This is a genomic window from Clostridium sp. CTA-1, assembly GCF_054768215.1.
The window spans coordinates 115,344-173,014 of sequence record NZ_BAAAAP010000002.1; the positions used below are offsets into that span (position 1 = coordinate 115,344).

47 protein-coding genes, 1 pseudogene and 1 other annotated feature (1 of these 49 only partly in view) are annotated in these 57,671 nt (G+C 29.7%); of the genes and pseudogenes, 37 read left to right on the top strand and 11 right to left on the bottom strand.

The annotated features are described in order from the left end of the window. The 11 genes from ACYUEW_RS02085 to ACYUEW_RS02135 form a co-directional block, all read left to right on the top strand. On the top strand, window positions 1–870 hold the 3' portion of the coding sequence (locus ACYUEW_RS02085; protein ID WP_460276138.1) for a FecCD family ABC transporter permease. 171 nt of this gene lie to the left of the window's left edge; the window shows 870 of its 1,041 coding nt (coding positions 172–1,041); its start codon lies beyond the left edge, outside the window; its stop codon occupies window positions 868–870. After that, entirely contained in the window at window positions 870–1,910 is a 1,041-nt protein-coding gene (locus ACYUEW_RS02090; protein WP_460276139.1) for a FecCD family ABC transporter permease, read from the top strand. The genes ACYUEW_RS02085 and ACYUEW_RS02090 overlap by 1 nt, the downstream gene beginning before the upstream one ends. A gap of 275 nt (window positions 1,911–2,185) precedes the next feature. After that, window positions 2,186–2,971: an ABC transporter ATP-binding protein gene (locus ACYUEW_RS02095; RefSeq protein WP_460276140.1), complete on the top strand. Its 786-nt coding sequence runs from the start codon at window positions 2,186–2,188 to the stop codon at window positions 2,969–2,971. A gap of 122 nt (window positions 2,972–3,093) precedes the next feature. Further along, entirely contained in the window at window positions 3,094–3,843 is a 750-nt protein-coding gene (locus ACYUEW_RS02100; RefSeq protein WP_030033688.1) for a nucleotide-binding protein, read from the top strand. 2 nt (window positions 3,844–3,845) lie between these two features. Then, a complete protein-coding gene (locus ACYUEW_RS02105) occupies window positions 3,846–5,141 on the top strand; it encodes a nitrogenase component 1 (protein WP_460276141.1) in 1,296 nt (431 codons plus the stop codon). Then, on the top strand, window positions 5,128–6,366 hold the full coding sequence (locus tag ACYUEW_RS02110; RefSeq protein ID WP_460276142.1) for a nitrogenase component 1: 1,239 nt from the start codon (window positions 5,128–5,130) through the stop codon (window positions 6,364–6,366). The genes ACYUEW_RS02105 and ACYUEW_RS02110 overlap by 14 nt, the downstream gene beginning before the upstream one ends. Before the next feature lie 325 nt (window positions 6,367–6,691). Beyond that, window positions 6,692–8,704, top strand: a complete 2,013-nt coding sequence (locus ACYUEW_RS02115; RefSeq protein WP_460276143.1) for a methyl-accepting chemotaxis protein — start codon at window positions 6,692–6,694, stop codon at window positions 8,702–8,704. A gap of 399 nt (window positions 8,705–9,103) precedes the next feature. After that, window positions 9,104–10,507: a metallophosphoesterase family protein gene (locus ACYUEW_RS02120; RefSeq protein ID WP_460276144.1), complete on the top strand. Its 1,404-nt coding sequence runs from the start codon at window positions 9,104–9,106 to the stop codon at window positions 10,505–10,507. Window position 10,508: 1 nt separating this feature from the next. Then, a complete protein-coding gene (locus ACYUEW_RS02125; protein WP_460276145.1) occupies window positions 10,509–10,751 on the top strand; it encodes a hypothetical protein in 243 nt (80 codons plus the stop codon). 3 nt (window positions 10,752–10,754) lie between these two features. After that, window positions 10,755–12,518, top strand: a complete 1,764-nt coding sequence (locus ACYUEW_RS02130; protein ID WP_460276146.1) for a DUF2326 domain-containing protein — start codon at window positions 10,755–10,757, stop codon at window positions 12,516–12,518. A 308-nt stretch (window positions 12,519–12,826) separates the two neighbouring features. Beyond that, window positions 12,827–12,934 carry a sodium transporter gene (locus tag ACYUEW_RS02135; protein ID WP_163244725.1) on the top strand — a complete coding sequence of 36 codons (108 nt, stop codon included), beginning with the start codon at window positions 12,827–12,829 and terminating at the stop codon, window positions 12,932–12,934. Between the two features lie 91 nt (window positions 12,935–13,025). On the opposite strand, the gene ACYUEW_RS02140 is transcribed toward ACYUEW_RS02135, so the two are convergent. After that, window positions 13,026–14,471 (bottom strand): DUF4317 domain-containing protein, encoded by a 1,446-nt coding sequence (locus ACYUEW_RS02140; RefSeq protein ID WP_460276147.1) that lies wholly within the window; start codon window positions 14,469–14,471, stop codon window positions 13,026–13,028. A 586-nt stretch (window positions 14,472–15,057) separates the two neighbouring features. Between ACYUEW_RS02140 and gcvT the strand changes: the two genes are divergently transcribed. The 10 genes and pseudogenes from gcvT to ACYUEW_RS02190 all read left to right on the top strand — a co-directional run bounded on the left by gcvT (window position 15,058) and on the right by ACYUEW_RS02190 (window position 30,994). Beyond that, a complete protein-coding gene (gene gcvT, locus ACYUEW_RS02145; RefSeq protein WP_159035256.1) occupies window positions 15,058–16,170 on the top strand; it encodes a glycine cleavage system aminomethyltransferase GcvT in 1,113 nt (370 codons plus the stop codon). 264 nt (window positions 16,171–16,434) lie between these two features. Then, window positions 16,435–16,827 (top strand): glycine cleavage system protein GcvH, encoded by a 393-nt coding sequence (gene gcvH, locus ACYUEW_RS02150; RefSeq protein ID WP_049042409.1) that lies wholly within the window; start codon window positions 16,435–16,437, stop codon window positions 16,825–16,827. Between the two features lie 2 nt (window positions 16,828–16,829). Then, window positions 16,830–18,170 (top strand): aminomethyl-transferring glycine dehydrogenase subunit GcvPA, encoded by a 1,341-nt coding sequence (gcvPA, locus tag ACYUEW_RS02155; protein WP_460276148.1) that lies wholly within the window; start codon window positions 16,830–16,832, stop codon window positions 18,168–18,170. Next, window positions 18,170–19,624, top strand: coding sequence for an aminomethyl-transferring glycine dehydrogenase subunit GcvPB (gene gcvPB / locus ACYUEW_RS02160; RefSeq protein WP_460276149.1), 1,455 nt, complete (start codon window positions 18,170–18,172; stop codon window positions 19,622–19,624). Before gcvPA ends, gcvPB begins: the two co-directional genes overlap by 1 nt. A gap of 369 nt (window positions 19,625–19,993) precedes the next feature. Further along, window positions 19,994–21,382: a dihydrolipoyl dehydrogenase gene (lpdA, locus tag ACYUEW_RS02165; protein ID WP_460276150.1), complete on the top strand. Its 1,389-nt coding sequence runs from the start codon at window positions 19,994–19,996 to the stop codon at window positions 21,380–21,382. A 17-nt stretch (window positions 21,383–21,399) separates the two neighbouring features. Beyond that, entirely contained in the window at window positions 21,400–22,377 is a 978-nt protein-coding gene (locus ACYUEW_RS02170) for a lipoate--protein ligase (RefSeq protein WP_460276151.1), read from the top strand. A gap of 317 nt (window positions 22,378–22,694) precedes the next feature. Continuing rightward, the gene (locus ACYUEW_RS02175; RefSeq protein ID WP_460276152.1) at window positions 22,695–25,565 is read left to right on the top strand and encodes an HD domain-containing protein; all 2,871 of its coding nucleotides are present in this window, start codon (window positions 22,695–22,697) and stop codon (window positions 25,563–25,565) included. Between the two features lie 542 nt (window positions 25,566–26,107). Further along, window positions 26,108–29,836 carry an nSTAND3 domain-containing NTPase gene (locus ACYUEW_RS02180; protein WP_460276153.1) on the top strand — a complete coding sequence of 1,243 codons (3,729 nt, stop codon included), beginning with the start codon at window positions 26,108–26,110 and terminating at the stop codon, window positions 29,834–29,836. Window positions 29,837–30,261: 425 nt separating this feature from the next. Further along, window positions 30,262–30,426 (top strand): hypothetical protein, encoded by a 165-nt coding sequence (locus ACYUEW_RS02185; RefSeq protein ID WP_021134143.1) that lies wholly within the window; start codon window positions 30,262–30,264, stop codon window positions 30,424–30,426. 1 nt (window position 30,427) lies between these two features. After that, a pseudogene (locus tag ACYUEW_RS02190) lies at window positions 30,428–30,994 on the top strand (ATPase). 79 nt (window positions 30,995–31,073) lie between these two features. On the opposite strand, the gene ACYUEW_RS02195 reads toward ACYUEW_RS02190, so the two are convergent. Beyond that, on the bottom strand, window positions 31,074–31,262 hold the full coding sequence (locus ACYUEW_RS02195) for a cysteine-rich KTR domain-containing protein (RefSeq protein ID WP_003492912.1): 189 nt from the start codon (window positions 31,260–31,262) through the stop codon (window positions 31,074–31,076). 43 nt (window positions 31,263–31,305) lie between these two features. Beyond that, on the bottom strand, window positions 31,306–32,703 hold the full coding sequence (locus tag ACYUEW_RS02200) for an MATE family efflux transporter (RefSeq protein ID WP_460276154.1): 1,398 nt from the start codon (window positions 32,701–32,703) through the stop codon (window positions 31,306–31,308). A 122-nt stretch (window positions 32,704–32,825) separates the two neighbouring features. Between ACYUEW_RS02200 and ACYUEW_RS02205 the strand changes: the two genes are divergently transcribed. Next, the gene (locus ACYUEW_RS02205) at window positions 32,826–33,356 is read left to right on the top strand and encodes a PadR family transcriptional regulator (RefSeq protein ID WP_163225527.1); all 531 of its coding nucleotides are present in this window, start codon (window positions 32,826–32,828) and stop codon (window positions 33,354–33,356) included. Between the two features lie 398 nt (window positions 33,357–33,754). Here the strand turns inward: ACYUEW_RS02205 and ACYUEW_RS02210 are convergent, their stop codons facing one another. Then, window positions 33,755–34,636 carry a DMT family transporter gene (locus ACYUEW_RS02210; RefSeq protein WP_434293430.1) on the bottom strand — a complete coding sequence of 294 codons (882 nt, stop codon included), beginning with the start codon at window positions 34,634–34,636 and terminating at the stop codon, window positions 33,755–33,757. Between the two features lie 137 nt (window positions 34,637–34,773). Between ACYUEW_RS02210 and ACYUEW_RS02215 the strand changes: the two genes are divergently transcribed. The 5 genes from ACYUEW_RS02215 (at window position 34,774) to ACYUEW_RS02235 (ending at window position 37,672) form a co-directional block, all read left to right on the top strand. Then, window positions 34,774–35,322 (top strand): helix-turn-helix domain-containing protein, encoded by a 549-nt coding sequence (locus ACYUEW_RS02215; RefSeq protein ID WP_041350059.1) that lies wholly within the window; start codon window positions 34,774–34,776, stop codon window positions 35,320–35,322. Between the two features lie 291 nt (window positions 35,323–35,613). Next, window positions 35,614–36,147 (top strand): SMI1/KNR4 family protein, encoded by a 534-nt coding sequence (locus tag ACYUEW_RS02220; protein ID WP_460276155.1) that lies wholly within the window; start codon window positions 35,614–35,616, stop codon window positions 36,145–36,147. Continuing rightward, the gene (locus ACYUEW_RS02225) at window positions 36,137–36,277 is read left to right on the top strand and encodes a hypothetical protein (protein ID WP_460276156.1); all 141 of its coding nucleotides are present in this window, start codon (window positions 36,137–36,139) and stop codon (window positions 36,275–36,277) included. The genes ACYUEW_RS02220 and ACYUEW_RS02225 overlap by 11 nt, the downstream gene beginning before the upstream one ends. Before the next feature lie 83 nt (window positions 36,278–36,360). Beyond that, complete coding sequence (locus ACYUEW_RS02230; RefSeq protein ID WP_460276157.1) at window positions 36,361–37,326, top strand: helix-turn-helix transcriptional regulator; 966 nt, start codon at window positions 36,361–36,363, stop codon at window positions 37,324–37,326. A gap of 85 nt (window positions 37,327–37,411) precedes the next feature. Next, window positions 37,412–37,672: a TfoX/Sxy family protein gene (locus ACYUEW_RS02235; protein ID WP_030033739.1), complete on the top strand. Its 261-nt coding sequence runs from the start codon at window positions 37,412–37,414 to the stop codon at window positions 37,670–37,672. Window positions 37,673–37,801: 129 nt separating this feature from the next. Here ACYUEW_RS02235 and ACYUEW_RS02240 read toward each other — a convergent pair whose 3' ends face one another. Beyond that, entirely contained in the window at window positions 37,802–38,800 is a 999-nt protein-coding gene (locus tag ACYUEW_RS02240) for a ketoacyl-ACP synthase III (protein WP_460276158.1), read from the bottom strand. 162 nt (window positions 38,801–38,962) lie between these two features. Here ACYUEW_RS02240 and ACYUEW_RS02245 point away from each other — a divergent pair, with 162 nt between their 5' ends. Then, the gene (locus ACYUEW_RS02245) at window positions 38,963–40,429 is read left to right on the top strand and encodes a methyl-accepting chemotaxis protein (RefSeq protein ID WP_460276159.1); all 1,467 of its coding nucleotides are present in this window, start codon (window positions 38,963–38,965) and stop codon (window positions 40,427–40,429) included. A gap of 232 nt (window positions 40,430–40,661) precedes the next feature. On the opposite strand, the gene ACYUEW_RS02250 is transcribed toward ACYUEW_RS02245, so the two are convergent. Continuing rightward, window positions 40,662–40,823: a hypothetical protein gene (locus ACYUEW_RS02250; protein WP_162489165.1), complete on the bottom strand. Its 162-nt coding sequence runs from the start codon at window positions 40,821–40,823 to the stop codon at window positions 40,662–40,664. Window positions 40,824–41,322: 499 nt separating this feature from the next. Between ACYUEW_RS02250 and ACYUEW_RS02255 the strand changes: the two genes are divergently transcribed. From ACYUEW_RS02255 to ACYUEW_RS02280, 6 genes are all read left to right on the top strand, one after another. Continuing rightward, the gene (locus tag ACYUEW_RS02255; RefSeq protein WP_003488818.1) at window positions 41,323–41,598 is read left to right on the top strand and encodes a CD3324 family protein; all 276 of its coding nucleotides are present in this window, start codon (window positions 41,323–41,325) and stop codon (window positions 41,596–41,598) included. A gap of 198 nt (window positions 41,599–41,796) precedes the next feature. Beyond that, window positions 41,797–43,350: an ABC-F family ATP-binding cassette domain-containing protein gene (locus ACYUEW_RS02260; protein WP_460276160.1), complete on the top strand. Its 1,554-nt coding sequence runs from the start codon at window positions 41,797–41,799 to the stop codon at window positions 43,348–43,350. A 157-nt stretch (window positions 43,351–43,507) separates the two neighbouring features. Next, window positions 43,508–44,134 carry a DJ-1/PfpI family protein gene (locus tag ACYUEW_RS02265; protein WP_460276161.1) on the top strand — a complete coding sequence of 209 codons (627 nt, stop codon included), beginning with the start codon at window positions 43,508–43,510 and terminating at the stop codon, window positions 44,132–44,134. Between the two features lie 687 nt (window positions 44,135–44,821). Next, on the top strand, window positions 44,822–46,621 hold the full coding sequence (locus ACYUEW_RS02270; RefSeq protein ID WP_460276162.1) for an AAA family ATPase: 1,800 nt from the start codon (window positions 44,822–44,824) through the stop codon (window positions 46,619–46,621). Between the two features lie 23 nt (window positions 46,622–46,644). Beyond that, complete coding sequence (locus ACYUEW_RS02275) at window positions 46,645–47,679, top strand: 5-methylcytosine restriction system specificity protein McrC (RefSeq protein ID WP_460276163.1); 1,035 nt, start codon at window positions 46,645–46,647, stop codon at window positions 47,677–47,679. A gap of 44 nt (window positions 47,680–47,723) precedes the next feature. Further along, window positions 47,724–48,701 (top strand): restriction endonuclease PLD domain-containing protein, encoded by a 978-nt coding sequence (locus ACYUEW_RS02280; protein WP_460276164.1) that lies wholly within the window; start codon window positions 47,724–47,726, stop codon window positions 48,699–48,701. A gap of 22 nt (window positions 48,702–48,723) precedes the next feature. On the opposite strand, the gene dcm is transcribed toward ACYUEW_RS02280, so the two are convergent. Then, window positions 48,724–50,121, bottom strand: a complete 1,398-nt coding sequence (gene dcm, locus ACYUEW_RS02285; protein WP_460276165.1) for a DNA (cytosine-5-)-methyltransferase — start codon at window positions 50,119–50,121, stop codon at window positions 48,724–48,726. A 162-nt stretch (window positions 50,122–50,283) separates the two neighbouring features. On the opposite strand from dcm, the gene ACYUEW_RS02290 reads away from it, so the two are divergent. Then, window positions 50,284–50,619 (top strand): hypothetical protein, encoded by a 336-nt coding sequence (locus tag ACYUEW_RS02290; protein ID WP_460276166.1) that lies wholly within the window; start codon window positions 50,284–50,286, stop codon window positions 50,617–50,619. 85 nt (window positions 50,620–50,704) lie between these two features. Here ACYUEW_RS02290 and cysK read toward each other — a convergent pair whose 3' ends face one another. The 4 genes from cysK to ACYUEW_RS02310 form a co-directional block, all read right to left on the bottom strand. After that, on the bottom strand, window positions 50,705–51,613 hold the full coding sequence (cysK, locus tag ACYUEW_RS02295) for a cysteine synthase A (RefSeq protein ID WP_460276167.1): 909 nt from the start codon (window positions 51,611–51,613) through the stop codon (window positions 50,705–50,707). After that, the gene (locus ACYUEW_RS02300) at window positions 51,597–52,049 is read right to left on the bottom strand and encodes an S-ribosylhomocysteine lyase (RefSeq protein WP_460276168.1); all 453 of its coding nucleotides are present in this window, start codon (window positions 52,047–52,049) and stop codon (window positions 51,597–51,599) included. Before ACYUEW_RS02300 ends, cysK begins: the two co-directional genes overlap by 17 nt. Window position 52,050: 1 nt before the next feature. Further along, window positions 52,051–53,193: a trans-sulfuration enzyme family protein gene (locus ACYUEW_RS02305; RefSeq protein WP_460276169.1), complete on the bottom strand. Its 1,143-nt coding sequence runs from the start codon at window positions 53,191–53,193 to the stop codon at window positions 52,051–52,053. A 240-nt stretch (window positions 53,194–53,433) separates the two neighbouring features. Then, the gene (locus ACYUEW_RS02310; RefSeq protein WP_460276170.1) at window positions 53,434–54,060 is read right to left on the bottom strand and encodes a class I SAM-dependent methyltransferase; all 627 of its coding nucleotides are present in this window, start codon (window positions 54,058–54,060) and stop codon (window positions 53,434–53,436) included. 162 nt (window positions 54,061–54,222) lie between these two features. Beyond that, window positions 54,223–54,472 (bottom strand) — a binding site (T-box leader). 503 nt (window positions 54,473–54,975) lie between these two features. On the opposite strand from ACYUEW_RS02310, the gene ACYUEW_RS02315 reads away from it, so the two are divergent. Both ACYUEW_RS02315 and ACYUEW_RS02320 read left to right on the top strand, forming a co-directional pair. Next, a complete protein-coding gene (locus ACYUEW_RS02315; protein ID WP_460276171.1) occupies window positions 54,976–56,829 on the top strand; it encodes a glycosyl hydrolase family 18 protein in 1,854 nt (617 codons plus the stop codon). Between the two features lie 400 nt (window positions 56,830–57,229). After that, window positions 57,230–57,493, top strand: a complete 264-nt coding sequence (locus tag ACYUEW_RS02320) for a CD3324 family protein (RefSeq protein ID WP_003488836.1) — start codon at window positions 57,230–57,232, stop codon at window positions 57,491–57,493. Window positions 57,494–57,671 lie beyond the last annotated feature (178 nt).

The window sequence follows — 57,671 nt, forward strand, 5'->3', positions numbered from 1 at the left end:
CATTTTAATGGGAAAAAAATGAATCATCTTGTTATACTCAATCTACGTATTCCTCGTGTTATAGCAAGTGCTTTAGTTGGTGCAGCTCTTGCTGTTTCAGGAGCTATAATGCAAGGAACTACAGGAAATCCCCTTGCTGATTCAGGATTATTAGGGTTAAATGCCGGAGCAGCTTTTGCTCTTTCTATATGTTTTGCCTTCTTTCCTGGAATGAAATATATTCATATCATTTTATTTTCTTTTTTAGGAGCAACTTTGGGGGCTGTATTAGTTAATGGTATTGCTTCTATGAAAAAAGGTGGACAAACACCTATTAGGCTTGTATTAGCAGGGGCAGCTGTTAGTACACTGCTTGTGGCTATGAGCCAGGGTATTGCTCTTTATTTTAATGTGGCTCAAAGCATTATGTTTTGGACTGTTGGTGGTGTTGCAGGTTCTAATTGGGAACAGGTTAGAATAATGATTCCGTGGATAATAGGAGGACTTATAGGATCGGTTGTACTATCACCTTATATTTCTATTTTGAGTTTAGGACAAGATGTTGCAAAGGGATTAGGAATAAATATAAAGTTAGTAAATTTATTATCTTCACTTACAGTTCTTATATTAGTAGGAGCCTCAGTATCTGTAGTAGGTTCAGTTGGATTTGTAGGATTGATTGTTCCTCATATTGCACGTTTTTTTGTTGGTATGGATTATAAATTAATTATTCCTTCTACAGCAGTAATAGGAGCTTTATTGGTAGTATTAGCTGATTTAGGAGCCAGAACTTTAAATCCGCCCTTTGAAACTCCTATAGGAGCTATAATTTCTCTTATTGGTGTGCCATTATTCTTAAATTTGGCTCGTAGACAAAGGAGTGCAATGTAATGAAAGAACAACAACAAATAATTCAAGCATATAAACGTAAGGTAGCTATTCGAAATACATTAATTGTAATTGGATGTGTGTTACTTTTGGGAGTTTCTTTAATCGTAAGTATGGATACGGGATATATTAAAATGTCTCCATTTGATGTTTTAAGGACATTATTTGGCAAAGGCACAGAGAAAGAAAAGCTAATTTTATTTGATTTTAGGCTGCCTCGTATAGTTATTTCAATGTTAGTAGGAGCTGGACTTGCCTTGTCAGGATGCATAATACAGAGTGTATCTAAAAATCCTTTAGCTGATCCAGGAATTTTAGGAATTAACGCCGGTGCTAGTTTGATGGTAATTTTATATGTACTGATTTTTAGTGCTGAATCTTTCCTATCTGTGTTTACTCTTCCTTTTTTAGCATTAATAGGGGCAGGCATTACAGCCGTTATAGTCTATATTTTTTCTTATAAGCGAGATGAAGGTATTTCAACTATGAAGCTTGTTTTAACTGGTGTAGCAGTACAGGCAGGAATTTCGGCATTAACCACTTTACTAGTGGTTAAATTAGATGATACACAGTATAACTTTGTGGTTGCTTGGCAGGCAGGAAGTATTTGGGGATCTAACTGGAAGTTTGTGATGACATTACTGCCTTGGTTATTGATATTGATTCCATATATACTAACAAAATCTTCTGTTATGGATATATTGACTCTTAGTGATGATATAGCTTATGGTCTCGGTGCTTCAGTAGAAAAAGAACGTCGCAAATTGCTTGCAGCTGCAGTAGCTCTTGCTGCTTCATGCGTAGCAGTTAGTGGAAGTATTAGTTTTGTAGGCTTAATAGCACCCCATTTATCAAGAAGACTTGTTGGACCACGACATCGAGTACTTTTATCCACTAGTATATTGATTGGAGCTGTATTAGTATCTTTGGCAGATACTATTGGACGTGTTATCATTCAACCTTCTGAGATTCCAACAGGAATTGTGGTAGCTATTATTGGAGCACCATATTTTCTTTATCTCCTTTCTAATAGTAAGAGTTGATTATAGGATTGTTAATAAAAATAAATATAATATATAAAAATTTTAATGGTATTAAATGCATTTGGAGTAAATCATGTTTGCAAATATTTTAATAATATTAAATGAATTCTGAGTAAATCAAGTTTTCAAGTAGTTTAATAATATTAAACATACCTTCAGTAAATTAAGTTTATAAAAATTCAAAGTTTAACAGTAGATATAGCAGTAGATAAAGGTATACTTCATAGAATTTTACTATGAATAAATTATGTATTTTATATAAGGAGTAAGGGCTTATGAACAGTATTACAACAACAAATTTAGCCATCGCTTATGAGGATAAACTCATAGTGGATGGTTTGAATATGAATATACCAAAAGGGAAGATAACTACAATAATTGGACCAAACGGTTGTGGAAAATCAACTGTACTTAAGACTATAGGCCGTATTTTAGAACCAAAAGAAGGATTAGTCTATTTAAATGGTGATGATATTAGAAATTTTTCCACTAAGGAAGTAGCGCAGAAGATGGCTATATTGCCTCAATCTCCTCAAGCACAAGGAGGACTTACTGTTGGTGAGCTTGTATCCTATGGTCGATTTCCACATAAGAAAGGATTTGGCAAATTGTCACCGGAGGATAAGAAAGTAATTCAATGGGCATTAGATATTACAAAGCTGACTGAACTTGAGGTCACAATGGTGGACAATCTCTCCGGTGGACAGCGTCAGAGAGTATGGATTGCAATGGCATTAGCTCAGCAGACTGATTTGATATTGCTAGATGAGCCTACTACCTACTTGGATATGGCATATCAGTTAGAGGTATTGGAGCTTTTATACAATCTGAATAGAGAAGAAAGTTGTACAATCGTCATGGTACTCCATGATTTGAATTTAGCTGCACGTTTTGCCGACTACATGATAGCAATACGTAGTGGAAGTATTATAAGTCATGGAACTCCAGAAGAGATTATGACAAAAAAGGTTTTAAAGGATACTTTCAATATTGATGCGGAGATTGTGTGGGGTTCCAAAACAGGGCGTCCCACATGTATTTCCTATGAATTAATTAAGTAGTAAAAACAGTAATATATAGTGTTATATTATCTTGTACACGAAATATAGTTGCTTTAAGTAATTATAAGAAATTAGCTTTATAAATAACAGGATTGCTTTATAATTTTTGAGGAGTTGATTATATGAAAAAAATTGCGATTTATGGAAAGGGAGGTATTGGTAAGTCTACTACAGTATCTAATGTATCTGCAGCTATGGCAGAAATGGGATTAACAGTAATGCAGATTGGATGCGACCCTAAGGCTGATTCTACTCGAAATCTAACTGGCGGTAAAAATATTTCTACAGTATTGGATACTTTGAGAGAAAAGGGTGATATAGAGTTAGATGACCTTGTATTTAAAAGTAGTACTGGAGTATTGTGTGTAGAATCAGGAGGACCAGTTCCAGGGGTAGGCTGTGCTGGACGTGGAATAATTACTGCCTTTGAAAAACTGGAAGAATTAGATGCATATGAAGTATATAAACCAGATGTTATCCTCTATGATGTATTGGGTGATGTGGTATGTGGTGGATTTGCTATGCCTATTAGAGGAGGATATGCTGATGAGGTATGTATAGTTACATCCGGAGAAATGATGTCACTTTACGCAGCTACAAATATTGCACATGCTGTTAAAAGTTTTGGTAAGCGTGGATATGCATCACTACGAGGATTAATACTAAATTCTAAAAAAATTGAAAATGAACAAGAGTTAGTTAGAAAAGTTGCAGAGGAAATTGAAACACCAGTAATTCACTCTATGGCACGAGATCCTTATGTACAAAAGGCCGAGGCTTTGGGAAAAACTGTAGTTGAAGCTTTCCCTGAATGTGAGATGACAGAGCAGTATCGTACTTTGGCAAAGATTTTATTAGAGGGAGGAAAGTGATAATGAAGGAATTAAAACATCTAAAACCTTTATCTTCAGTTAAGAACAATGCCGGGGTAAAATTTTTGACTCCCGCGGCTTTTCCGGGAAATCATTGTCCAATGCATACTGCATTGGCACTTAGTGCAAGGGTTAAGGGAATGTCAACATTGGTTGTAGGTACACCAGAATGTGGAACCTATAGCCGTAATGTTGTTTACAATATTAAAAGCCAGAAAGGAGAGCTACATTGGACCTATATTTTAGATTCAAATGAGGTTGTATTTGGATGCCGAAAGGGATTGATTAAAACTATCAAAGAAATGGATAAGTCCGGTGCTAAAGCTATTATGATAATTTTAACTTGTGTTCCTGAGATAATTGGTGAAGATATAGAAGGGATTGTACATGAAACACAGCCTGAAGTTTCAGCACAACTTACATATGTACTAATGGCACATTTTAAATGTAATAGTTATCCTTCAGGTTATTGGAAAACTTTAGTAGCATTCGGAAACTTGATGAAGAAGGGAAAAAGAAGTACTGATACAATAAATATTCTTGGCCGAAGTCCAAGAGAAAAGCATGTTCCTATGCCAGGATTATTAACAGCATTGGAGAAAAGAGGATTTTACCTTAGAATGCTTGCTCCAAAATCTGATGTTGAGGATTTTATTGCTTCACCGGATGCAGCTCTTAATATTGTGCTTTCACCTTTCATGAATCCTTTGGCTGAAATGATGTGGGAAAAGTTTAAAGTTCCATTTATAAGTCTTCATGAAACCTATGATGTATTTGAGATTGATGATCTCTATGAAGCTGTGGAAAAGGCATTGAAAATCAAGTTTAACCATGAATTTGATGAATCGAGAGAAAAAGCTATTGCACTGCAGAGGCAGATAGAAGATGTGTTTAAAGGAAAAAGTTATATTTTGACCCATATCGGTGCCATGATGCCTTTGCCTTTTGTTTTATATCTAACTAAATTTGAAATGAAACCTATGCTTTTACATATGGATGAATTTTATCCTGATGATAGAAAATGGGCAAAAGCTATTAAAGAGCAAGGATATGATCCTATGATATGTCATATGGTAAATGATAATGCTGATATAGAACTTTTAGAAGGTATTGAGGCAGAACTTTCTTTAGGAGAACTTTTAAAAGATTCCTCTTTAATTCCTTGCGTCCCATATTTAGAGGTTTTGTATGGACAAATAGGCTATGAAAGAACAGTAGCTTTATTAAGTAGGATGTTAAAAGTATATGAAAAAGTAAAGGCTGAAGAAATAGGGAGGAATAATCATGGGAATTCATAAATTCAAACCGCCAATGTCAGGTAGAATGGGAACATTATGGACTCTTGCTTCAATACGTGACGCCGCTTTGATTGAATACGGATGCATGGGACACATGCAGTATGGGAGAATGTTTTTAAATCAAGCTGGTATATCTAAAAGGTGCAAACTATATTCTACTCACATTGACGAAACAGATATTTCATTAGGAGATACTAGAAGACTTAATAGTGCTATTGCTCAAATTATAGAAAAAGATAAGCCTAAAATTGTTTTTTTACTGCCCTCTTCAGTGCCTATGGTTATTGGAACGGACTTAATGGCTATATGTGAAGAATTACAACCGGAATATCCTAATGTTACTTTACTTCCATTTGGATGTGGAAGCTTTGATATAGATGGACATCGTGGTGTTCAGGAAGCACTTTTACTTCTTTCAAAAATGTTACCAAAGGATGTAGAAAAAACAGAAGAACCTACATTTAATATAATTGGCTCTTGTGCTGATTTATTTCGCTTTCATGCTGATGCAGAAGAGATTATCCGCATAATGAAGGGGGCCTTTGGTATGGAGAAACTTTGCGTTATGACCTCTGATACATCTGTAGAGCAAATTGAGAATATGGGTGGTGCCCATATTAATTTAGTAATACGACAGGAAGGAGAGCCTGCTGCAAAACAATTGAAAAATAGATTTGGAACCCCATATTTATTGGCTAGGCCTTACGGAATTGAAGGAACTTTAGAATGGATAGATAAGATAGCTAAGATTTCTGGGTTAACTTTAGATAATAGCTTTATAAAATCAGAAAAAGAAAAAAGCATGATTCAAATTTCCCCTGCAATTTCTGCTTTTCAACATGTAATACGAGAACATCCTGATGAAGCAAGAATTTCATTAGGAGGTCATAGAGATGTGGTAAAAGGTATTCTTTCTTATGCAGAAAAAGAATTATCCTTAATTAGAGGAACCTGTTGGTGCGACTCGGAAGGCATGGCAAGTGAAGAAATTCCTTATTTTTCAGAAACTGAATGGGTAAAGGCTATATCATCGGAGAAAAAGGGACTTCTAATGGCAAGTGGAGAAGCTTTAAAATGGGCAAAAAGAAATACAGATCTTCAAATATCTAACCCAGATATAAAATGGAGACTAAATCCTTATGAATCTCCCTTTATTGGGTTTCGTGGATCTGTAAATTTAGTTAACTTATGGCTCAATGGGCTTTTAGAGCAAATAAATGATTAAATATATACTCTTAATATCTTATATTACAAAAAGTTGTTGAATTTAAACTCAATGCTGAAATAATTATTTAATATTTAATTGAAATATTAGGATTTACTTTAAATAGTAAGTCCTTTTTATGTGTAATTGAGAAGTTGCATATAAAGGTAATAGACAATTGAATATTATTTTTTATTGATAATATTTATTAATATAGCAGATAAGTGTATAATTATGATATAGTATAATAATGAGATAAGTGTTATCAATTAGGATTAGAGGATAATTGTTACTTATATATAGCATTAGAAGTGTATTTTATATTTTAAGGGAGGAGAGGATTTTTATGAAATCATTAAAAACTAGACTGATAACTATATTTACGGCGGTTATATTTGTGCTAACAGTAGTACTAGGGTTCATAGTAGTAAATAGAGTTGGCAAAAATCTAACAGATGATTATTATGATGATTTGCAGAATTTGGCTGTAGAGAAAGCTAATTACATAAGATCTAAGATAGATAGTGAAATATTTTATATAGAAGCTATAGCTCAAGATGATAAGATAATTAATAAAGATATTTCTTGGGAAAAGAAGGCGGATTATTTTGAGAAAGAGGCTAAAAGAGCAGGGTATATGTATTATTCCTATGTTGATAAAAATGGAAACTCTACATTATTTAATAAAAAAAGAGATACTGTAAATGTTAAGGAGAGAGATTACTACAAAAAGGCTATGTTAGGTAAGGGCGCTATATCTGATGTTATTATAAGTGCTGCAACAAAGAAGCCTACAATTATTGTGGCATCACCTATTATAAAAAATGGTCAAATTCAGGGAGTTTTTTATGGGGCAAAGGAAGCAACTTTTTTAAGTGATATTGTTAGTAAAATTAAATATGGGAAAACAGGTTTTGGTATTATTATAAATGATAAGGGCACCACAGTTGGACATGCTAATAAAAAACTTGTTTTAAGTCAAAGTAATACTGTAGAAATTGCCAAAAAGGATCCATCTTTTAAAAGTTTAGCAGATTTAATAGAGAATATAATTTCTGAAAAAAAGGTTGGTAAGGGAGAATATGAATATAAGGGAACAAAAAATGCAGCTGGTTTTTCTCCTATAGAAGGTACCAATTGGACTATGGTTTTTGGAGGAGAAATTTCTGAAGTATTAACTGATGTACATAGCATTAGAAATATTATTATAATATTATCTTTAATGACAATAGTCATTGGAGCACTAGTTACTTATTTTATTAGTGGAACAATAGCTAGTCCTATTATAGCTGTAACTAAAAGGATGAATGAACTGTCTAATTTGGATTTCACTATATATGGTAACGAAGATGCTATAAAATATCTTAATCGTGAAGATGAAATTGGTAGTATGGCAAGAGCCTTAAGAAAGATGCGAGATAACATTGCAGAGTTTATTACAAAGACCGATGAGTCAGCACAACAAATAGTAGCAACATCAGAGGAACTAACAGCAACATCACAGCAGTCAGCTACAGCATCTGAAGAAGTAGCAAAGACTATAGAGGATATAGCAAAGGGATCCGGCAATCAAGCACAGGATACAGAAAACTCTGCTTCAAGTGTAGAGGAAATGGGAAGTTTATTAGAACAAAATAAAGAATATGTAGAAGAGTTAAATAATGCAGCTAAAGATATAGAGGAGAGAAAAGAAGAAGGTTTTTCTATATTAAAAGAACTTATTGAAAAGACAAAAGAAAACAATGAGGCAGCTACAAATATATATGAGATTATATTAAGCAATAATGAAAGTGCAGAAAAAATAGATAGTGCTAGTTCAATGATCCAATCTATAGCAGATCAAACTAATTTACTAGCTTTAAATGCGGCCATAGAAGCAGCTAGAGCAGGAGAGCATGGAAAGGGTTTTGCAGTAGTAGCAGATGAAATTAGAAAACTTGCAGAACAATCAAATAGTTTTACAGAAGAAATAAAAAAGGTTATAGAAAAATTAAAGAAAGAATCCCAAAATGCAGTAGCTAAAATGAAAGAAGTAAAGGAAATAAATCAGTATCAATCAGAAAGCGTAAAGGGAACAGAAGAAAAATTTGAAAAAATAGCATACTCTATAGATGTAACCAATAATGTAATAGAAAAACTTAATAGGTCTGAAGAAAATATGAATAAAAATAAAGAAAAACTTATGAATCTAATGCAAAATTTATCAGCTATAGCAGAAGAAAATGCAGCAAGCACAGAAGAAGCTTCAGCTTCCATAGAAGAGCAAGCAGCAAGTGTAGAAGAAATAGCTAATTCCAGCGAAGGATTAGCTCATATTGCAGAAGAATTAGATAGCTTAATTAAAAAGTTTAAAGTATAGAAATTAACTAGTATTTACTTTATGATATTAATTTAAAAGCAGAGGGTATCTCAAGAACATGCCTTTGAGATACCCTCTGCTTTTGTAAGTATACCAATAATAGTTAAGGAATATGAAAGCTTGAATAATGTACAAATGATAATTACATAAAACATAAAGGAAGCAATAAGTATTGGGATGCTATCAAATGAAGTAATACTAATGCTTTTTTTTATTTGTATTAGATGATTTAAAACAAATTATTTTTGAATGAAAATTGATTTATTGTAATAGGGAAGATGTATTGTTGTTAATTTTGATGTTTTTATTTAAAGAATTAAATGGTAAAATAATACTTACGGAATATAGATTGAAAACGATATTTATAATATTGTAGAAAGGTATTAAGGAGAGATATTAATGGAAAATAATAAATTAAGATGGATTCATTTGTCAGATATACATTATGGATATGAAAACTATGATACAATTTCGATGAGAAAAAAACTATATGAATATTTAGATGAAATAACTAGTAATGGTAAATATGATTTCTTAGTTATTACAGGAGATATTACTTATAGGTATGGAAAAATGGATGAGAATTTAATAAATGAGTTGGCGTCAATTTGTAAAATTTCCAAGGATAACATATATATGGTTCCCGGTAATCATGATATAAAAAGAACTACAGTTAGAGAGGCTGTAATAGAATCAATAAAAAAAGAAGATATTAGAAACATTTATGTTCCAAATTTAGATAGAGATACATACACAGAACTAGTAAAAGGACAAAAAAGATTTTGGAAGTATTACAAGGATAATCTTAATTCAGAAAAATATGATTATAAAAAATTACATAATATAATTGAACGAGAAAAATATAATGTAGTTTGTATGAATACTTGCTTTTTCAGTGGACAAGATAGTGAAGAAGGAAATTTAATATTGGGATTAAGAAACCATATTGAAATTTTAAATAAATTAAATAAAGATGATAGTAAGGTAAATATAGCAATTGGACATCATGGAATTGATTGTTTTCATGAAACCGAAAGAAATAGCATAGTGTATAATTTCATAGATAATGGAATAGACATATATATGTGTGGGCATGTTCACGATGGTAACTATAAATTCTATAATTATGACTTAACAGAGTTGCCTGTTTTGACAAGTGGATCATTGATGTTAGAGGGATATTCAAAAGCAACATTTATAACGGGACAGATTAACCTAAATAATAAACAATGTAAAGTACAATATCATTCTTGGATCAATGATATACAAAAATGGGATATAGATAATACAATAGGCAGGAGACTAAAAAATCAGAGATTAACATTTGATTTAGAAAGATTTAAAAAAAAAGATGAAGAGTATATTGAAGTAAACGAAGATGAATTCGAAGAATTTATAATAGAATTCATAGAAAAATCAAGCACATATACACCTAAGGAATATAATAGTGTTGCAAAAGATGTATATGATAAGTTTAATAATATGTTATGTTTGAAAAGTACAATTTCAAATTTTGATGAGTTATCAAAATATTTTTATGTTATAGATGGTATATTGTTGACAAATGAGTTATTTAATGAAAAAAGGTTGATAATAGATAATTTAATTACAGATGAATATAGAAAATGTTATCATATGCTTAGTGATGGTGATAAAATAATTGATTATATTGTTGATAGCATATATGAAGAATATAAATTGGTTTTAAATTATTCTAAAATGAAGTTTAAATTTTATATTAAAATTTTAGTTTACTGGATGATTAATTTTTGTTCTATATTTAATGAAAAGAAGGTAATGTAACATGGATTATTTTAAAGGAAATAAATATCAATCAATTCATGAAAATGTACCATATATCGCATCAGAAATATTTAATATATTATTTAAACCTAAAACATTAGATAAAATAATATCAGAATACGTAAGTGTTCATAAAATTAATAAAAACTCTAATATAGAGAAAAATATAAAATTAGCGCTTATATTTTTATACTCTGTAGGAAAGGTAGATTATAATAATATTATTATAACAAGGGTGGACTAAATGTTGTTTGAAGAATTAGTTATCTATTCATGTAAGGATAATATCATATTAAAAGAATATAAATTTAATAAAAATGGAGTAAGTATTATACTTGGAGAAAAGAACAGGGAGAGGTTAGAAGGAGACTCAAATGGAGTTGGTAAAACAACTTTTGTAGAAATATTAAGATGTTTGTTAGGACAAAAAATAAAGAAAACTATAGTAAATAGCAAAGAAATAAATGATAATAAAATATTTACATATTTAAAATGCAAAATGGATAGGAAAACAATATATTTAGGTAAAAAACTTTACGAACAAAATGGATATATACTTTATTCAAATGAAGTAACTTATGAATTAGATAAATGGGAGTTTTTTGAAGAAGATAAGTATAGAGAAAAAGTAGAAAAATTAATGATTTCGAATAGTGAGTCAGTATATAATATAAAATTATCATCTATAAATGAATATTTAATAAGAGATTCAATAGAGGGATTTATAGACTTAATCAGACCTAAAAGGCACGCAGATGTTTCAGCAGCATGTCTAGCATATTTATGTGGATTACCATATTGGCTTGAAATGGAAATAAATAAAATTAAAACTAAGATAAACAAATTAAAGATAAAAAAGCAGTATATAAGTTCACTGAATGATGAAATTGCAGATATTAAAATAGAAAAGAAAAAGTTACAAATAGAAGTCGAGGAACTTAATGAATCAATTGCAAATTTAAAAATGATTGATAATATTAGTTTATATGAAGAACATTATAAAATAGCAAGAGAACAATATGCAGAACTTGAAAAAATCAAATTAAAAAAAGAAAGACAATGTAAACAATATAGAAAGAATATAAAATCGCTTGAGCAAAACAAATATAATAGTGAAAAATTAGTTCAATTAGAAGATTTCTATAAACAAATATTAAAATATTTTCCTGAAAATTTGACCAAGTCATATAAGGAAGTAGTTGAATTTTATGATTTTATGGATAAAAATAGAAGTGACATATATACCCAAAATATAGAAAAGTTGATGATTGAAATAGGAGAACTAAAGTTAAAAATAAAAAATCTAAGGAATACAATGGAATCATATTCAAAGATGATTAATAACAAAGAATTTTCAGAGGATTATAATTATTTAATTAGTATATTAAATGAGAAACATAAGTTATTATCAGATGCTGAATATAAAATAGAAGTTTATGACAGTCAAAGAAATATTAATAAAGAAATTAATAAATATAAAGCAGAAATATTGGAGAATAATAACAAATTCCAAAAACTTTTTGATCAATATGAAGAACTTATAAATATGATAAGTAGTGATTTTGAAAAAATGGTAGAAATATCATATAATCAACAAGGAGAATTAATATTTGAATATAATAATAGCGTGGATGGTAGGAGTAATACTGGTAGAATTAAAATTCATAGTAAGATACCAGACGAAGAGTCACATGGCATAAAGATAATGAAGATAGTTATGTTTGATTTAGCATGCTTATTTTCTAGAATACGAAATGATGACAAAATAAAATTTTTAATCCATGATGGAGCAATGACATTACCAGATAATAAATTGGCTAAAATGAATTTAATAGAGCATGTTGATAAAAAATTGAAAGAAATGAAAGTAGGACAATATATTATTACAAGCAATGTTAGTGATTTTACAGATAAGCAAATTAAGAAATTTTATAAAGATAATTATGTAATAAAAGCATTAGATAAAAATAAAGATGAAAATAGATGCTTAGGAATAAAATTTGTTACATAATTAGTAGTTTGCTTAAATAGCTTGGCGATGTCTTTGATAATATATTATAATAAAATATTGCTGTAATAGCGCGATAATTATTATATAGTAATTAAACACTGACTTTAGGACAAGCATATAAGAAACTTATATGTTTGTCTATAGGCAGTGCTTTTGTTTTTTAGAAGGTGTAAATTATTTGGATAAGCGCAGATATGAGTGGAGTGATAAAAAGTTAGATAGATATTTAAAAGAAAGTAGAGGATAAGGCTCAGGTAAAGATTATAAGACTTGGCTTACAATTCAATGGCGTTATTTGTGTTCAACCTGTGGCAGATATTATTTCTACATTAATAAAAATTCCATTAGCTATTAAAGTTAAAAACGATTTAAAAATTAAAGATAATTATAGTGCCATGAAACCAGTAGAAGATTAAAAAGTTATTCAACAAAAATAGATAGCAAAAAATAAAATAGAAACAGTGCCAGATTATATAATTATGGCACTGTTTTATTAATTTATATAACTTAAATCAAATCATTTAAACCATTAACTGTAGTTTGTTCATTTTCATCAATAGGAATAACTATGCATTTTTGGCCATCAATTATTTGAGCTTTGATTTTAGGTATTTTTTCAGGCTTTACTTGAAGTATAACATCATAGTCGGAAGTAATGTTACTATCATCTGAATTGATAGCCGGAGCTTCTTCTAAATTATTTTCTAAGGCATCATTTAAATCATTTTTTAAAGTATCATCTAAGGCATTATCTAAATTATCTTCTAAAGCATCGTCTAAGGCACTATCTAAATTATCTTTTAAATCATCATCTAAAGTCACATTATCCTTATCATCCTTTTTAGAAACCTCAGATTCTTTATCAATAACGGCCTCTTTCTTTACTTCTTCAAGTCTATGTTGTAGAATTTCCACTTGCTTTTCAAGCTGTTCTTCCTTTTTCTTTTGAGCATTTGCCTTAAGTACTTTTGAGTCAATTAAATGTTCTGCTAAAGGCAGGTCTTCGCCAAAGTTTTCTACATAAGATTTCTCAATTTTATAAGTAGCTTCTTCAGGAACCCCACTTTCTATTAAAAGATTTTGTATGTCCTTTTGTTTTAAGGTTATAGGTTCATCATCTTTATCATCATATATTGAATTGTACTCATCTATCATAGTATTTAGGTTTTCTTGTATTTCTATAAAAGTTTTCTCAGCTTTTTTTTCATCACTACTAATAGAATCTTTAATAATTGTTTGAAAGGTTTCTTTTTGGATAGTGGCGGTTTGTTTTGAGAAGCAACCTAAAGTCTCTTCCATTAATTCAGGATGTGGATCCTTTGCATTTTTAGTGTAGTACATAACAGAATTAACATCTGAAGTACGATCAATAAAAGCAGGGAACACAAAGCCAAGGGTTGGAGTATTCACCACCCAATCTCTAATACGTGCCTTTATTTTCTTTTCTTCTTCAAAGTATCTAAGTCCAGGATCTGAAAGTGAAACAGGACATATTGCACATAGAATATACTCATATATTTCTTCAGATTCATCTACTTTAGAATTATCAGTAGTTTTAGTAATAACATCATAAGCATCATGAAAAACTAGTATTAAAAAATTACCAGTATAATCATAACTATCTATTATAGATTTATAAAAATCTTCAAGTAGAGCATCGTCCTTTAATTGGCTTTTTTTAAGCTTAACAAGAGAAAGTTGTTTTTCATTTTCAAGATTTTCATTAAGTGGAAAGTTAAGTTCTAAAATATTATTGCCGATGGTTCCAGATAGTACTTTTTTAGCAATTTCTAAGTACTTAAAATACTCATCCTCATCTAAATTTAAAAAGGATTCTCTAAAATTTAAAATAATATTTTTTTCACCATTAACATAGCAACCACATATTTTAGTGAAGGTACAATGGTCTTTTTTAAAACGTTTTTTTAACTCAAGTATATCTTTCTTTCGCATATATAAACTCCTCAATCTAATCTTTTCTATTTGTAGGTATTACTTAATATATTATTAAGTATAGTATTTTTTTTGTATTAATTAAAGATGTTATTAGTTAAACTTAAAGCAGATAAGGCACATGAAAATAAATAACAAGTCAAAGATGGCAGTATATTTTGTGTCATACAAGGAAGCAGGTTCCGTCGCTAGTAGTGCTATGGTTGGGTTCTGCTGACGCAGTATGACGCAAAATATACTGTCATACTAACATACTAACTTGTTATTTATTTGAATGTGCCTAATAGGAAATAGCAACCTAGTTATACAAAGCCACCTGAAAAGGTGAAAATGGCAACTATATTTATAGAAGATGGTTTCAAGTAAGCTTGGGATGAAGAAAAATATATTAAGGAAGTAAATTGGCTATGATTTTCCATGTAAAAGATTTACAAACAAACAAGAAAAGGTTATTATAATATAAAGGAAGGTTTTGGAATTAAAATAAACTTTACAACTTGGTTTTACACTAAATTATTTTCATAATTCTATTAAAACATATATATAAATATTTATGGGTAAATAATTTTAATTGGGGGTAAAACACATGGAAAATTTAAAAGTTACGCCTTTAAGAGGGGTGTATGAAGAGTATGGTGGGAAAATTGTAGATTTTGCAGGATATGAACTTCCAACACAATTTAAAGGTTTTTTACATGAGCATCATACAGTAAGAGAAAAAGCAGGTCTTTTTGATGTTTCTCATATGGGAGAAGCGATGGTAACAGGAAAAGATGCTGGAAAATTCATTCAATACTTAATGACTAATGACATAAATGTTCTTAAGGATAATGAAGTTTTGTACACATTTATGTGCAATGAAGATGGTGGAGTTATAGATGATTTATTGGTTTATAAATTTGCAGAGGATGAGTTTTTCTTAGTTATTAATGCAAGTAATAAGGATAAAGATGTTAAGTGGATAATGGATCATAAAGGGGATTTTAATGTTGAAATTGTTGATGAATCAGATAGTATTGCTCAACTTGCATTACAAGGACCCTTGGCAGAGGAAATACTTCAAAAAATAGTAGATATAGATTTACAAGAAATAAAATTTTTTAAATTTAAAAGAGATGTTTTAGTTGATGGGAAAAAATGCTTAGTATCACGAACCGGTTATACTGGAGAAGATGGTTTTGAAATTTATTGTAAACCAGAGGATGCAAAGGGACTATGGCATGCTATATTAAATGCAGGAAAAGAAGAAGGAGCAGAACCAATAGGATTAGGTGCTAGGGATACTTTAAGATTTGAAGCCAGTCTTCTTTTATATGGAAATGAAATGGATGAAACAGTTACCCCATTAGAAGTAGGTATGGGATTCTTTGTAAAATTAAAAGTTCAGGAAGATTTTATAGGAAAAGATGCTTTAATAAAACAAAAAGAAGAAGGTGTAACTAGAAAATTAGTAGGATTTGAACTTTTAGATAAGGGTATTCCAAGGCATGGTTATGAGGTTATTAAAGATGGAAAAGTTATTGGTCATGTTACAACTGGATATAAATCTCCTACATTAAACAAAGCAATTGGATTAGCTTTAGTAGAAGAACAATATTCTAAAATAGGAACAGAGTTTAACATAAAAGTTAGAAAAAAAGAATTAAAAGCTGTTGTTATAGATAAGAGATTCTATACTAAAAAAACAAAATCTAAGTAATATGTACAATAAAAAATCATATGCAGACCTGTAGAGCATGTCTTAATATATATAAATTCACACTAATATTTAGTTTGTATGTTAAAAGTTATTGTTAATAAAGAGTTTTTTCACTTTAGGAGAAGTTTTTACTTCTGCTAAATATAAAAATGGTTATCTGAGGACATAACCACTTTTTACTTCCACTTTAAAGGAAGATGGGAGTATGGGAGTAGGTAGCAATGAAATAAATATATAATGATTTAAAAAATGGGGGTTAGTAGAATGAAGGTTTTAAATAATTTACTTTACACTGGTGATCATGAATGGGTAAGGGTAGAAGATAACAAAGCATATATAGGAATCAGCGATTGTGCACAACGTATGTTAAGTGATATAGTTTTTGTTGAATTGCCAGAGGTTGATGATGAAATAGCAAAGGGTGAGACTTTTGCAACTATAGAATCAGTTAAAGCGGCATCAGATAGTTATATGCCTGTTAGTGGAACCATTTTAGAAATTAATGAAGAACTAGAAGATAATCCAGCAGCATTAAACGAAGACCCATATGGAAGCTGGATTGCTGTAGTAGAAATGTCAGATAAAAGTGAATTAGAAGAATTAATAAAACCAGAAGTTTATGAGAAAATATGTGAAGAGTTAGATAAGGAGGCATAATTATGTTTCCATATATTCCAAACACAGAAAAAGAAACAAAAGAAATTTTAGATTTTCTTTCAATAAAATCTGTAGATGAATTATTTAGTGATATACCAGATAATGTGAAGTTAAATAGAGAGTTAAAACTAGAGAGTTCTTTATCAGAACTAGAGGTTGAAAAAAGATTAAAAGACTTAGCTTTAAAAAATAAATCTATGGAAGATATGACATGTTTCTTAGGGGCTGGAATTTATGATCATTATATACCTTCTGTAATTAAGCATATAACAGGAAGATCAGAATTTTATACAGCATATACACCTTATCAACCAGAAGTAAGTCAAGGAACACTTCAAGCTATATTTGAATATCAAAGTATGATTTGTGCTTTAACAGGCATGGAAGTTTCAAACTCTTCTATGTATGATGGAGCAACAGCAACAGCTGAGGCAGCCATACTTTCTATTGTTAGTACTAAAAGAAATACTATTATAGTTTCTAAATCAGTAAATCCCGACACAAGAAAAGTGCTTAAAACTTACTTAAAGTATAGAGATTACAATATGATAGAGGTTGATTTAGAAGAGGGTACTACAGATGTGGATAAAGTTATTAATAGCTTAGATAAAAATGTAGCAGCAGTTATAATTCAAAGTCCAAACTTCCTTGGCTTAGTTGAAGATGTAGAAAATATGGTAGATGCTATTCATAAAAATAAGTCACTATTAATAATGAATGTAGATCCAATATCATTAGGTATATTAAAAAGTCCAGGAGAATTAGGTGCAGATATTGTTGTTGGTGATGGGCAATGCTTAGGTGCAAACATGAGTTATGGTGGTCCAGGTTTTGGATTTATGAATACTACCAAAAAACTTATGAGAAAAATGCCAGGTAGAATAGTTGGTGAAACTGAAGATATTGAAGGAAAACGAGGGTTTGTTTTAACACTTCAGGCCAGAGAACAACATATAAGAAGAGAAAAAGCAACTTCTAATATTTGCTCAGACCAAACAGCAGTGGCAATAGGTGCAGCTGTTTATATGGCCACTTTAGGGAAACAAGGAATAAAGGAAGTAGCAAAACAATGTGTAGCTAAATCACACTATGCATATAATGAGTTAATTAAATCTGGAAAATATAAGCCTGTATTTAATAAACCATTCTTTAAGGAATTTGTAGTAAAAGCAGCAACTTCACCTTGTGAAATTAATAATAAATTATTAGAAAATAATATTTTAGGTGGATATGATTTAGGAAAAGTTTACTCAGAATATGAAAATTCTATGCTACTTTGTGTTACCGAGAAAAGGACAAGGGAAGATATAGATAATTTAGTGAAAGTGATGGAGGCGATATAATGAAAGATTATGATAAAGTTATATTTGAGCTGTCATCAGAAGGTAGAAAAGGCTATAGACTTCCTGATTTAGATGTACCAGAAGTAGAACTTTCAAAATTACTACCTAAAAACTTATTAAGAGAAGATGAAATAGAGCTTCCAGAGGTAAGTGAAGTTGATGTTGTAAGACACTATACAGCTCTTTCAAATAAAAATTATACTGTTGATAACGGATTTTATCCATTAGGATCATGCACTATGAAATATAATCCTAAAATAAATGAAGATATAGCTACATTGAGTGGATTTTCAAAAATACATCCACTTCAAGATGAAAATATTTCACAGGGTGCATTAGAATTAATGTATGATTTAAAGGGTAAATTATGTGAAATTACAGGATTAGATGATTTTACTCTTCAACCAGCAGCAGGTGCACATGGTGAGTATACTGGACTTTTAATTATAAAAGCTTACCATGAAAAAAGAGGAGATACAAAAAGAACAAAAATTATAGTTCCAGATTCAGCACATGGTACAAATCCTGCTAGTGCATCAGTAGCTGGATTTGATATTGTAGAAATAAAATCTGGTGAAGATGGTAGAGTTTCTATTGAAGAACTTAAAAAAGTTTTAAATGATGAAATAGCAGGGCTAATGCTTACAAATCCAAGTACTTTAGGATTATTTGAAAAAGATATAAAACTTATAAGTGAGTTAGTTCATGAAGCTGGTGGATTATTATATTATGATGGAGCTAATCTAAATGCAATAATGGGAATTGCAAGACCAGGGGATATGGGATTTGATGTATGCCATTTAAATATGCATAAAACATTCTCAACTCCACATGGTGGTGGTGGACCGGGGTCAGGCCCTGTAGGAGTTAAAAAGCATTTAGCTAAATTTCTTCCAGTACCAACAGTTGAAAAAGAAAATGATAAATTTATATTAGATTATAATAGACCAGATTCCCTTGGAAAAATTAGAAGTTTATATGGAAACTTTGGTGTTATGGTTAAAGCATACACTTATATCTTAACAATGGGTAAGGAAGGATTAAAATCCGCTTCCCACAATGCTGTTTTAAATGCAAATTATATAAAAGAATCTTTAAGAGATTATTATAATATTGGAAAAGATGATATTTGTAAACATGAGGTGATTTTAAGTACCCTTAAGGAAAATCCACATCATATAGCTACATTAGATATTGCAAAGAGATTAATAGATTATGGTGTACATCCACCTACAGTTTATTTCCCATTAATAATTGAAGAGGCCCTTATGATAGAGCCTACTGAAAGTGAAAGTAAAGAGACCGTTGATGAATTTATAGATGCTATGAAAAAAATAGCTGTAGAAGCTAAAGAAAATCCAGAACTTCTACATGAGGCACCAGTAAATGCACCAGTAAGAAGATTAGACCAAGTAAAAGCAGCTAGAAAACCTATATTAAGATGGCAAAAATAAGTAAGGATATGTCTATGCAATCCAATATCACATAGTTTAGTGTATAAAATATAGATATAAACAGAGTTCTTGGCTTCAGATGGAGTTTTTACTCCCAATAAAGCTTATTAACAGAATTCTTAGGAGTTTTACTCCTTAGAAGTCGTTATCCTTTAGGGAAAATCGTTATCCAGAGACATAGCCGCTCTTTACTCCCACTTTAAAGAAGATGGGAGTATTAGAGCGGGTAGTCATCGGATAAATCCTAAAAATTTTACAAACTTAGTTGTGAGAGGTTCAAAAGAGTTAAGATTTAAGAAAAGTAAAAATACAATTCTTATTTCTTAGCTCTTAAATTTTAAAATTGATTAAATCATAGGGGGGATAATTTTGAAGGATATTATAGTTATAGGTGGAGGTCCTGGTGGATATGTAGCGGCCATAAGAGCTGCACATTTAGGTGCTGATGTAGCAGCTGTCGAGATGGATAGCTTTGGTGGAACATGCCTTAATAGGGGTTGCATACCAACAAAAACTTTATATAGAACAGCAGAAATAATGAATATATTAAAACATATAGAAGACTTTGGAATAGATGCTGAAAACTATAATGTAAATGTAGAGAAGGTTCATGAAAGAAAAAATAATGTAATAAAAGAATTAGTAGGTGGAGTTGAAAAATTATTAAAAGGAAATAATGTTGAAATTATAAGAGGTAAGGCTTTCTTAAAAGATAAAAATACTGTTTTAGTAGAAACGAAAGATGGGCAAGTTACATTAGAAGGAAAAAACATAATTATAGCAACGGGCTCAAATGCTGAAATGCCAAAAATAAAAGGTATAGAGAATAAAAATATAATAACAAGTGAGGATATTTTAGAATTTGATAGAATTCCTAAACATTTAGTAGTTTCAGGTGGCGGTGTTGTTGGAATGGAGTTTGCTAATATCTTTAAAGCTATGGGAAGTGAAGTAACAGTAATGGTTGCTAGGGATTCTATATTATATGATATTGATAGAGAAATAAGTAAAAGGTATAAAGTTATAGCGAAAAAATCAGGAATAAATATATTAACATCAACTAAAATATTGGAATTTACTCAAGATGATAATAATGTAACTATAAAATGTGAAGGCAAAAAAGGTGAGTTTGAGTTAAATTCTGATATGGTTCTTATAGCTAAAGGTAGAAGAGGAAACTTTACAGGTATGAACTTAGAAGAACTAGGCATTGAACATGATAAAAAGAAAATAATTGTAGATGATAATTATAAAACTAATATAGATGGAATATATGCAATTGGAGATGTAAATGGAATTTGTCTTTTAGCTCATGCAGCATCACATCAAGGGATAGAGGTTGTAGAGCATATAATGGAAAATAAAGAGTGCCATAAATCTGTGATTCCAAACTGTATATTTACATTCCCTGAAATAGCCACTGTGGGCATGACGGAGGAAGAAATTAAGTCAAAGGGCATAGATTATATAAAAAATAAATTCCTATTTGGAGCTAATGGAAAAGCCTTAGCATTAGGTGAGGGTGAAGGGGTTGTAAAAGTTATATGTGAAAAGGAAAGTAAAAAGATTTTAGGTATTCATATAATGGGTCCACACGCTTCAGATTTAATACATGAGGGTGTGGTAGCAATTGAAAAGGGAATGACAGTAAATGATTTTAAAGAAGTAGTACATGCTCACCCAACATTAGGCGAAGCGTTCTATGAAGCAATGATGGGATTAAATAAGGAAGCCATTCATAGTATAAACAAAAAATAAACACCGGAGGAAAATTTATGAAATATATTGATAATTCAAATACCAATCCATATTTTAATTTAGCAGCTGAAGAGTACTTTTTAAGACATAAAGATGATGAGTACTTTATTTTATGGAGAGATGAGCCATGTGTTGTAGTTGGAAAGAATCAAAATACATTATCAGAAATAGATATGGAGTATATAGAAACTAATAAGGTTAAAGTAGTAAGAAGACAGACAGGCGGTGGCGCTGTATTTCATGATTTAGGAAACTTAAACTATACTTTTATAGTTAAAGACGATGGGAAGAGCTTTAATGATTTTGAAAGATTTTGTAAACCTATAATAGGAGTTTTGAAGACATTAGGAGTTAAAGCTGAATTTGCAGGACGAAATGATTTATTAATAGATGGGAAAAAAATTTCTGGAACAGCTCAATGTAAGTATAAAAATAGAGTTATGCATCATGGAACCCTTTTGTTTTTATCGGATATAGTAAACTTAAGTGGTGCCTTAAGACCTAAAAAGATAAAATTTCAAGATAAGGCAGTTAAGTCAGTTATAAGCAGGATAACTAATATTTCCGAACATTTAAATTCAGAAATTGATGTTTTAACATTTAAAAATAAGATATTTGATTATATTTTAAAAAGTGAAAAAGATGCAAAGGTTATGCCATTAACTCAAGATGAAATAGATGAAATTGAAAAAATTAAAAAAGATAAATATGAAACTTGGGCTTGGAACTTTGGAAGTTCTCCTAAATATGATTTTTACAATGAAGGAAAGTTTGCAGGTGGAACTATAGAGTTAAATCTAAAAGTAGAAAAAGGGGTAATTAAAGATATAAAGATATTTGGAGATTTCTTTGGTGTTAAGGATGTAAAAGAAATAGAAGATTTATTAAAGGGTACTGAACATAAAAAGGAAGAAATAAAGAATGCAATAAAGAATGTTAACATAGATGAATATTTTGCTAGAATAACTGTGGAAGAATTTATAAGCTTATTTTAATATAATAAAAAGGTATAAAAGAATCTGTTTTTGAAGTGGTTAACGCTGTTAAATACTTAAAAATAGATTCTTTTTTATTGCTTATGGTTGATTAACTTATTTTGAATAACTATTCATATAATAGTTAGAAAAGTTTAGAATATGATATGGAGAACCATATCATAAGTGAGTGATAAATCTACTAAAATTGGATATGCATATGCAATTAATTTTTAGCAAATCAATCGCAGATGTCTATAAAGTATATTGGATTAATAGACCAAATGTTGTATAATTTTACATAAAAGAATATAATATTTAGATTGGATGGGATAATTATGACTTCATTAATAATACCTAATAGATTTCGTAAAAGATTAGAAGTAGATACAGACTTAGATAATATAGTTAAATCAATAATACGTAAGTTTTCTCCAATTGTCAAAGAGAATAAATTAGAGTTTTTTCCTGAGTATACTGATCATGGATTTGCACATATAAATAAAACACTAGAGATAGCAGATAAAATAATTGATGATGAAACATTTGGTAAATTAAATACCCTAGATGTAGGTGTGATAATATTATCAATATTTTTGCATGATTTGGGAATGCATCTTACATACGAAGCATTTGTCAACATGATTAGTACAAAGTCTAACGATAGTATTGATAAAAGTATTGATAAGAAAACTTGGGCAATTTTATGGAAAGAGTATTTAGCAGAGGCAAAACTTTGGAGTGAAAAAAAAATAAAAAATATGTTTAATGATGATTTTAAAATAAAAGAGCCTCCTGTAAAAAGAGAAAAAGCAACTGAGGAAGATAAAAAATTTATTGGTGAATTTATACGACGAAATCATCCAAGAATAGCATATGAAATATGTGTATTTGGATTTCCGACAATTAATGGAGATAAAATGGAATTTTCGGATGATAGTGATATAGACATTAAATTAAAGAAAATAATTGGATATATTGCAAGAAGTCATGGATTAAATATATGGGATAATGTTAAATATATAGAAGAAGAGTTTGGAAGAGATCAAATAAAAACTACAAAAAATGTACATGCAATATATGTAATGGTAGCTTTAAGAATGGCTGATTATTTGGATATGGATAAGGCTAGAGCTAATACTCCAATTCTTAAGTTTAGGAAAATAAATAGTACTATATCAGAGTTGGAATGGATAAAGCACAATGTTGTGGATCATGTTGCAATGGACTATCAAGATGACCCAGAATCAATTTTTGTATATATCAATGATATTAAAGAAAGCAAAGTATATTTAGCAATAGACAGTTTAATAAAAGATATGCAAAAGGAGCTTGACACATGTTGGGCAGTTTTAGGAAAAGTATATGGTGCTTATGAAAATTTGAAGCTTACATTTAGAAGAATACATTCTAATATGGATAATAAAGATATATTCTTGAAAAATGTTAATTTTATACCAAAGAGAATTAAATTTGATTCAAATCCTGATATTTTAAAACTTTTAGTCCAACCATTATATGGAAAAAATCCAGCGTATGGAATAAGAGAAATATTACAAAACGCAATAGATGCTTGTATCGAAAAAGAAAAAATTATTAATGATAAAGAGGAAATGAAAGTAATAATAACTATTTCAGAGGATGAAAAATATTTGTCAGTAGAAGATAATGGAATAGGCATGAATGAAAATATACTAATAAATTATTTCTTAGTGGCAGGAGCTTCTTTTAGAGATAGTGATATGTGGAAAAAAGTTTATTATAAAAATAATAAAAGTATAGTACCAAGGAGTGGAAAGTTTGGCATTGGAGTTTTTGCAAGCTTTATTCTTGGGGATGAAATAGAGGTAGAGACGATTAGATATAAAGAAGACATTGGATATAAATTTAAAGCTAATATAGAAACTGATCAAATTCAATTAATTAAATTTGAGAATAATGATAAAAAATCAGGAACTAAGATTAAATTAAAGCTTTATGATGGCATTAGTGATATATTAAAAGAACAATTTGAAGAAAGGCAAGATAATAAGGTAAGATGGAATAAATGGTATTATGCTAGTAATCCCAAATTGATAATTAATGTACCTACAAGTTGGAATAAATTAAGTGAGCATGATCAAATCAAAATTAATTTATATGATGAAGAATTAGATGAGGATTGGAGTTCTATAAAACCTGAAGGGTTTTATAGAGTAGATTGGACATATAGATTATATGAAAATAACATTTTTTATAATGGAATAACTATACAAGACAAGTATTATCCATTCAGGTTTGAAACGTATAGGTTTCCAGAAGAATTCAATCTACCATCTGTTTCAGTTGTAGATAATGATGCTAACCTTCCTTTGAATCTTGATAGAAATGGAATAAGTGACGATAAATTACCATTTGAAAATGATCTAGTAACTGATATTTATAAAGATATTATTTCAAAATTATTAGTATCTAAAAGTATAAGTGAATTACATAAAGGTTATTTAATAATTAAAGATACTAAATTAATTCATCCATCTATTGGTAGGGCATATGTAATGTCTGGTGTATTAAAGTCACATGAATTGTTATTATCAAAAAGAGGATTTAACATATTACATTCCCATAATATTAAAAAATTAAATTTGAAATCAATTAATAAAATTTGGATTGATAATAAAGTTGAAAGATTAACTGATAGTAAACTAATATCTAATTTAGAAAGTATAGTAGTTACAGATGAAAGTTTAACATCAATACAGAAATTTAAAGAAGCCATTGAGAGTAGTGATATTAACCTAGGAAAAAAATATGATATAACAAACAAACGTATATTTATTAAGAAAAAGGATTTTGATTACATATTTGAAGATGGTAAAAAAAGAATGACAGCTAGTTTTAGAAAAGATATTAAAATAGAAAATAAAAGTGAGAATTGGTATTGTATAACTTATGGTAATATACCAAAAACAAATTTAGACATTAATGACTTTGAAAAAAATACTAAAACTATAAATTTATTTGTAGAATATTACTATAAAGAAAATACTGATGATGATATGTACAATGGCTATTCTAGATATTATTATAAATGTACTATTTTAGAGGATATAATGGACAAATATATTAGCGAAGAAGAATATATCCCATACGATATAAAAAAGAGACGGAATACATATAAAGAAGCTTTCAAAGAACTGAGTAAATACATGAATAAATATAAGGAATAATAACATAATTGTAAATCTATGTTAAAATGTAAATATAGATTTATTGAATTAAATTATAAGGATAAATATATATTATAACAACAAATAAAAATTGTAAGGAATACTTAGAGTAATAAGAACTTTGAGTATTTCTTTTTCGATTTCAAGGAGGGATAAAGATGATAAAAGTGTAGGGAATAGAATCAAAATACTCAAAGGAAATGCTAAAGAAAATAGAAGAAATAATAGTACTATTAGTCGATAATTAGGGTACTAATAAAGATGTATACAAAGACTTAGGAGGACATATGGTACTACTGGAATCAAAAGAAGATTCATATTATAATTTTGGTATTGATTGGAAAAACGGCATTTGGAGTAGTTGAGAGAAATCGTATCATAAATAAGAGGGATTTATAGCCTTATCTATTGATATTACTTAGCTAGGGGTGTCTTTAGTAGGAAAATATAATACATTATAAATAGTTTTTATCAAAAATGCTATTTAATAGTATAATAAAATTAAATGTTATTATTGGGCAATAAAGGGGAGGAAATAAAATTTGAGTAGGATAAATTCAATTCAGCAAGCTATCATGCAGTTAGATGGTGGGGAATATCAAAAATTAATGGATGCATATCTATATAAGAAATTTAAGTATACGAATATTGAACCGTTAGGTTCTCATACAAGAACGAATAAAGTTACTAAAGGGATTCCTGATTCATATGTAAAATTGGATAGTGAAAAGTATATCTTAATAATGTATGGTACAGTTGAAAGCACGTCATATGAAAAGATAGAGAAAGATATAAAATCGTGTTTAGATGTGAAAAAGATTAATATTGATATAAAAGAAATCGAAGAGATAATATGTTGTTATACATCAACTAATATTCATTTTGAGCAAAAGAAGAAGTTAGAAAATATGATTAAGGGTGTAAAGATAACATTAATAGGAATAGGAAGTGTTTCACATGATTTATTAATAAACTATCCTACAATTGCATCTGATTTTTTAAATATACCAATAGATACTGAGCAAATATTTGAAATTGATGATTTTATAGATAAATATGATAAAAACAAGATGAATGCTTCAATTAATATGGAGTTAGTACACAGGGAGAATGAAATAGAATCATTAATTAATAAAATTGAAGAAAGTAAGGTTGTTTTAGTATTTGGAAAATCTGGGATAGGTAAAACTAGATTAGCACTAGAGATAGCAAGGATATATAGAGATAAGCGTAATTTTCATGTATTTTGTATAAAGAATAATGGGCAAATGTTATATAATGATTTAAAATATTATTTATCAGATTCAGGAGAGTATTTGTTATTTATAGATGATGCCAATCAAACTACTCAGTTAGAGCATGTATTAGATTATGTTATAACACCACCTGAAGGAATAAATGTTAAGATTATAATGACAATAAGAGATTATGCAAAGGATAGAGTAAAACAGGTAATATATAATAAAGTAATTCCTCAAGAAGAAGAAATAGATGTTTTAAATGATGAGGTTATAAAAGAGATTTTGAGTAAGAATCTAGGCATAAAAAATAATAAATACTTAGATCAAATAGCAAGGATATCAAAAGGAAATGCAAGATTAGCAGTTTTAGCAGGAAGAATTGCTTTGAAGAATGGATTATCATCAATATATAATTCAGTGGATATATTTAAATATTATTATGGAAAGATTATTGAAAAAGAATTTTTTGATAGAAATAAGATTATAGCTGTATTTGTTATTACACTATTAGGACCATTTGAATATCAAAGTAATGAAATAGCAATAGAAATGTTAAGAGACAATGGGATAAATGAAGATGAGTTTTATGAATTATGCTATGAACTTAATAATAGTGAAATTATTGATTTATACATGGATAAAGTAGTCAAAATTAGTGACCAAAGTATGGGAGACTATTTATTATATTATGTTCTAATAGAGAAGAGATATGTCGTATTAGCAAATGTTATTAAAAATTTGTTTAAAAGATATAAACGTAAACTAATCTATGCTTTAAATACAATTGTAACATTGTTTAATAATGAAGAGTGTTTAAATTACATAGAAGATCAAGTAAATAAGGTGTGGAACACTATAGAAGATGAAAATGAGAAGTTTGAATATGTAAAAATATTTCATACAATGAATGAAGAAAAGTCATTAGCGTACATAAAAAATAAAATAGATAAGATGGATAAAGATGATATATTGCTAGATAGCTTTAATTTAAAAGATAAAAAGAATAATAATTCTATTAAGTCAGAGATAGTTGAGGTGCTAGGTGGATTTAAATATTCTAATAATTATGATCTGGTACTTGAGTTAATTATATATTATTTTAAAAAGAAGCCATCTGAGGCATTGGATTTTTATCTTTTATTCTCAGATAGGTTAGGGTATGATCAGAATTCTTTTGATTATGAATATAAGAGAGAATTATTAAATGTTCAATACTTATGGAAAGAGGCTAATAAAGGTTTAGATATAAATTTAACTATATTATTGCTAAATATAATTGAAAAATATATTGAATTTGAATTTCATAGAACTGAAAGTAAAGGTATGAGATCATTTAACTTTATTACATTTAATTTGTGTATGTGTGAAGGCTTAGAAAAGTTAAGAAAAATATTATGGAGCATTTTAGGAGAGTTATATAAGCAGGAAAGGTACAAAAAAATTATAAATAAAATATTGCTAAGCTATAATCCACATTCAAAGAATGAAAAACAACTAAAATTGATATATGAAATGGATTTTAAATTTATAAAGGAGTATATATTTAAACAGATATTATCACCAGATTTTATACAATGTAAAGTCTTTAAGCAGTTTAGTGTAATAAACAAAAGATTAGAAATTAATATGGATGCGGTATTAGAAAAGTATAAAGGAAATGAAGAGTTTTTAATATATAACACTTTAATTAAGAATTATGAACTTGGTGTAGATTGGAAGGTAGAACAAGAGAAGAGAAAAGAAAATATTTATAACATGATAAAAGATTATGAAGAATACGATTTTATTAAGTTATTTAATTTATGCAATAATATTTTAGATAAAAGTGAAAATAGAGAGTGCTGGGAGTTGCAAAATGGAATAACATTTTTATTTGATGGAATTAAAGGAAATTCAAAAAAATATATCACAGCAATAAAAGCATATTTGAAATGTGATATGCCTTTCTCTAATTGGATAAGTGATAAAATATCTATTCTTGTTAAATTTATAGGTATCGAACAAACTGAAAAAATTATCTTTAATTATGAATATAAGCAAAAAAATAGTTGGATATATGAATTTTTATTTTGTATTCCAATAGAAAAAAGAACCATAATATATGCAAATTTATTAAGAAAAACTTTTGAAGAGGAAATAAAAAAAGAACAACCAGTAATACCTAATGTTCAATTTATAGCGCTGTATAAAGATATTGATGAGAATATAGTATGTGATTTATCTTCAAAATTATTAACAATAAATTCATTCCCAAAATCTTACGCTATACAGTCTTTTTTAGGACATAGCTTAGATAAGGATGATGCTGATATGATTTTAAGTATATTTACGAAAGATATTAATATATTAGAAGATTTATACTTGAATATAATTGAAAGTGACATAGATTATGAAGGTAATTTATTTATTAGTTTAGTAAAAAATAATGTAGATTTTTTAAAAAAATTTGTGCAACAGATAATAAATATTAATAATAGAGGTTGTCATATAGAGAATTTTGAAAAGTTATGGGAACAGGAAAACTATGATGAGCTAATTAAAATATCATTTGATACAATAATAAGCTCTAAAGATAATATAAGTTTATGGTTTTGTGAAAGCAATATAGAAAATATATTTATGGATAACACTAATACTTCAAAAATAATTAAGGATAGAAAAGTAGAGTGGATAAAAAATTATATTAAAACATTTTCAAATAATGTAGATTACTTAAATTTAATCTTTCAGGTAGTGATGTCTACTCTTAGACTTCATATAAGGGAGCTTATATTATATTTTCTCAATATAAATAAAAATATAGAGATCTTTAAAACAATACCATTATTTCCCAGCGGCAAATCATGGTCCGGAAGTGAAGTTCCTCTCATAGAAGAAGAGATTAATTTTTTAAATAAATTAATTGATAGCATAAATGGAATAGATTATATTGAACATAAGGCGTATCTAAAAGAGCTTATTTTAAATGAGGAGAAATACAAACAACAAGTATTAGTCCGAGAGTATTTAGAAGATAGAGATTTATCATAAGTAAATGATATTTTCAAATAAAGTTGACAAAGTATATATCTATATAAATAGATTTCAAATAAAGAGAGGTATTTTTGTGAGTGTTTAGCAAGCTCAACTTAAGGTTTCGCAAGGATCCCCGGAGGATGTAAATAAATACAATTTATTTTGCTAAAATCTGTTGTGACTGCCATAGTTCATGTATATCTACTAAGTCAAAATAAAAGGTATAAAAGAATCTATTTTTCAAGTGCTTAGCGTTGTTAAATACTTCAAAATAGATTCTTTTTTAGATTTAATAGTTAGAAAAGTTTAGAATATGATATGGAGAAACGTATCTATGGAGAGCTAAAATTAGAAGGTAATTTGAAAGAGAGTAGGTTTATTATTTGATGAATTCGGTATATAATATTATATAAATAACTTTCTTTTAGGAGGTACTTTATATGGAAAATAAAGATATTAATTTATATGATATTTTTATAAATTACTCATACAATGAATTGAAGGAATTATTTAAAAATGCAAAGACAAAAGAAGAGCAAGATTTTTATATGACCTTATCTAATTTAGTATTGCAAAAAGAACAAGCCAAGGTTATAGGTAAATAGCATGTCAACTTATACAATTTTTGCAGGAGTAAATGGATCAGGTAAAACTTCAATTTATCAATCTATCTATTATAATGAAAATAAAGATGAAAAAAGAATAAATACTGATGAAATGGTAGCTAGAATTGGTTCTTGGAAAGACAATAATCTTCAAATAAAATGTGCAACAGAAGCTGTCAAATTAATAAAACAATATATTTTACAACAGATATAATTTAATCAAGAAACAACGCTGTCTGGGAAAAGTATAATAAAGAATATAAAGTTTGCAAAGGAAAAGGGTTTTTATATAATTATGAACTACATAGGGCTGGAAGATCCAGAAGTTGCTAAAGAGAGAGTTAAAATTAGAGTAAGTAAAGGTGGACATGGGATACCTTATAAGGATATAGAAAGAAGATATTATGATTCACTAAACAACTTAAATAATGTAATTGAAATGTGTGATGAAGTAAATATATATGATAATACAGAAGTATTAAGAGAATTTATATATTTAAAAAACAATAAGATAATATGGAAAGATAAAAAAACACCTAATTGGGCAAATAATATATTAGAAAAGTAGCTAGTAAAATAATAAAATTTTACTAGCTACTTTTGTATAAAAATGAGCCGATAATTTGTGAGGTACAACGTCCTCTAAATTATCGGCTCTGCGTCTTTGCGTCTGGCTCTTTGATAACGGTCATCTTTAATTCATTAACATTTATTAAATTTTCCTTTTTACACTTCGGACAGAATAGTAGAAAATTCTTTAATTCTGTATCTGTTCTTACTTTTACTCTGGTCTTGTTTTGGCATATAGGACAATATAACCAATTTGCTTTTAACATTAAATATCACCTCTTTTTCCATGATGGAATTATCAATAATAAGTTAATTCAAAGTTGAACTATGACGTTCATCAATGGTAGAAATAGAGTCTGATTTTATTGCATTTAATTCCTTATGAAGATGGACTGCCATGAATACAGTGATAATGGTAGAGATTACATCAGAAATCGGTTGTGCGTAAAGAATGCCATTTATACCCCAAATCATTGGAACAACTAGAATAACAGGTATAAAGCAAATCCCCTGTCTGCAAGCTCCAAGGATAAAGCCTTTTTTAGCTTTTCCTAGAGAAAGGAAAAGTGATGAATATACAGTATAGTAACCAAAGAGGAAGAAAGACAAACCATTTGCCCTTAATGCATTCTGACCGATATTTATTAATTCCATATCACCTGTTGTAAATTGAGAAATAATTGTTGTAGGGAATAAAGCCATTATCAATCCAAAGATTGCACAAAATATTGTTGACCATTTTATAGAGGTCCTAATTGCTTCATATAAGCGTTCGTATTTTTTTGCTCCATAGCTATATCCTGCGATTGGTTGAAAACCTTTAATAAATCCAAATACCATTAGGCTACCCATAGAAATAATTCTTGTTACAGCTCCCATTCCAGCAATTACAGAGTCACCATATCCTTTTGCTTGCATATTGATAAGCGTAATTGAAAGACTAGTCAATAGCTGAAATACAAGAGTGGGAATACCTATTTTCAAAATCTCAGACATAATTTCTTTTGAAAAACAACATTCTTTAATACTAAAACTGAAAACACTTTTTTTTCTGAGTACATAGCCTAAATATACTAATGTAGAAACAACTTGTGAAATAGCTGTGGCAATTGCAGCACCAGCTACCCCTAAATCTAAAACGTAAATAAAAATTGGGTCTAAAATAATATTTAATATAGCACCCGTTAGTAAAGCACACATTGTAGTTTTAGCAGCACCTTCACTTGTCACAATATTGTTCATTGTAACATTAAATACATTAAAGATTGATGAAATTACATAAATCCTTGTATAAGTTATTGCATAAGGTAGAATACTTTCAGTTGCACCTAAAAGTTTTAAAATTGGATTTAGAAAAATGATAGTGCAGATAATAATTACTGCTCCAACAAAAATACTGCTATATAGGGCGGTGCTGGCTACCTTATTTGCAGTTTCTTTATCGCCATGCCCTAATAATCTGGAAATGTAAGAAGAAGCTCCGTTTCCAAATAACAGTCCTAGTCCTACGACAACCTGCCCAAGTGGGAATGCAACAGATATTGACCCCATTTGACTGGTTCCTAGTCCTCCAACAAAATAAGCATCTACCAGATTGTATAATGCATTAATCATCATACCAATCATGATAGGAAGCCCCATTGCTAAAAGTGCTTTGGGTATTGGAGCACTTCCTAGCAGTTCCATTTTCTTGTTACGTTCATTCATGATGAAATCTCCTTTCTATTGACACAAGGTATAAAATATAGTACTATAAATTATAGTAATTTTGCTATGAAATCTATACTACTATAAATTATAGTAGTTGTCAATAAGAAAGGGAGAAGATTATGGCAACAATAGATTTGATTGTATTAGGGATACTAAAAAAAGAATCTTTAAGTGCTTACGATATTCAAAAATTAGTAGAGTACCGTAACATATCTAAATGGGTGAAAATTAGTACACCATCAATATATAAAAAAGTAATTCAGCTAGAAAAAAAAGGATATATTAAGGGTACTATAGTTAAAGAAGGAAAAATGCCAGAGAAAGCAGTTTATTCTCTGACCAATGCTGGAGAAATAGAATTTGAAAAATTAATGTTAGGAATTGCTTCTGAGCCAATTAATATTTTTTTAGATTTTAATGCTGTAATAGTGAATTTGAATAATCTTTCATTAGAAAATCAAAAGATCTGTTTAAATAATATTGAGAATAATGTGAAAGATATGAAATTAAATATAGAAGAAAATATTAATTCTAAAGAGAATATACCAGAGATTTCTGAAACAGCAAAGGCAGTTTTGCAGCAACAATATATACTGGCACAAGCAATTGAACAATGGCTTAATTCAATAAAAGCAACCTTTGAAAATTAATAATGAAATATTGAGTATGGTAGTACAGAATTCTTTTTGCATTGGTATTTTTGGTGGATAAAAGCGTGCAAATTTCATTTGGGAAATGCACGCTTTTGATTTATCCCACAATCCCCCAGTTACTATCTTTTTCAAGTATCAAATCAAGCTGTGAAATTTGTACTGCTAAAGATATTCTTATGTCTACAGCAGTGCAGAGATTCATTGAGCTTATTTAATATTAGATTATTTATTTGAACTGTATCTTTAAGAGGCGATAAGTATGGAGAAAAATATTGCATGTTATATTGAAAAGCAAGTTGAGAGAACTATAAAAAATGCCTCTGTAGATTAGTGCAGTGGCATTTTTGAGTCTAAATTTATTAGTTAAATTAGTTGGCTATCTAATCTAGAATTTACTATAGAATATTGCTAGTCTTCTTTTTTTGAGCATATATTTCATTGAAAAAGGTTGCTCCAAGTATCAGAATACCACCAATTATCTGTACAATCGTCATTTTTTCATGCAGAAATATGGATGCTAAAAGGATAGCGACTACCGGATCAATATAACTTAAAGCTGCTACGCTCTGAGCAGAAAGTTCTCGCATAGATGAAAAATATAATAGATAAACAACTCCAGTATGTATGACACCTACAATCAAAAGCAATACAATCGGTGTTACTGTCATTTCGTCAAGCTTAAATCCTTCGCTCATAAGTACGTAGGCAAGCAGTGAAATAGCTGAAACCCCTAATTGTACAATAGAGCTTTCAATTCCTTTAATATCCTTCAAGCACTTATTTAAGAATATTACAGTTGCATAAAGAACCGCTGATCCAAGACCGTATAGAATACCTACAAAATCATTGGCACCGGCTTTTTTGCTTACCCCTGCAATACAAGCCAGTCCCACTAAGGCAGCAACGATACACAGTACCTTTAATACACTTAATGGCTCCTTCAAAATCAGTGGAGACAGAATCATTACAAGTACAGGAGCGAAGTAGTAACATATGGTCGCATTGGATATGGTTGTGTACTTATAAGCTTGAAAAAGAAGAATCCAGTTTACACTGAGTGCAATACCTGAAGCAATCAAAATCCATAGGTTTGCCTTTATATTCTTTCCACTTATCTTCTGACCTGACATTAAACTAAAAACAAAGACAAATGCACAGCCCAATATGCCTCTTACCAGTGCAATCTGCGCAGATGAGAACGGAATACTCCTAACGAACAAACCAATGCTTCCTACAATTAACATTGACAAAAGAAATTCAATCCTTGCTATCTTCATTATTATCCTCCTTTAAACTGCCTTTTGATTGCAATCGCAATGGCAATTCGATAAAATATATTTTACAACTATTCGTTTTATTGAACGTTAGTTATATTTTACGATTGTACCATATATTTGTCAATAGGAGGATTACTATGAACTTGAATGATATAATTTCAGCAAATTTAAAGAAGTTAAGAACAGATCGCAATCTTAGTCTAGGTCAGTTATCCGAGTTATCCGGTGTTAGTAAGGTAATGCTCTCTCAGATAGAGAAAGGAGAATCCAACCCAACCATCAACACAATTTGGAAGATTGCCAACGGACTACAGGTCACATATACCAAGCTGATTGACTCGCCAATGGAGGATGCCGTTGTCATCCACAAAGTCGACACAAAGAAGCAATCCGAGAATACGAATTCCTTTATCTCCTACTGTTACTATACCACCAATCCCAACCGTAATTTTGAACTATTTAAGGTTGAGGTAAAGCCACATTGTGAGTATAACTCTGATGGTCACGCTCCTAAAACTCAAGAATATATTCTTGTGGATCGAGGTGAATTGACGATTCAGCTGGCTACAGGAAAATATGTGCTTAAGGAAGGAGACTCTATCCACTTTGACTGCTATCTCCCACATATTTTTATCAATCATCTGGATACGATGCTTGAATTTACAGATATTATTTATTACTTATAAAAATTCTGTGAATATAAAAATAGGTGAAATTAAATTATAATTTTCGTAGGTTAATTTTATATTTATATATAACTAGAATAAAGGGCTAAATTACTTTTACATTTAGTCTAATAGTAATTGTAAATAAATCATCTATTTTTTAGTATATAAATTACCATTATGCATTTCTATGATTTTAGTGCATGTTTTTAATCCTATTCCTGATCATAAGTAATACTATATTTACAAAATATGCTATAATTAAGTGGAAAAAATAATTTTTTAGTGTAAGACAATAGGAGTTGAGTAGTTATGTTTGATGATAATATATTGAAAAATCTTTGGAATGATTGTGATTATTCATATAAAGAATATATATCTGACTATCCTACAGATGAAATAATAAAACAGGTAGAGCAGGAAATATTGTACAAATTGCCTGAATCATATATAGAGTTAATGCGTATTCATAATGGAGGACTTCTCAAGAAAGATGCTATTCGTACAGAAACTCCTACAAGCTGGGCAGAAGATCACATAGGCATAACAGGATTATTTAGTATTGCTTTAGACAAATCATGTTCATTGTGTGGAGAATTTGGAAGTAGATTTTGGATTGAAGAGTGGAAATATCCTGACATTGGGGTTGCAATAGCTGATTGTCCATCAGCTGGACATGATATGATATTTTTAGATTATAGGGAATGCGGACCTAAAGGGGAACCAAGTGTTGTACATATTGATCAGGAATATGATTATGCAATAACTAAATTAGCAGATAATTTTAAAAAGTTTATTTGTAATTTAATTAGTGAAGAGGAATTTCATTTAGAGGATGAGTCATAAGGAAATGGCTTTTACATATCATAGCATGGAGAATGGCAACGGTGCAGAGAAAAATTTCTTTGATAGGGGTATTAAAAACCTCATATTGCAGGCCAGACGCAAAAATGCAGAACTTAAAAGAGAAAAATGAAATAACAGCAAGTAAAATCAAGCAGTAATCTCTCTATTTCTTTATAATAAATGTAGGACGGTTGAAACGAGGTGAACAGACGAATGTACGAGTGGCAGAAGCAAATTCAAATAATCGTTGATGAAATTGACAAATGTATTAAAACTTATAATGATGAAGCCTTGACACTACGCTTTCTTTCTCGCAGGCTGGGTTATTCCGAATTTTATACAACGAGAAAATTTAAAGAAATATCGGGTATGCAATTTAGGGATTATCTGCGGCATAGAAAATTAGCCTTTGCACTAAAAGAGGTTCGGGATAGTGAAAAAAGCATTTTGGATATTGCCTTTGATTATGGTTTTTCATCACATGAAGCTTTCACCAGAGCTTTCAAGGGAACATATGGTGTAACTCCAAGTGAATACCGAAAAAAGCCTAATCCTGTCGTTCTTCGTACAAAAATAAACCCTTTCGATCGCTACTTTTTAGGATTGGGAGAGATTGGTATGATGAAATCTACAGATGATGTTAAAATTTATTTTGTAACCATTCCCGCACACAAATTTTTGCACATTAAAAACTATGAGAGTAATGGGTATTGGGATTTTTGGCAAAAGCAAAGTCTTATTCCGGGACAGGACTGCGAAACAATTTGCGGTTTACTCGATAGTATCAAGGGAAAATTGGATGATGATGGTGGGAGCGAATCTAACAGCGGTAGCGGTCAGATTATGGCGTACATTAATGACCCGGACGGCAGACTCTGCGATTGGGGTATTCCACGTACAGAGTGTTATGGTGTACGTCTTCCTTTTGATTATAAAGGCGAAGTACCACCACAAATGCTTATGATTGATGTTCCCGAAGCCGAGTATATTGTTTTTGAACATGGGCCATTCGATTATGAGCAGGAAAATCGTAGTGTGGAGGAAAAGATTGAAAAGGCAATGGCAACTTTTGATTTTGCAGGCACTGGTTACTGCTTTGATACTTCCCCCGGTAGAATAATTTACTTTTATTTTAATCCGGAACGGTTTTTTAAGTATATCAGGCCAGTGCGAAAGTAAATAAAATCGACTGCCTATCCACTATTGTTTCTAACGAGAAAACCAAACAGGAAATAACAAATTCCAATTTGAAAGGAAGTTTTCTATGGGAGAATTATCAAAATTACCTAATATCGGAAAAGAAGTTGAAAGTCAGTTGAATAAAGTAGGTATATTTAGTTATGATGAATTAAAGGATATTGGCACAGAACAAGCATGGCTGAAAATACAAGAAATTGATTCTTCTGCGTGTATTCATAGATTGTTAGCACTGGAAGGTGCAATTCAAGGTGTTAAGAAAACAGCCTTACCACAGGAACGAAAAGCAGAGCTAAAAGATTTTTATAATTGGCATAGATGTAAGTAGTAATTTTAAGTATAGGTTATTTATATAACTTATACTAGGGAGGATGTAGGTAAATTTGTTTTTACACAAATATACCTATATACTCACTTTAGAACAAAAAAAGTTCATATATGACTTTGTGATTTAATATTAATATCTAAGTAGTATGCATGACGCAACCACACCAGCTCCAACTGTCCATAAAATAACATGATCTCCAGGCTTAAGGGTACCATTTGAAACAGAATCGGCTAAGGCAATAAATGGACTTGTAACACCTGTATATCCAAATCTGTCACCTACGAATGGGAATTTATGCTCTGGTTCTTCTAAAGTCTCTCTTATCATATCAATATTTTTCTTTGCAAATTGAGATAGACAATATAATTTAACATCATCTTTAGTTAGATTATTTCGATCTAGTATTTCATTTATTGAATCAACAGAACTGGCAAAGGCCTCATCTGTATTAAAATCTGTCCATTCTATTATTCTATTATCTTTTGGTGTATCTTCATCTATTGGTAATACCTTAGAAAAGCCATCAGGAGGAAATTTTATATAGCAGCTTAATGAGCTATCTACGTAAGATGAACTATCTATGAAATCTGATATGTTATCTTCAGTGTTTTCTAATAAAACAGCACATGCAGATTCTCCAAAGTTAGAATAAGTAATAGGCTCTGATCTTCTTGAATATCTAACTACTAAATCTGAACCTACAAGTAAGCTATATTTAATTCTGTTATTGCTTTTCATTGTTCTACAGATTTGATCCATTGCAATGATCATTCCTGCACAATTGCCATTCATATCATATGCATTTGTATTCTTAGATAAACCTAAAGCATCATGAATTTTAACAGCATTTGTAGGAGATAGATATTCTGGGGTAGAAGATACAAATACAACTAAATTTATATCTTGTGCATCTATATTTGCAGTCCTTATTACTTTTTTACAAGCTTCTATAGCCATAGTTAAAGAATTTTCATGAAAATCTTCAGAAACATATCTCTGATTTCTTCCAGTAACATTTAATAATCCGGAAATATCTACATCTTGCTCTGAAAAATGTTTCAAAAAATATTCATTAGAATAGCTTGTTTTAGGATGGTAATATTCGATGTTTTTAATTTTTATATTCATTTTATCTCCGCCTTATCTTTATTGTTAAATATATTCATTTACAATTATCGAAGAATATTTCAGCAAATTAAGAAAATTATGCAGAAAAATGTTGAATGTGGTAAAGTTGTGTAGTGATATTACGAATAATAATAATGGTATATTGACCAAGGGGGTGTAGTAATGGATTACAAAAAAAACGTAGAATTGAAGAATAAAATTATGCTGGCAGGATTTATAGCATCCGTAGTATTAAGGGCAATTTTTGATGTGATTTTAAAGGTAGATAGGAATGCCATATTAATATTAGTTGGACTTTCCATACCTTTAGCTGTAATTGACTTTATATTAATAAAAAAGAAATGTATTATTCAAACAATGTATTATACGGTAATAATGTATACTGCTGTTATATGTATAATGTTTATATCAGACCCAAATTGGGCTAATTTTATTTTGATATATTATGGTGTTATATTAATGAGTGTATATCAAGATTTAAAAATATTAATTATTGAAGCAATTTTGTCCATAGTACTTGTAGTGTATTTCTTCTTAGGCTATAAAACAACCCTCTTTGCTTCCGTAAAATACTATGAATTAGTATTTTATATAGCATACATAGTAGCAGGAACGGCTATATTATCGATTAATGCCATTACTACCAAAAGTATTTATAAAGATTTAGAAGAAACTCATAAAGCTACTGAAGAAGCTAAATCTAGAGCAGAGTTGTTGCTAGAAAAAATATATAGTACTATAAAAATTTTAACAGCAACTAATGAGAAAATAAAAAGTGGAATTTCTGTAGCAGGACAAATAGCAGAAGAAATAACTAGCTCTACAAGCGATGTCGCTAATAGTGCAACCAAAGAAGTTGATGTAATGATTGGAATGAAAGCCTCAATAGAGGGCGGAGTAGAAAAAGTAGAAGAAGTTACGAATGCTATTAAAACTATGGAGGAATCATCCAAGTCAACTGAAAATGTTGTATTAGAAGGTAATAATAAAGTAGATATATTATCTTCGGAAATGAATAAGGTAAATACAAATATTTTAAGTGTGGTATCCATGATAAATGAATTAAGTGACGAAAATGCAAAAATAGTTCATATTATTAACAGTATTACAAAAATATCAGAGCAAACCAATCTATTAGCCCTTAATGCATCAATAGAAGCAGCTAGAGCTGGAGAGTATGGAAAAAGTTTTGCTGTAGTTGCAGAAGAAGTAAGAAAACTTGCTGAGGATTCGAAAGAATCTACAGATCAAATAGAATTAATATTGAATAATATATCTAATAAAACAAAGGTAGTTGCAGAAGAAATATTAAAAGAAGAAAAGTCAATCGAATTATGTAATGAGCATACAAATGATGTTAAAGAGTTATTTAAAGATGTTAATAAGAATACTTCTAATGTATTAAGTTATTCAAGCAGTGTTGGATCACAATCTATATCGCTTGAAAATACGATGAAAAGTACATTAAGTTTAGTAAAGGATATTAGCCAAACTGTAGAATCCACTACAGCTGCTATGGAAGAAATTTTTACGTCAATTGATGAGCTTAATAATAGTATAATAGATATAACAAGTAGTTATGACGAAATAGATGATATATGTAATGAGTTAAATTCTATAAGTGAATAATTTATATGTTAGTCAAAAATTTTTATATAAAATAATGTTAGATGTTTATTTTTTATAGAAATTTGATATAATATAAGTAAGATTCTAAATCTTTGATTTAGATAATCGAACTTACACAGAGGTGTAAATAAGAAAAGCTTAGTGCTGGTAACACTAAGCAATACTTAGAACATTTATTTTGTTTTAGGGCTATTAGATAAAATTTATTATGTGAATTTAAGAGACTAAAGCACTATTCTTTGTCGGATGGGTGCTTTTTCTCTTTGCCATGAAGTTCTATATGAATACCAAGAAATTTAATCTTGATAGTTAACTTAGAAATAAAAAGATTATGTTGTAAAATTAATTTAATAATATAAATAGTAACAAAGCTTTTTATAGTCAGTTCTAGCATATCCAATACCACCCCCCAACTATGATGAAATATTCACCAATAGTCCAAGGGGGATAAAATGTTCAAAACCCCCGTAGCCATCCACTACGGAATTCTTAATTTCTACTTTAGAATTATACCATAATTATGTAGAGTATATACACAAGAATAAAATGGAAAAGCATCATTTGTAGATGATACGGAGAAGCGTACCATAAGTAGATGCGGTTTTCACTAAATTTATATGATACATGTTTAGAAGATAAATGATACTAATTAATAAAAAGTTAATGGGAGTGGTTGGGGAAATTGACACAAGTAATTAAAGTGATATAATTTAGAATAAAAAGGAAGGTGGATTGCAATGTTATTAGTTATAGTAGTTAGCTCCATGCAAAGATTGTAGTATATGAAAAACTTTTGCTTGGAGCCAATATATTAATATTGAGTTTTTCATATTTTAGTCAACCTTTGCATCTTCATTTATACAGTTGATAAATGTAGATTGGAGCGAAGAATTATGAAATATGAAAAAGCACAAAATATATTGCCAGATGGTATAATTGAGATTATTCAAAATTATATTGATGGTGGATATATTTATATACCTAAAAAAAATGAAAATAAAAAGTCTTGGGGAGAAAATACTGAAACTAAAAGATATCTTAAAGTAAGGAATAAAGAGATATTTAATAAATATTCTTCAGGAGCTTCTGTTAAAATATTGGCTGAAGAGTACTTCCTAACAGAAGGTAGTATTAGAAGAATAATAAGAAATCATAAAAGTTATGGTTAATATAAAAGGCATGTTTTTCACATTTATTACTATGAAAAACATGCCTTAAATTTTTATACTAAGTTTATAATCATTTTCATATTATTTATTTTAGCGCCATCTCCTGTGCTCATAAACAGTACAGATTTATTTATGAACTTGGACTTAAGCCTTTGTGGTGTTATCATTCAATCAAAGGATACAAGGAGGTGTAGAGTTATGAGCATTTTAACAGTTGAAAACATGAGTCATTCATTTGGAGATAGAATATTATTTAAAAATGTATCCTTTAGATTATTAAAAGGAGAGCATATTGGTCTTGTTGGAGCTAATGGTGAAGGTAAGTCGACCTTTATGAAAATTATTACAAATGAAATTTTAGTTGATGAAGGAACTATTGATTGGAATAGTAAATTTAGCATTGGATATATGGATCAATTGGTTGAATTAAAAGAAGGAATTACTGTATTCAATTTTTTAAAAAAGGCATTTATAAAGTTATTTGATATAGAGAATAAAATTAATGATTTATATAATGATCTTGGCAATATGGATAAAGCGAGAATGGATAAAACGTTAAACCAAATTGCAACCATGCAAGAGATTTTAGATAAGAATGATTTTTACAGTATTAACTCTAAAATACAAGCAACTGTAGTTGGACTTGGGATTAAAGAGCTTTTAGAAAGGGATGTTTCAGCTTTAAGTGGAGGACAAAGAACTAAAATTTTACTTGCAAAACTACTCCTAGAGAAACCAGATATTTTACTACTAGATGAGCCAACTAACTATTTAGATGAAGAGCACATAGAATGGCTTAAAAGTTATTTAATAAATTATGAAGGTGCATTTATATTAATATCACATGATAATAGTTTTTTAAATAGTGTAGTAAATGTGGTTTATCATCTTGAGCACAAAACCTTAACAAGATATGCGGGAAACTATGATCATTTTGTTAATCTTTATGAAGTACGAAAAGAGCAGAGGTTAATTCAATATAAAGAGCAGCAAAACGAGATTGCAAAGCTTGAAGATTATATAAGGAAAAATAAGGCAAGGGCTTCGACTGCAAAACAAGCTAAATCAAGAGAAAAAAAGCTTGATAAAATTGAAAAAATAGAAATCAAAAAAGAAATCATAAAACCATATTTTAATTTTAAAAGTGTGAGAATGCCAGAAAATATAATTTTCAATGCCAGTAATTTAATTATTGGGTATAACACACCATTAAGCAAACCTCTAAATTTAAAAATGAAAAGAGGACAAAAAATTGCAATAACAGGTGCTAATGGAATAGGTAAAACTACTTTAATAAAAACTTTACTTGGACTTTTAAAACCTATAAATGGTGAGGTGACTTTAAGCGATTATAAAAAGATAGGATATTTTGAACAGGAAATTATAGAAGATAATGCTGGTTCAGTTTTATATGATGTTTGGAATGAGTTCCCTGATCTAACTCAAACAGAAGTAAGGAGTAGTCTTGCTAAATGTGGGTTAACAAGGCAGCATATAGATAGCCCTATTAATATATTAAGTGGAGGAGAACAGGCTAAGGTTAGACTGTGTAAGTTAATCAATGAACCTAGCAATGTATTAGTCTTGGATGAACCTACAAACCACTTAGATATTTATGCGAAAAATGAGCTTAAGCATGCTTTAAAAGAGTATGATGGTAGCATAATTCTAGTATGCCATGAGCCAGAGTTTTATAAAGATATTGCAACGGATATATGGAATTGTGAAGATTGGAGATGTTGTAGTGTGTAATATAAGGGTGAAATAATTTTTTAATAAAAAATTATGAGAACAGTGACATATAGGTGTCACTGTTTTTGTGTTAGAATATTTTTAAATTAAGGTTTGTGCTAAGTAATTATGAAAAAATAGCCTTAAAAATCATACAATCAATTTTAGGAGGAACATAATGAAGAAAATTATATATCTTTACATTTTAGAATCTATGGCTGAATGGGAAGTTAGCTATATTCTGCAAGCCATTAGTATGGAATCTATGTTGAAAAAACAAAATAGAGAATTTGTAATTAAAACTGTTAGCACTAGTAAGAATCCAATAAAAACAATTGGCGGATTAACTATAACTTCAGATTGTTTATTAAATGAAATGGATGAAGATAATATGGTTGCCTTGCTTTTGCCTGGTGCAGAATCATGGAACAGTGAAGAAAATAATCAGATTTTAGAAAAAGCTTTATCATATATAGATAGGGGTATTCTTGTAGGGGCTATATGTGGAGCCACACTTGCTTTGGCTGATTTAAAAGTTTTAGATAAATTCAAGCATACAAGCAATTCTTTAGATTATCTAACATTATTTTCAAAACAATATAGTGGTAAAGAGTTATATGTTAATTCTCCAGCTGTTATAGATTGCAACTTGATAACAGCAAGTTCAGCAGGAGGTTTATTATGGGCGAAACACATTATACAATATTTGAATGTTTTCCCTTGTGAGATTATTGAATCCTGGTACAACTATTATTCTACTGGTGATGCTAAACATTTTACAGAGCTTATTTCACAAAGTATTTAATAAAAAATTCAATAATATATGTTTTGGATATATGTAGGTAAATTTGTTTTCCACAAATTTACCTACATTTTATTATGATGATTTGATAAACACAATTCTTGGCTTCAGAGGGCGTTTTTACTCCCACTAAAGCTTAGGGAATGGTTATCCAGGGATGTAACCACTCTTTACTCCCACTTTGAAGAAGATGAGAGTATCAAAACGGATAGTCATCAGATAAAGTTTATAAATACAAGAAAAGTGAAATTTGTGGTGACTGCCATAGTTCATATATATTTACTAAGTTAAAATAAAAAGATATAAAAGAATCTATTCTTCAAGTGTTTAGCATTGTTAAATACTTGGAAGTAGATTCTTTTCTACATTTAATAGTTAGAAAAGTCTAGAGTATGATATGGGGAACTGTATCATAAGTAAATGAGGTTTTTATAAAATTGGATAAAGGTATGGTGGGAATATAAAACTATTCTCTACAAGTAAGAAAGTTGACTAGAATCATTTACAAGACAGTTTACTCTAAGTTGTAACCGAATTAATCATATATTACAGAAGTGTAAATATGTCTTTAATATTTTAAGGTATAATTGTACTATTTATAGTATACAAATATACAAATTTGTTGAATAAGACCATATTAAGTAATAAAATAATGTTATGACAAATATTATACAATAAAGGAGAACGTATATGATAGATTTGGACAGTATTAATCCAGAAGAAAAATTAGCAATAGTGTGTTTGTATTTTTCTCAAATAAAGAGTGATGATGTTAGATATGCTAAAAAGAAGTGTTCTAATGCATTAAAGGTTGTAGCTAATAGATTCGGTTTTACATATTCTAAGGCAAAAAATGATAGAGACGCATTCGATGCATTGTATGATAATGGTCGAAGGGGATGGACAGATAGACCATTACAAAAAAGAAGTCGTTTTTTATTTTCAATTTATGAAAAGTATAAAGATATACCGTTTGATGATTTGGAAAAAATAGCGAATGAGATTATCAATAAGGCTATGATTGAAGGTCGTCCTTACTTTAGTATAAAAACAAAAGATCCTAATACGGTTAAGGCAATTTTGGAAAAAGAATCTAATATTGAATTTGATGGATTAAATATTCTACAAGATTCACTAAAACTAGGTCAAATTGTTTTTATTGTTTTAGGAGGAGACAAGCCGCAGTGGGATACTGGACTAATTGGTATGGGCATTATTTCCAAAGAACCCTATGATATAGGATATAGGGGGAAAAATTATCGCATAAAGGTAGATATTAAATTACTACTTGATAAAGCAATAAAGAGAGAAGATTTACTATCATATAGAGATACATATGGTATCATTGGTATTGGTCCTATTGTTAAATGGGAACCAAATCAGGCACTTTCTCAAATTCAAGAAAAAAATGCAATTGCACTGATGAGAGCAATGCTGGAATTAAGTCCAAGTATTGAAAATGATTTATCGTCTATTATTGATGCTGAAATGTTTGCAAGAGTTAAAGGTGTTACTACAAGATATGTAGAAATAGAAGTAGGCTATGGAGAGAAGGTTAAGGATTCAGTAGCTACTTCACTAGATACTTTATTCGAAACAGATGAGGACTACAAATACAAAAGGGAAAATGAAGATAGTTATAATTTATATACAAAAGAGGATTTTCTTAAAGAGGTATTTATTAGTGAAAAGACATATGAAGAATTATGTAGCTTATTAAAATACAAGAAAAATCTAATTTTACAAGGAGCACCAGGAGTAGGGAAAACATTTGCGGCAAAACGACTTGCGTATTCTATTCTTGGATGTAAAGATTCAAGATGTATACAGTTAGTACAGTTCCATCAAAGTTATAGTTATGAAGATTTTGTTATGGGTTATCGTCCAAATGGTAATGGCTTTGAATTAGTAGAGGGACCTTTCTACCAATTTTGTGAAAAAGCAAGGAAGAGTGATAGAGAGCATTTTTTCATTATAGATGAAATTAATCGTGGTAATATGAGTAAGATATTCGGGGAATTACTTATGCTTATAGAGGCAGATAAGCGTAATGAAAGTATTAATATGATTTATACAAATAAATCATTTTCTGTTCCAGATAATGTATATATTATTGGTATGATGAACACCGCTGATAGAAGCTTAGCAATGTTGGATTATGCATTAAGAAGAAGGTTTTCGTTTTACGAATTATCTCCAGCATTTCAATCAGATGGATTTGGTAAAATTCTTGATTTGTTTAAAAGTACAAAGCTAGCAAAATTAATAGAAGTGGTTAAGAGTTTAAATATTGAAATTTCTACTGATGATACATTGGGACCAGGCTTTCAGATTGGCCATAGTTATTTTTGTAAAAAAGATAAACTTGATAATAAGCAACTAGCTATGATTGTAGAATATGAATTAATTCCTCTATTAAAGGAGTATTGGTTTGATGAATTGAGTAAGGTTGAACAGTGGGCATCTCAGCTACGTGGTGCTTTAATATGATAAAAATTCAAAATATCTATTATATGTTAGCATATGCGTTTAAAGTACTAAATGAGGGAAGCTATGCTAGATTATCATTAGAAGCGTTTAACAATGCATCAGAATTGTTTTCAGCTATTTTGGCTAAAGGTATATCAAATCAAGTTAAAAGAGGGTTTGGTAGGGAATACATTTATAAAAATGAAGTACTTTCAAATCCTAGGGGGAAAATAAATATTACCGATTCTATTAAAAATAATACCAAAGTTAATAACAAACTTAGTTGTGACTTTGATGAGTTATCTGCAAATGTTAGGATTAATCAAATATTAAAATCAACAGCAATATTGTTGCTAAAATCAAAAGATGTTAGTTTTAATAGAAAGAAAGAATTGAAAAAAGTGCTTATTTATTTTGATTCTGTTGAGCAAATTCCTTTAACAGAGGTTAATTGGAATCATATTCAATATCATAGTAATAATGCAACTTATAAAATGCTAATAAATATATGCTACTTAGTTGTTAATGGACTTTTATTATCGGAAAGTAGTGAAGATGTTCTTATTAAACAATTTTTCGATGATCAAAAAATGCATAGTTTGTATGAGCATTTTGTATTGGAGTATTTTAAGAAACATTATCCTCAATTAAATGTATCTGCACCTTACGTAAAATGGAATACTAATGACGATATAGTTCGATTTTTACCTATTATGAAAACGGATATTACCTTAGAATATAAAGGAAAGGTATTGATTATTGATACAAAATATTATCAGCATTCTATGCAGATAAGAGAAAAGTATGGAAGTCAGACGGTTCACTCAAACAATATTTATCAAATTTTTACGTATGTAAAAAATAAAGATGTAGAACAAAGTGGTGATGTTTGTGGAATGTTATTATATGCAAAAACAGATGAGTCTATGTCGCCAGATTTTAGATATCAAATGAGTGGAAATACGATTTGGGTTAAGACATTAGACTTGAACCAAAAGTTTATTAATATAAGTAATCAATTGGATGGCATAGTATCTGACTGGTTTCCAGATGGAAATATAATACGATATAATGAGTAAATATTTTTGAAATAGTATAGCTGAAAATAGAGGAGGTATATTATATGTGCACTAATCTTGCGAAAAGTATCTTATTTAATCCTTTGAACTTAGATGTAAACCGCTTATGTATTCTATCGGGGTATGCAACACCAAATATGGCATCGTGGTTTATAAGAAATGTACATATAAACACTACTAGAAGTATCGATGTATCATTGATCGTTGGAATGGTTCCTTATGATGGATTGAGTGTGAGTATTCATGATGGATTTAAAGAATTGATGCATGAAGCAATGCCGACAGGTATTAGCAGTTTTAAGTGTAGTTATGTAAGTGAAAATCCACCTGTACATACTAAATTATATATATGGCTTAAAAATGATAATCCAGTTATTGCTTTTACTGGTTCTGCAAATTTCACACAGATTGCGTTTAGTAAGGCAAGAAAAGAATATATGGTAGAGTGCGATCCGATAGAAGCTTATAATTATTATTTTAACGTGGAAAATAGTACAATATTCTGTAATCATTCAGAAGTTGAAGATTATGTTATTCTTCACCCAACACACCCAGTATTAGACTTGGAAAACCGGCCTCAGAGAAGTTTAGACGGCACTGGAGTCCAGTCAGTTTGTTTGTCCCTATTATCACGAACAGGAGAGATAGGTACAAAATCAGGATTAAATTGGGGACAAAGAAATAAACGTAATAGAAATGAAGCATATATTGGATTACCTGCAAGTATAGTACGAACAGGATTTTTCCCTTTGGACAAGCAACACTTTACAGTTATAACAGATGATGGACATCAGTTGATATTACGTGTTGAACAAGAAAATAATAAGGCAATAACTACACCCCTTAGTAACGCTCAACTAGGAGAGTACTTTAGAAATAGACTTAATATTCCTAATGGAGAATATATATGGCGTAAGGATTTAGAACAATACGGAAGAACTGACGTAACATTTTACAAATTAGATGATGAACAGTATTATATGGATTTTTCTAAAAATGGAACAGAGCTGATCGTAGATTAAACTGTATCCAGCTCTGTTCCTATTATTCATTTATATTGGCAGGAATATTTTCATACTCAATTCCAGCAAATGAATTGAGTATTGCTTCAAAAATAATTTGAGCACCTCTACAAGGAACAGCCATTCCAATTTGTTTACGAACGCTTTCTTTTGAACCTAAAAATTCGTAAGTATCTGGAAAGGTTTGAAGTCGTGCACGTTCTCTATTTGTTAAAGCACGTGGCTCCTCCCAGTGGTAAATATGTGTTCCGCCGCCACCGCTTCCGGTTACTGTGTAAGCAGGTCTTGTAGGATCTAAACGCTTATAAATTTGACTTATTTTGGCCCCTTTAACATTAAGCCTTAGTTCTTCAGGTAAGTCGGCAGTAAAAGCATTTTGTCCAGGAAGAATATGTTGTAGACGGCGTACAACAACATCTGACTGACGTGTTCTTTCATTGTTGAATGCATCATCTGGAATCGGCGGATTCTCGATAGAATTTCTACAAGTGTTATCTAAATGAGCATAAGGAGCAGGGGATGGAACGTGATATACAATATCTAAATCGTTACGTATGCCAACAATAATAATTCTGTGTCTTGCTTGTGGTATACCATACTCCTCAAATTTATATAGGTGAGGAGTAAGAGTGTATCCTGCATTTCTTAGTTCATCTAATATTTTGGCGAATGCTCGACCATCATTAGCATTTCGTAATCCTCCTACATTTTCTGCTAAAAACCACATAGGTTGAAATTGTTTTAGTGCTTTAATTCCATAAGAATATAAAGGGCCAAATACGCCATCCATCCCTTTTTGCTCACCTACAACACTATAATCATTACATGGAAATCCAAATGCTAAAGCATCAATTGGTGGTAAAGAAGTCATATCAAATTTACGAATATCTGCATGATATACAGTGTTAGGGTGCTCAGGACATATATTGCGGCGATAAGTTTCACAGGTATCTTTATCATAGTCGTTAGACCATTGATGAACGATAGAGAAGTTGTTATCAGCGATACGTGCATTAGTTGCCCCCCAAGCTATTCCACCTGGTCCACAGAATAATTCTCCTAATCTAAAGTTCATATTTTTAACCCTTTCAGTATTGGCTCGTTGTTTCGTAAGAAGATTTATCTGCTGTTGAATGAGTTCTTTTTCTTCATCAGTTAACAAATCTACATTAAGGAATACTTTTTTGTAATTTAACAAATCTGATTTATCAAGAAATCCAGCTAAAGTAAATAAATTTATGACATCAACATTATATAAATTAGCTAGCTTTTTTAGCGTAATTGCAGATGGTTCTTCAACTGAACCACTTTCAATTCTACTAAGTTTAGAATTAGTAATTGATGTTTCTTTATATACATCATTCATACTTAAGTGTTTAATTTCTCTTAAGGAGCGTAAGTATAATCCCAATTCAGACATAACATCACCTCGTAATGTATTATAACATTGCTGCTGCGATAATGCAATAATTATTTGATTTTGCTGCTATATCGTAACAAATATAGGAGAAACGGAACCATAGGTACATCCTATATTAATAAAAACAAATGTGTGTATAATCATGGTATGGGAGGTAATAACATGTTAGAAGTAGCATATTTAGGGGAAAAAGAAATTTTGAAAGCTATACCACAGGAAGTTCAAGAAACAATACTAGGAATATTACAAATACTAGATATAGGATATGGAGCTAATAGAAACAAGTATGAAGATGATGGAGGTTATGTAATAATTGCAAGGAAAAAAGAAGATTTTAGAGAAATAAAAGCTAAAACATATATTGATTATAAGAATGTTATAGTTGAATATATAGATAAGATAGAATGTAGAGGTAGTAAAATTTATACCAATTCTTCAATATTATGTAATAATGAGTATGCCATATCAATAATAATTCCATTAGCATTAACACCATAGAATTTAAAAGATTATATGATTGATTAAAAAGTCTTAATTACCAATACAAATGATAATTAAGGCTTTTTAATATTAGTTATAACATCTAATAAATATTCTTACTAAAATATCTATCTCCTCTGTCAGGAAGAATAGTAACTATATTGCCTTTGTCTATTTCTTCAGCTAACTTTAATGCAACGGATACTGCAGCGCCAGATGAACTACCAACAATAAGACCTTCCTTTAAGGCTAGAAGTTTAACCATCTCATAAGCTTCTTCATCATTAACTTTTATAACTTTATCCACTAAGTCCATATCCATAGTATCAGGTATAAAGTCATTTCCAATGCCTTCAATATCATAGGATTCTTTTTCTCCACCGCCCATAGTAGAGCCCTTTGGGTCAGCTAAGATTCCTTTAATATTTTCATCTTTTTCTTTAAGAAATTTCATAACTCCTGTAAAAGTACCGCCACTTCCAGCACCAGAAACAAAATAATCTATTTTACCATCCATATCTTCATATATTTCTGGACCAGTTGTTTTATAGTGAGCAAGGGGATTTGCTTCATTTTCAAATTGTTTTAAACTTATGGAGTTTTCTATAGTTTCTAATAGTTCATTAGCTTTTGCAACAGCACCTAACATGCCATCTTTTTTAGGGGTATTTATTATTTTAGCACCTAAAGCTCTCATTAATGTTTGCTTTTCCACGGAGAATTTTTCAGGAACTACAAATATTACATCGTATCCCTTATTTATTGCCGCAAGAGCTACTCCAATTCCAGTGTTACCAGCAGTGGCTTCAACTATTGTATATCCTTTTTTTAGTTTCCCTTCTTTTTCAGCCTGTTCGATCATATAAATTCCTATTCTATCCTTTACACTTCCACCAGGATTATTGGTTTCAAGTTTTACAAAAACATTAACGCCAGGTTTAATATTTAAATTGTTAAGTTTTAGAATAGGGGTATTGCCTATAAGTTCTTTAATACTATCTAAATACTTCATTGCTAATACCTTGGTTTAAAACATGTTTTGCATATTCTTTTGCTGAAAATAGGGAATGATCTCTATAGTTTCCGCACTGAACTGCATTAGTTGCAGGAACTTCTTTTGTTTCTATAACTTTATTTAATGAGTAATTTAGTGCTTCAATAACAGTATCAACTTCAACTTCTCCCCAAGCTATCAAATAAAATCCTGTTCTGCAACCCATTGGAGAAATATCTATGATATTATCCATTTTTTCTCTCATATAACCTGCTAGTAAATGTTCTAGGGTATGAACTGCGCCAGTTGGCATTTCTTCCTCATTAGGTTGTGAAAATCTTAAATCAAATTTCGTAATTGTGTCACCCATTTCACCTTTTTGAGTTCCACATTTCCTTACAAAAGGGGCCTTAACCTTTGTATGATCTAATGAAAAACTTTCTACTTTAACCATTTTATCTACTCTCCTTAAATGCATTTTTTAAATCTTCTATTAAATCGTCAGCATTTTCTATACCAACGGATAATCTTATTAAATTATCTACAATACCAACTTTTTGTCTTAATTCATAAGGTATAGCACCGTGAGTCATAGAAGCTGGATGGCAAGCTAAAGATTCAACTCCTCCTAAGCTTTCTCCAAAGGTTACCATCTTAAGACCTTCAAAAAACTTTTTATAATCATAACCATCTTTAAGAACAAAGGATATCATTCCACCATATCCATTAGCTTGTTTTGATTGAATTTTATGTCCTGGATGAGTATCAAAACCAGGATAATATACTTTTACTACTTCATCTCTTTCTCTTAAAAATTCAGCAATAAGTTTTGCATTTGAATTGTGTTTATCCATTCTTATTGCTAATGTTTTGATTCCTCTAATTAAAAGGAAAGAATCAAAGGGTGCTAGAATTCCACCAGTAGAATTTTGTATAAAATGAAGTCTTTCAGCTAGTTCTTCACTATTTACAACGGCAATACCTGAAACTATATCACTATGTCCTCCTAGATATTTTGTAGCACTATGAATAACTATATCTGCTCCAAGGCTTATTGGTTTTTGTAGGTAAGGAGTCATGAAGGTATTATCAACTATAGTATATATACCTTTTTCCTTAGCTATTTTTGATATTGCTTCTATATCAGTTATATCCATAAGAGGATTAGTAGGAGTTTCTATATATATAGCTTTCACAGTTTCATCTATACTATTTTTTACTTCATCTAAGTTAGAAGTATCAACTATAGAATATTTTATATCAAAGTGGTTAAACACCTTATCTAAAACTCTAAAAGTTCCACCGTATACATTATTTGAAATTACTATTCTATCTCCTGACTTAAATAGTGATAAAACAGCGGTTATAGCAGCTAATCCTGAAGCAAAGGCAAAACCTCTATATCCTTCCTCAAGTTCTGCTACAAGTTTTTCCAAAGCTTCCCTTGTTGGATTTCCTGTTCTTGAATACTCATATCCTGTATTTTCTCCAAACTTAAATTGTTTGTAAGTTGAAGTTTGATAAATAGGTACATTTACTGCACCTGTATGCTTATCTCCATCTATTCCACCATGAATTAATAATGATTCAATTTTCATTTTTTTATTCCTCCTTAAAAATTAATTGTGATTACAGTTCTTACTTGTTTTTTTAGATTGAAATAACTTTAATGTTCAGTTATTTCAATCTAAAATTTTATTATTCATTTTCAAATTGTGTTATGATGTTTGTTTCTTTATATTTATATTTAAATTTTATTACAATTCGCTTCTTAATATTATTTATTAATTAGATTTCATTATAATTTAACTTCTTAGTTACTTATTAATTAGATATTATTATAATTTCACTGCACTAGCTAAAAATATACCTGTCTCAGTGTATTCACCTTTACTTGAATATCCCTTACAGCTTAAATTTGTATTTTCTATTTCTATATTTTCAAATCCAGCATCTTCTAACCAATTTGTCATTTGTTCCTTTGAAAATCCAAGCCATTCATCAAACATTTCTTCCTTTGCCCATTCACCATTGTGCTCTCTAACATCTGATATAACAACTACTCCATCCTTTTTAAGAACTCTGTACATTTCTGCAATAGCTTTTTTTGCATCCTTTATATGGTGAAGTGCCATGTTTATAAATACTACATTTAGTGATTCATCAAATATTGCTAAGTTATCAAGGGATGATTTTATAGGATATATATTTTTATAATCTTTTTTTGAAGCAGAAACTGATAATTCCTTAAGCATATTTATAGAATTATCTATAGAAAATACTATGCTTGCTTCGTTTGCCACCGCTAATGAAACAAAACCCGTACCACAGCCTAAATCACCTACAATTTTATCTTTTATATTAGTTATTGATAAAATTTTATACTTTAATCTTTCTTCAAAATACTCACTTCGTATTACATTCCAATTTGGTGCTATAGAATCAAAATACTGTAAAGAATTCATAATAATCCTCCTATAAATTAATTTAGTTCTGTTAAGTTATATGAATATTAATTTTCCTCAACCTCTCCAAATATAATAGATTCATCACAAATACATTACTTGCTAGGGGAGAGAGAAATTAATAAATAAAGCTAATAATAAAAAAGCTTCTGCCTCTAAATTTTTAGAGGCAGAAGTTAACTTCCGCGGTTCCACTCTAATTATTATTGTAAGAAATATACAATACAATAACATCTCATTTTGATACAATAATACCTCAACGCTTTAACGGGCGTACACGCTGTCGTCTACTATATTTCGAGACAGTGCTCAAAGATGCATTCACATAAGTTACACTTAAAATCCCTTTCAGCCAAGAAGATTTCTCTCTGTTAGATTACCTTATGTTACTATTTCTTATCATAGCATTTATCAATACCTAGTATTCCTATGTGATTACTTGATTAATATTATAATAGAGTATTAGAATAATTTTGTCAACTAAAATATTTAAAATTTTTTCTAGTATTTTTTATGTAATTTTACAAATAATCTTTCAGTTTTTTCTAATATTATTTTTGTATATTAGGTAAAGGTTCTAATTATATAGTTTTTTGTAAAGTTAGGTAAGTATATGAAAGTTAGAAAAATAAATATTTTATTTAATATAGAAAATAAAATGTTTATACTATATTTTATAATTAATTAAATATAATGTATGAAATTGTTTAAATATGTTTTTATGGTTATTTATGTAAAGAACTCAGAAAGGTAATCGAGAAGATAAATATATTAAAAAAATGGAGGTGTTAGATATGAATGATATTAATTTGAATAGTTACTGAGACAATATAGCCCAAATTCATATTTGAAACCAAATAGCAAGATTATCATAGCATAGTATTATAATATAGAAATAAAATAGGAGGATTTACAATGAAAAACACCAAATTAATAAAATTAGTAGCTGGTATTATGGCTGCTACATTTTCACTGTCGCTTTTGACAACAAAAGTAGAGGCAAAAAATATTGAAAATAAAAATACTAAAAATGAAGTTAAACAAACTGTTAATAATAAAGATTTAGAAAGAAAGTTAATTGGATATTTCCCAGAGTGGGCCTATAATAGTGAAGCTCAAGGGTATTTTAAGGTTACTGATTTGCAATGGGATTCTTTAACTCATATTCAATATTCCTTTGCAATGGTGGATCAAGCTACAAATAAAATTAAATTAGGGGACAAACATGCCGCACTGGAAGAGGAATTTAAAAATCATAATTTATCTTATAAAGGGAAAAAGGTAGAGTTAGATCCAAATCTCCCGTATAAAGGACACTTTAATTTATTACAAACTATGAAAAAACAATATCCTGATGTTAATTTGCTTATATCAGTAGGTGGGTGGGCTGGAAGTAGAGGATTCTATACAATGCTTGATACGGATGAAGGAATAAATACCTTTGCAGATTCTTGCGTTGATTTTATAAAAAAGTATAACTTTGATGGTGTTGATATTGACTTTGAATATCCATCTTCAACAAGTCAGTCAGGAAATCCAGCGGATTTTGACTTATCTGAACCTAGAAGGGTTAAATTAAATGAGAGATATAATATACTCATGAAAACATTAAGGGAAAAAATAGATGCGGCTTCTAAAAAGGATAATAAAGATTATATATTATCTGCTGCAGTTACAGCATCACCTTGGGTACTTGGTGGAGTCAAAGATAACAGCTATGCTAAGTATCTAGATTTCTTAAGTGTTATGTCCTATGACTATCATGGCGGATGGAATGAATATGTTGAAAATTTAGCAGGTATTTATCCAGATCCAAAAGATAGGGAAACTGCCAGTCAAATCATGCCAACACTTTGTGTGGATTGGGCTTATAGATATTACAGAGGAGTTTTGCCACCTGAAAAAATATTAATGGGTATACCATACTATACTAGAGGATGGGAAAATGTACAAGGTGGACAAAATGGACTTCATGGATCAAGTAGAACCCCTGCATCTGGTAAGTATAATATCTGGGGAGACGATTTAGATAACGATGGAAAGCTAGAGCCAGCAGGTGCTAACCCATTATGGCATGTATTAAACCTTATGGAAAAGGATAAAAATTTAAAAGTATATTGGGATGATGTAGAAAAGGTGCCATATGTTTGGCAAAATCAAGAGAGAGTTTTCTTATCTTTTGAGAATGAAAGATCTATTGATGAAAGACTTAATTATATTAAAAATAAAAATCTAGGTGGAGCATTAATTTGGGTTATGAACGGTGATTATGGATTAAATCCTAACTATGAAGAAGGTTCAAGTGATATAAATAAAGGTAAGTATACTTTTGGTGATACTTTAACTAAGAGATTAAATAATGGCTTAACTAATATGGGAGCATGCAATAAAACACCAGAGGATTCTAATAATTCACTAGAACCTATAAATGTTTCAGTGGACTTCGGTGGTAGCTATGATCATCCAAATTACACTTATGATATAAAGGTGAAAAATTATACAGGCAAAGAAATTAAAGGAGGATGGGAAGTATCCTTTGATTTACCAAAGTCAGCATTATACAAATCTTCTTGGGGAGGAAACTATACTTTAAAAGACAATGGAGATTTTACTACAGTTACAATAAAATCTGGTAACTGGCAAAATATTAATGCTGGTGCTACCGTTAATCTCCAAGGGATGATAGGATTATGTTTCTCAGATGTTAGAAATATTAAATTTAATGGCATGAAACCTGTAGGAGATCAAAAAATTATTCAACAAAAATAGAGATAGAAAATTAAATTATAAAGAAAAGTAAAATAAAACAGTGCCTATGTATTTTATAATGCAAGGCACTGCTTTATTTAATTAAAAGGATGAAATCATGCAAGATGAAATATGAACAATGATCTGTGTAAAACGAATAATATGTTGTTCCATATCTGTTAAATATAGTATAATTTAATTAATACTTTCTAACGTTAATATATTTAATATTAGCAATTATGGAAGATGAATAAGTTAGGAGGAAAAATAATGATTAGGAGGTCAAAAAATTGATTTACTCCATGCAAAGCCAGTGTGTGATTGAAGCGGCGCTTTGTATGGAGTATTGAGCTGCTAGTAGAAGTTCGATACATATGGCTTTGTATCCTATTTATTTTAAATATTTAGGGGTGGAGCTTGTATGAAATATCAAAATGCAAATAAGGTACTGCCTAAGCATTTATTGCTTGAAGTACAGAAATATATTCAAGGGGAATATTTATATATTCCTGCACTAAAATCCAGCTATAAAAAATGGGGAGAGAGATCAGGAGCTCGTAATGTTCTGATACATAGGAATAAGGAAATTATGAGTAAGTACAAACAGGGTTCTGCCATGACAGAACTAGCAGATGAATATTGTCTTTCTATCCATTCAATAAAACAAATAATTTATAAAAAATGATTAAAGGGGTGCAAATATGCGCCCCTAATTCTATAAAATGATATAGAATCATATTTTATCTTGAGTATACTATAACGGAAGAATACAATATTATTTAGAAGGGGTTTAGAGTTAGGGGGGAGTTTTGGCTAGACTTGTAAGCGTGATATAAATAATAATACAAAAAGTATTTTTGCAA

Bases quoted from the DNA above. Each gene is read 5' to 3' on its own strand.
- ACYUEW_RS02090 (WP_460276139.1), top strand. From the start codon at position 870: ATGAAAGAACAACAACAAATAATTCAAGCATATAAACGTAAGGTAGCT.
- ACYUEW_RS02095 (WP_460276140.1), top strand. From the start codon at position 2,186: ATGAACAGTATTACAACAACAAATTTAGCCATCGCTTATGAGGATAAA.
- ACYUEW_RS02100 (WP_030033688.1), top strand. From the start codon at position 3,094: ATGAAAAAAATTGCGATTTATGGAAAGGGAGGTATTGGTAAGTCTACT.
- ACYUEW_RS02105 (WP_460276141.1), top strand. From the start codon at position 3,846: ATGAAGGAATTAAAACATCTAAAACCTTTATCTTCAGTTAAGAACAAT.
- ACYUEW_RS02110 (WP_460276142.1), top strand. From the start codon at position 5,128: ATGGGAATTCATAAATTCAAACCGCCAATGTCAGGTAGAATGGGAACA.
- ACYUEW_RS02115 (WP_460276143.1), top strand. From the start codon at position 6,692: ATGAAATCATTAAAAACTAGACTGATAACTATATTTACGGCGGTTATA.
- ACYUEW_RS02120 (WP_460276144.1), top strand. From the start codon at position 9,104: ATGGAAAATAATAAATTAAGATGGATTCATTTGTCAGATATACATTAT.
- ACYUEW_RS02125 (WP_460276145.1), top strand. From the start codon at position 10,509: ATGGATTATTTTAAAGGAAATAAATATCAATCAATTCATGAAAATGTA.
- ACYUEW_RS02140 (WP_460276147.1), bottom strand. From the start codon at position 14,471: ATGCGAAAGAAAGATATACTTGAGTTAAAAAAACGTTTTAAAAAAGAC.
- gcvT (WP_159035256.1), top strand. From the start codon at position 15,058: ATGGAAAATTTAAAAGTTACGCCTTTAAGAGGGGTGTATGAAGAGTAT.
- gcvH (WP_049042409.1), top strand. From the start codon at position 16,435: ATGAAGGTTTTAAATAATTTACTTTACACTGGTGATCATGAATGGGTA.
- gcvPA (WP_460276148.1), top strand. From the start codon at position 16,830: ATGTTTCCATATATTCCAAACACAGAAAAAGAAACAAAAGAAATTTTA.
- gcvPB (WP_460276149.1), top strand. From the start codon at position 18,170: ATGAAAGATTATGATAAAGTTATATTTGAGCTGTCATCAGAAGGTAGA.
- ACYUEW_RS02170 (WP_460276151.1), top strand. From the start codon at position 21,400: ATGAAATATATTGATAATTCAAATACCAATCCATATTTTAATTTAGCA.
- ACYUEW_RS02175 (WP_460276152.1), top strand. From the start codon at position 22,695: ATGACTTCATTAATAATACCTAATAGATTTCGTAAAAGATTAGAAGTA.
- ACYUEW_RS02185 (WP_021134143.1), top strand. From the start codon at position 30,262: ATGGAAAATAAAGATATTAATTTATATGATATTTTTATAAATTACTCA.
- ACYUEW_RS02195 (WP_003492912.1), bottom strand. From the start codon at position 31,262: ATGTTAAAAGCAAATTGGTTATATTGTCCTATATGCCAAAACAAGACC.
- ACYUEW_RS02200 (WP_460276154.1), bottom strand. From the start codon at position 32,703: ATGAATGAACGTAACAAGAAAATGGAACTGCTAGGAAGTGCTCCAATA.
- ACYUEW_RS02205 (WP_163225527.1), top strand. From the start codon at position 32,826: ATGGCAACAATAGATTTGATTGTATTAGGGATACTAAAAAAAGAATCT.
- ACYUEW_RS02210 (WP_434293430.1), bottom strand. From the start codon at position 34,636: ATGAAGATAGCAAGGATTGAATTTCTTTTGTCAATGTTAATTGTAGGA.
- ACYUEW_RS02215 (WP_041350059.1), top strand. From the start codon at position 34,774: ATGAACTTGAATGATATAATTTCAGCAAATTTAAAGAAGTTAAGAACA.
- ACYUEW_RS02220 (WP_460276155.1), top strand. From the start codon at position 35,614: ATGTTTGATGATAATATATTGAAAAATCTTTGGAATGATTGTGATTAT.
- ACYUEW_RS02225 (WP_460276156.1), top strand. From the start codon at position 36,137: ATGAGTCATAAGGAAATGGCTTTTACATATCATAGCATGGAGAATGGC.
- ACYUEW_RS02230 (WP_460276157.1), top strand. From the start codon at position 36,361: ATGTACGAGTGGCAGAAGCAAATTCAAATAATCGTTGATGAAATTGAC.
- ACYUEW_RS02235 (WP_030033739.1), top strand. From the start codon at position 37,412: ATGGGAGAATTATCAAAATTACCTAATATCGGAAAAGAAGTTGAAAGT.
- ACYUEW_RS02240 (WP_460276158.1), bottom strand. From the start codon at position 38,800: ATGAATATAAAAATTAAAAACATCGAATATTACCATCCTAAAACAAGC.
- ACYUEW_RS02245 (WP_460276159.1), top strand. From the start codon at position 38,963: ATGGATTACAAAAAAAACGTAGAATTGAAGAATAAAATTATGCTGGCA.
- ACYUEW_RS02250 (WP_162489165.1), bottom strand. From the start codon at position 40,823: ATGCTAGAACTGACTATAAAAAGCTTTGTTACTATTTATATTATTAAA.
- ACYUEW_RS02255 (WP_003488818.1), top strand. From the start codon at position 41,323: ATGAAATATGAAAAAGCACAAAATATATTGCCAGATGGTATAATTGAG.
- ACYUEW_RS02260 (WP_460276160.1), top strand. From the start codon at position 41,797: ATGAGCATTTTAACAGTTGAAAACATGAGTCATTCATTTGGAGATAGA.
- ACYUEW_RS02265 (WP_460276161.1), top strand. From the start codon at position 43,508: ATGAAGAAAATTATATATCTTTACATTTTAGAATCTATGGCTGAATGG.
- ACYUEW_RS02270 (WP_460276162.1), top strand. From the start codon at position 44,822: ATGATAGATTTGGACAGTATTAATCCAGAAGAAAAATTAGCAATAGTG.
- ACYUEW_RS02275 (WP_460276163.1), top strand. From the start codon at position 46,645: ATGTTAGCATATGCGTTTAAAGTACTAAATGAGGGAAGCTATGCTAGA.
- ACYUEW_RS02280 (WP_460276164.1), top strand. From the start codon at position 47,724: ATGTGCACTAATCTTGCGAAAAGTATCTTATTTAATCCTTTGAACTTA.
- dcm (WP_460276165.1), bottom strand. From the start codon at position 50,121: ATGTCTGAATTGGGATTATACTTACGCTCCTTAAGAGAAATTAAACAC.
- ACYUEW_RS02290 (WP_460276166.1), top strand. From the start codon at position 50,284: ATGTTAGAAGTAGCATATTTAGGGGAAAAAGAAATTTTGAAAGCTATA.
- cysK (WP_460276167.1), bottom strand. From the start codon at position 51,613: ATGAAGTATTTAGATAGTATTAAAGAACTTATAGGCAATACCCCTATT.
- ACYUEW_RS02300 (WP_460276168.1), bottom strand. From the start codon at position 52,049: ATGGTTAAAGTAGAAAGTTTTTCATTAGATCATACAAAGGTTAAGGCC.
- ACYUEW_RS02305 (WP_460276169.1), bottom strand. From the start codon at position 53,193: ATGAAAATTGAATCATTATTAATTCATGGTGGAATAGATGGAGATAAG.
- ACYUEW_RS02310 (WP_460276170.1), bottom strand. From the start codon at position 54,060: ATGAATTCTTTACAGTATTTTGATTCTATAGCACCAAATTGGAATGTA.
- ACYUEW_RS02315 (WP_460276171.1), top strand. From the start codon at position 54,976: ATGAAAAACACCAAATTAATAAAATTAGTAGCTGGTATTATGGCTGCT.
- ACYUEW_RS02320 (WP_003488836.1), top strand. From the start codon at position 57,230: ATGAAATATCAAAATGCAAATAAGGTACTGCCTAAGCATTTATTGCTT.